The sequence below is a fragment of the Pseudokineococcus lusitanus genome (assembly GCF_003751265.1).
Classification (GTDB): domain Bacteria; phylum Actinomycetota; class Actinomycetes; order Actinomycetales; family Quadrisphaeraceae; genus Pseudokineococcus; species Pseudokineococcus lusitanus.
The window spans coordinates 57,672-113,778 of the sequence record NZ_RJKN01000002.1; the positions used below are offsets into that span (position 1 = coordinate 57,672).

53 protein-coding genes, 3 tRNA genes and 1 other RNA gene (2 of these 57 only partly in view) are annotated in these 56,107 nt (G+C 77.7%); 22 read left to right on the plus strand and 35 right to left on the minus strand.

Annotation, left to right across the window (positions count from 1 at the left end; genetic code table 11):
* The 3 genes in view from EDC03_RS03515 to nth are tightly spaced (each overlapping or abutting the next) and all read right to left on the minus strand, a layout consistent with a single transcriptional unit that may run on beyond the window.
* Window positions 1-1,007: the 5' portion of a MarP family serine protease gene (locus tag EDC03_RS03515; protein ID WP_158674190.1), read on the minus strand. It extends 238 nt beyond the left edge of the window; the window shows 1,007 of its 1,245 coding nt (coding positions 1-1,007); its start codon is at window positions 1,005-1,007; its stop codon lies off the left edge, out of view.
* Window positions 1,004-1,759 (minus strand): NUDIX hydrolase, encoded by a 756-nt coding sequence (locus tag EDC03_RS03520; RefSeq protein WP_158674191.1) that lies wholly within the window; start codon window positions 1,757-1,759, stop codon window positions 1,004-1,006. Before EDC03_RS03520 ends, EDC03_RS03515 begins: the two co-directional genes overlap by 4 nt.
* Complete coding sequence (gene nth, locus EDC03_RS03525; RefSeq protein ID WP_241967015.1) at window positions 1,756-2,478, minus strand: endonuclease III; 723 nt, start codon at window positions 2,476-2,478, stop codon at window positions 1,756-1,758. The genes EDC03_RS03520 and nth overlap by 4 nt, the downstream gene beginning before the upstream one ends.
* A gap of 216 nt (window positions 2,479-2,694) precedes the next feature.
* Between nth and EDC03_RS03530 the strand changes: the two genes are divergently transcribed.
* Together EDC03_RS03530 and EDC03_RS03535 are read left to right on the plus strand one after the other, a co-directional pair.
* On the plus strand, window positions 2,695-3,150 hold the full coding sequence (locus EDC03_RS03530) for a hypothetical protein (RefSeq protein WP_123378857.1): 456 nt from the start codon (window positions 2,695-2,697) through the stop codon (window positions 3,148-3,150).
* A 77-nt stretch (window positions 3,151-3,227) separates the two neighbouring features.
* The gene (locus tag EDC03_RS03535; protein ID WP_199719913.1) at window positions 3,228-3,905 is read left to right on the plus strand and encodes a Crp/Fnr family transcriptional regulator; all 678 of its coding nucleotides are present in this window, start codon (window positions 3,228-3,230) and stop codon (window positions 3,903-3,905) included.
* On the opposite strand, the gene EDC03_RS03540 is transcribed toward EDC03_RS03535, so the two are convergent.
* From EDC03_RS03540 to EDC03_RS03560, 6 genes are all read right to left on the minus strand, one after another.
* Window positions 3,886-4,767, minus strand: a complete 882-nt coding sequence (locus EDC03_RS03540) for an MBL fold metallo-hydrolase (protein WP_199719914.1) — start codon at window positions 4,765-4,767, stop codon at window positions 3,886-3,888. The two genes, EDC03_RS03535 and EDC03_RS03540, sit on opposite strands and share 20 nt — an antisense overlap.
* Window positions 4,764-5,642: an NUDIX hydrolase gene (locus tag EDC03_RS03545; RefSeq protein WP_123378858.1), complete on the minus strand. Its 879-nt coding sequence runs from the start codon at window positions 5,640-5,642 to the stop codon at window positions 4,764-4,766. The genes EDC03_RS03540 and EDC03_RS03545 overlap by 4 nt, the downstream gene beginning before the upstream one ends.
* Before the next feature lie 4 nt (window positions 5,643-5,646).
* The gene (locus EDC03_RS03550; protein WP_123378859.1) at window positions 5,647-6,147 is read right to left on the minus strand and encodes a RidA family protein; all 501 of its coding nucleotides are present in this window, start codon (window positions 6,145-6,147) and stop codon (window positions 5,647-5,649) included.
* 5 nt (window positions 6,148-6,152) lie between these two features.
* Window positions 6,153-6,308, minus strand: a complete 156-nt coding sequence (locus EDC03_RS17770) for a Sp36 family protein (protein ID WP_171203742.1) — start codon at window positions 6,306-6,308, stop codon at window positions 6,153-6,155.
* A 9-nt stretch (window positions 6,309-6,317) separates the two neighbouring features.
* Window positions 6,318-7,193 carry a DNA-formamidopyrimidine glycosylase family protein gene (locus EDC03_RS03555; protein ID WP_123378860.1) on the minus strand — a complete coding sequence of 292 codons (876 nt, stop codon included), beginning with the start codon at window positions 7,191-7,193 and terminating at the stop codon, window positions 6,318-6,320.
* Between the two features lie 577 nt (window positions 7,194-7,770).
* Complete coding sequence (locus EDC03_RS03560; RefSeq protein WP_241967016.1) at window positions 7,771-9,528, minus strand: bifunctional metallophosphatase/5'-nucleotidase; 1,758 nt, start codon at window positions 9,526-9,528, stop codon at window positions 7,771-7,773.
* A 234-nt stretch (window positions 9,529-9,762) separates the two neighbouring features.
* Here EDC03_RS03560 and bagA point away from each other — a divergent pair, with 234 nt between their 5' ends.
* A complete protein-coding gene (bagA, locus tag EDC03_RS17775; protein WP_199719915.1) occupies window positions 9,763-10,818 on the plus strand; it encodes an ATPase BagA in 1,056 nt (351 codons plus the stop codon).
* The gene (gene bagB, locus EDC03_RS17780; protein WP_199719916.1) at window positions 10,815-12,020 is read left to right on the plus strand and encodes an ArsA family ATPase; all 1,206 of its coding nucleotides are present in this window, start codon (window positions 10,815-10,817) and stop codon (window positions 12,018-12,020) included. The genes bagA and bagB overlap by 4 nt, the downstream gene beginning before the upstream one ends.
* 190 nt (window positions 12,021-12,210) lie before the next feature.
* On the opposite strand, the gene EDC03_RS03575 is transcribed toward bagB, so the two are convergent.
* Window positions 12,211-12,588, minus strand: a complete 378-nt coding sequence (locus tag EDC03_RS03575; protein ID WP_123378864.1) for a WhiB family transcriptional regulator — start codon at window positions 12,586-12,588, stop codon at window positions 12,211-12,213.
* 277 nt (window positions 12,589-12,865) lie between these two features.
* Between EDC03_RS03575 and EDC03_RS03580 the strand changes: the two genes are divergently transcribed.
* Window positions 12,866-15,160 (plus strand): transglycosylase domain-containing protein, encoded by a 2,295-nt coding sequence (locus EDC03_RS03580; RefSeq protein WP_148058000.1) that lies wholly within the window; start codon window positions 12,866-12,868, stop codon window positions 15,158-15,160.
* An 88-nt stretch (window positions 15,161-15,248) separates the two neighbouring features.
* Here the strand turns inward: EDC03_RS03580 and EDC03_RS03585 are convergent, their stop codons facing one another.
* A complete protein-coding gene (locus EDC03_RS03585) occupies window positions 15,249-15,737 on the minus strand; it encodes a GatB/YqeY domain-containing protein (protein ID WP_123378866.1) in 489 nt (162 codons plus the stop codon).
* A 54-nt stretch (window positions 15,738-15,791) separates the two neighbouring features.
* Here EDC03_RS03585 and EDC03_RS03590 point away from each other — a divergent pair, with 54 nt between their 5' ends.
* The 3 genes from EDC03_RS03590 (at window position 15,792) to EDC03_RS03600 (ending at window position 18,137) form a co-directional block, all read left to right on the plus strand.
* Window positions 15,792-16,784: a metallophosphoesterase gene (locus EDC03_RS03590; protein WP_241967017.1), complete on the plus strand. Its 993-nt coding sequence runs from the start codon at window positions 15,792-15,794 to the stop codon at window positions 16,782-16,784.
* An 80-nt stretch (window positions 16,785-16,864) separates the two neighbouring features.
* Window positions 16,865-16,938, plus strand: a tRNA-Pro gene (locus EDC03_RS03595).
* Window positions 16,939-17,096: 158 nt separating this feature from the next.
* Window positions 17,097-18,137 (plus strand): CE1 family esterase, encoded by a 1,041-nt coding sequence (locus EDC03_RS03600; protein WP_123378867.1) that lies wholly within the window; start codon window positions 17,097-17,099, stop codon window positions 18,135-18,137.
* An 87-nt stretch (window positions 18,138-18,224) separates the two neighbouring features.
* On the opposite strand, the gene EDC03_RS03605 is transcribed toward EDC03_RS03600, so the two are convergent.
* From EDC03_RS03605 to EDC03_RS03620, 4 genes are read right to left on the minus strand one after another with little or no spacing between them, the layout of a single operon-like run.
* Entirely contained in the window at window positions 18,225-18,617 is a 393-nt protein-coding gene (locus EDC03_RS03605; RefSeq protein WP_123378868.1) for a universal stress protein, read from the minus strand.
* The gene (locus EDC03_RS03610; protein WP_241967018.1) at window positions 18,614-20,305 is read right to left on the minus strand and encodes a tripartite tricarboxylate transporter permease; all 1,692 of its coding nucleotides are present in this window, start codon (window positions 20,303-20,305) and stop codon (window positions 18,614-18,616) included. Before EDC03_RS03610 ends, EDC03_RS03605 begins: the two co-directional genes overlap by 4 nt.
* Complete coding sequence (locus EDC03_RS03615) at window positions 20,298-20,852, minus strand: tripartite tricarboxylate transporter TctB family protein (RefSeq protein ID WP_123378869.1); 555 nt, start codon at window positions 20,850-20,852, stop codon at window positions 20,298-20,300. Before EDC03_RS03615 ends, EDC03_RS03610 begins: the two co-directional genes overlap by 8 nt.
* On the minus strand, window positions 20,849-21,892 hold the full coding sequence (locus EDC03_RS03620; RefSeq protein WP_123378870.1) for a Bug family tripartite tricarboxylate transporter substrate binding protein: 1,044 nt from the start codon (window positions 21,890-21,892) through the stop codon (window positions 20,849-20,851). The genes EDC03_RS03615 and EDC03_RS03620 overlap by 4 nt, the downstream gene beginning before the upstream one ends.
* 157 nt (window positions 21,893-22,049) lie before the next feature.
* Between EDC03_RS03620 and EDC03_RS03625 the strand changes: the two genes are divergently transcribed.
* Together EDC03_RS03625 and EDC03_RS03630 are read left to right on the plus strand one after the other, a co-directional pair.
* A complete protein-coding gene (locus EDC03_RS03625) occupies window positions 22,050-23,696 on the plus strand; it encodes an ATP-binding protein (RefSeq protein ID WP_241967019.1) in 1,647 nt (548 codons plus the stop codon).
* A complete protein-coding gene (locus EDC03_RS03630) occupies window positions 23,693-24,406 on the plus strand; it encodes a response regulator (protein WP_123378871.1) in 714 nt (237 codons plus the stop codon). The genes EDC03_RS03625 and EDC03_RS03630 overlap by 4 nt, the downstream gene beginning before the upstream one ends.
* A gap of 45 nt (window positions 24,407-24,451) precedes the next feature.
* Here EDC03_RS03630 and EDC03_RS03635 read toward each other — a convergent pair whose 3' ends face one another.
* Window positions 24,452-25,558 (minus strand): aspartate-semialdehyde dehydrogenase, encoded by a 1,107-nt coding sequence (locus tag EDC03_RS03635; protein ID WP_123378872.1) that lies wholly within the window; start codon window positions 25,556-25,558, stop codon window positions 24,452-24,454.
* On the minus strand, window positions 25,555-26,820 hold the full coding sequence (locus EDC03_RS03640; protein WP_123378873.1) for an aspartate kinase: 1,266 nt from the start codon (window positions 26,818-26,820) through the stop codon (window positions 25,555-25,557). Before EDC03_RS03640 ends, EDC03_RS03635 begins: the two co-directional genes overlap by 4 nt.
* 111 nt (window positions 26,821-26,931) lie before the next feature.
* Here EDC03_RS03640 and EDC03_RS03645 point away from each other — a divergent pair, with 111 nt between their 5' ends.
* A complete protein-coding gene (locus EDC03_RS03645; protein WP_123378874.1) occupies window positions 26,932-27,921 on the plus strand; it encodes an ABC transporter ATP-binding protein in 990 nt (329 codons plus the stop codon).
* Window positions 27,918-29,027, plus strand: a complete 1,110-nt coding sequence (locus tag EDC03_RS03650; protein ID WP_123378875.1) for an ABC transporter permease — start codon at window positions 27,918-27,920, stop codon at window positions 29,025-29,027. The genes EDC03_RS03645 and EDC03_RS03650 overlap by 4 nt, the downstream gene beginning before the upstream one ends.
* A 31-nt stretch (window positions 29,028-29,058) precedes the next feature.
* Here EDC03_RS03650 and recR read toward each other — a convergent pair whose 3' ends face one another.
* The 4 genes from recR to EDC03_RS03670 all read right to left on the minus strand — a co-directional run bounded on the left by recR (window position 29,059) and on the right by EDC03_RS03670 (window position 34,866).
* Window positions 29,059-29,658 carry a recombination mediator RecR gene (recR, locus tag EDC03_RS03655; RefSeq protein WP_123378876.1) on the minus strand — a complete coding sequence of 200 codons (600 nt, stop codon included), beginning with the start codon at window positions 29,656-29,658 and terminating at the stop codon, window positions 29,059-29,061.
* A gap of 9 nt (window positions 29,659-29,667) precedes the next feature.
* Entirely contained in the window at window positions 29,668-30,420 is a 753-nt protein-coding gene (locus EDC03_RS03660) for a GntR family transcriptional regulator (RefSeq protein ID WP_123378877.1), read from the minus strand.
* Window positions 30,357-31,370, minus strand: coding sequence for an EamA family transporter (locus EDC03_RS03665; protein ID WP_123378878.1), 1,014 nt, complete (start codon window positions 31,368-31,370; stop codon window positions 30,357-30,359). Before EDC03_RS03665 ends, EDC03_RS03660 begins: the two co-directional genes overlap by 64 nt.
* 523 nt (window positions 31,371-31,893) lie before the next feature.
* Window positions 31,894-34,866 (minus strand): DNA polymerase III subunit gamma and tau, encoded by a 2,973-nt coding sequence (locus EDC03_RS03670; protein WP_199719917.1) that lies wholly within the window; start codon window positions 34,864-34,866, stop codon window positions 31,894-31,896.
* 103 nt (window positions 34,867-34,969) lie between these two features.
* Here EDC03_RS03670 and EDC03_RS03675 point away from each other — a divergent pair, with 103 nt between their 5' ends.
* Window positions 34,970-36,790, plus strand: coding sequence for an ABC transporter ATP-binding protein (locus EDC03_RS03675; RefSeq protein ID WP_199719918.1), 1,821 nt, complete (start codon window positions 34,970-34,972; stop codon window positions 36,788-36,790).
* 29 nt (window positions 36,791-36,819) lie between these two features.
* Here the strand turns inward: EDC03_RS03675 and ffs are convergent.
* Window positions 36,820-36,916, minus strand: an RNA gene (gene ffs / locus EDC03_RS03680) — signal recognition particle sRNA small type.
* Window positions 36,917-36,999: 83 nt separating this feature from the next.
* Between ffs and EDC03_RS03685 the strand changes: the two genes are divergently transcribed.
* From EDC03_RS03685 to EDC03_RS03710, 5 genes are all read left to right on the plus strand, one after another.
* Window positions 37,000-37,085 (plus strand) — tRNA-Ser (locus EDC03_RS03685).
* 121 nt (window positions 37,086-37,206) lie between these two features.
* Complete coding sequence (locus EDC03_RS03690; RefSeq protein ID WP_123378879.1) at window positions 37,207-37,437, plus strand: hypothetical protein; 231 nt, start codon at window positions 37,207-37,209, stop codon at window positions 37,435-37,437.
* Window positions 37,438-37,539: 102 nt separating this feature from the next.
* A complete protein-coding gene (locus EDC03_RS03695; protein WP_123378880.1) occupies window positions 37,540-37,839 on the plus strand; it encodes a type II toxin-antitoxin system VapB family antitoxin in 300 nt (99 codons plus the stop codon).
* A gap of 1 nt (window position 37,840) precedes the next feature.
* Entirely contained in the window at window positions 37,841-38,476 is a 636-nt protein-coding gene (locus EDC03_RS03705; RefSeq protein ID WP_158674192.1) for a LytR C-terminal domain-containing protein, read from the plus strand.
* Between the two features lies 1 nt (window position 38,477).
* The gene (locus tag EDC03_RS03710; protein WP_123378881.1) at window positions 38,478-38,915 is read left to right on the plus strand and encodes a hypothetical protein; all 438 of its coding nucleotides are present in this window, start codon (window positions 38,478-38,480) and stop codon (window positions 38,913-38,915) included.
* On the opposite strand, the gene pdxR is transcribed toward EDC03_RS03710, so the two are convergent.
* A complete protein-coding gene (pdxR, locus tag EDC03_RS03715) occupies window positions 38,801-40,294 on the minus strand; it encodes a MocR-like pyridoxine biosynthesis transcription factor PdxR (RefSeq protein ID WP_123378882.1) in 1,494 nt (497 codons plus the stop codon). The genes EDC03_RS03710 and pdxR overlap by 115 nt on opposite strands.
* A 99-nt stretch (window positions 40,295-40,393) precedes the next feature.
* Between pdxR and EDC03_RS03720 the strand changes: the two genes are divergently transcribed.
* Window positions 40,394-41,089 carry a pyridoxamine 5'-phosphate oxidase family protein gene (locus tag EDC03_RS03720; RefSeq protein WP_241967020.1) on the plus strand — a complete coding sequence of 232 codons (696 nt, stop codon included), beginning with the start codon at window positions 40,394-40,396 and terminating at the stop codon, window positions 41,087-41,089.
* Here EDC03_RS03720 and EDC03_RS03725 read toward each other — a convergent pair.
* The 5 genes from EDC03_RS03725 to EDC03_RS03745 all read right to left on the minus strand — a co-directional run bounded on the left by EDC03_RS03725 (window position 41,065) and on the right by EDC03_RS03745 (window position 44,995).
* A complete protein-coding gene (locus tag EDC03_RS03725; RefSeq protein ID WP_199719919.1) occupies window positions 41,065-42,156 on the minus strand; it encodes a calcium/sodium antiporter in 1,092 nt (363 codons plus the stop codon). The genes EDC03_RS03720 and EDC03_RS03725 overlap by 25 nt on opposite strands.
* Window positions 42,157-42,317: 161 nt before the next feature.
* A tRNA-Ser gene (locus EDC03_RS03730) sits at window positions 42,318-42,407 on the minus strand.
* A gap of 135 nt (window positions 42,408-42,542) precedes the next feature.
* Window positions 42,543-43,664: a winged helix DNA-binding domain-containing protein gene (locus tag EDC03_RS03735; RefSeq protein WP_199719920.1), complete on the minus strand. Its 1,122-nt coding sequence runs from the start codon at window positions 43,662-43,664 to the stop codon at window positions 42,543-42,545.
* A gap of 123 nt (window positions 43,665-43,787) precedes the next feature.
* Window positions 43,788-44,285: a nucleoside deaminase gene (locus EDC03_RS03740; RefSeq protein WP_123378884.1), complete on the minus strand. Its 498-nt coding sequence runs from the start codon at window positions 44,283-44,285 to the stop codon at window positions 43,788-43,790.
* A 62-nt stretch (window positions 44,286-44,347) separates the two neighbouring features.
* On the minus strand, window positions 44,348-44,995 hold the full coding sequence (locus EDC03_RS03745) for a tRNA adenosine deaminase-associated protein (RefSeq protein ID WP_123378885.1): 648 nt from the start codon (window positions 44,993-44,995) through the stop codon (window positions 44,348-44,350).
* Window positions 44,996-45,030: 35 nt separating this feature from the next.
* On the opposite strand from EDC03_RS03745, the gene upp reads away from it, so the two are divergent.
* Entirely contained in the window at window positions 45,031-45,666 is a 636-nt protein-coding gene (gene upp / locus EDC03_RS03750; protein WP_123378886.1) for a uracil phosphoribosyltransferase, read from the plus strand.
* A gap of 60 nt (window positions 45,667-45,726) precedes the next feature.
* Here upp and EDC03_RS03755 read toward each other — a convergent pair whose 3' ends face one another.
* Both EDC03_RS03755 and EDC03_RS03760 read right to left on the minus strand, forming a co-directional pair.
* Entirely contained in the window at window positions 45,727-46,788 is a 1,062-nt protein-coding gene (locus EDC03_RS03755) for a 2,3-butanediol dehydrogenase (protein ID WP_123378887.1), read from the minus strand.
* A gap of 7 nt (window positions 46,789-46,795) precedes the next feature.
* Window positions 46,796-48,772 carry a flavin-containing monooxygenase gene (locus tag EDC03_RS03760; protein WP_123378888.1) on the minus strand — a complete coding sequence of 659 codons (1,977 nt, stop codon included), beginning with the start codon at window positions 48,770-48,772 and terminating at the stop codon, window positions 46,796-46,798.
* Between the two features lie 223 nt (window positions 48,773-48,995).
* On the opposite strand from EDC03_RS03760, the gene EDC03_RS03765 reads away from it, so the two are divergent.
* The gene (locus tag EDC03_RS03765; RefSeq protein WP_123378889.1) at window positions 48,996-50,228 is read left to right on the plus strand and encodes a helix-turn-helix domain-containing protein; all 1,233 of its coding nucleotides are present in this window, start codon (window positions 48,996-48,998) and stop codon (window positions 50,226-50,228) included.
* 56 nt (window positions 50,229-50,284) lie between these two features.
* Here the strand turns inward: EDC03_RS03765 and EDC03_RS03770 are convergent, their stop codons facing one another.
* The 3 genes from EDC03_RS03770 to EDC03_RS03780 all read right to left on the minus strand — a co-directional run bounded on the left by EDC03_RS03770 (window position 50,285) and on the right by EDC03_RS03780 (window position 52,053).
* Window positions 50,285-51,064, minus strand: coding sequence for a lysophospholipid acyltransferase family protein (locus EDC03_RS03770; protein WP_123378890.1), 780 nt, complete (start codon window positions 51,062-51,064; stop codon window positions 50,285-50,287).
* Between the two features lie 85 nt (window positions 51,065-51,149).
* Complete coding sequence (locus tag EDC03_RS03775; RefSeq protein WP_123378891.1) at window positions 51,150-51,677, minus strand: MarR family winged helix-turn-helix transcriptional regulator; 528 nt, start codon at window positions 51,675-51,677, stop codon at window positions 51,150-51,152.
* 91 nt (window positions 51,678-51,768) lie between these two features.
* The gene (locus EDC03_RS03780) at window positions 51,769-52,053 is read right to left on the minus strand and encodes a hypothetical protein (RefSeq protein WP_123378892.1); all 285 of its coding nucleotides are present in this window, start codon (window positions 52,051-52,053) and stop codon (window positions 51,769-51,771) included.
* Window positions 52,054-52,188: 135 nt separating this feature from the next.
* Between EDC03_RS03780 and EDC03_RS03785 the strand changes: the two genes are divergently transcribed.
* Window positions 52,189-52,728 carry a GNAT family N-acetyltransferase gene (locus EDC03_RS03785; RefSeq protein WP_123378893.1) on the plus strand — a complete coding sequence of 180 codons (540 nt, stop codon included), beginning with the start codon at window positions 52,189-52,191 and terminating at the stop codon, window positions 52,726-52,728.
* 77 nt (window positions 52,729-52,805) lie between these two features.
* On the opposite strand, the gene EDC03_RS03790 is transcribed toward EDC03_RS03785, so the two are convergent.
* Entirely contained in the window at window positions 52,806-55,025 is a 2,220-nt protein-coding gene (locus tag EDC03_RS03790; RefSeq protein WP_123378894.1) for an acyl-CoA dehydrogenase family protein, read from the minus strand.
* Between the two features lie 138 nt (window positions 55,026-55,163).
* Window positions 55,164-56,107, minus strand: partial view of a YhgE/Pip domain-containing protein gene (locus EDC03_RS03795; RefSeq protein WP_199719921.1) — the 3' portion only. It continues 1,279 nt past the right edge of the window; only the last 944 of its 2,223 coding nucleotides appear in the window; the start codon falls outside the window, past its right edge; the stop codon is at window positions 55,164-55,166.

Genomic DNA, 56,107 nt, shown 5'->3' on the forward strand with positions numbered 1-56,107 from the left:
ACGTCCTCGCCCTGCGCCGTCAGCACCTGCCGGACCGTGGCCGGCTCGACGGCGTACGGCCCGTCGAGCGGGAAGCCGAGGACCGCGGCGGCCTCCCCCGGCCCCAGCGGCTCGGCCGCCAGCGGCAGCGCCCCGCCGGTGAGGTCCGGGACGTCGAGGACGGCGAGGTCGCGCTCGGGGTCGTAGACGACGACCTCCGCCGGCAGCGGGTCGCCCACCCCGCCGACCTGGACCCGCGGGTCCTCGACGCCGGCGACGACGTGCGCGTTGGTCACGACCCGGCCGGGCGCCATGACGAAGCCCGACCCCTCGACCCCCCGGCCGCACTCGCGCGCGACGCCGTCGACCTTGACGACGCCCTGCCGGACGTCCTCGGCGACGGCGGCCGCGGCGGCGGCCTCCTCGCCGTCGGGCGCCTCGACGGGGAGGACGACCTCCTCGGCCCCGACGAAGACCCGCGGGAAGCCGCCCGCCTCGAGGGCCGAGCCGACCTCGGCGAAGACACGGCCCGCGTCCAGCGGGACGGCGCGGTCCAGCGCCGTGACCACGTGGCTGCCCTCCACGGCCCGCACGAGCACGGGGACGGGCGCGGCCCGGGCCGCCGCGGCGCCGAACCAGACGAGGACGCCGACGAGCACGAGCGACATGACGGCGCCGAGCAGCGCGTCGAGGACGCGCAGCGGCGTCCACGGGACGAGCGCCCGCAGCCGCGCGCCGACGGCGAGCAGGAGGGCCTGCCCGAGGAGCGCGGCGACGAGGACACCGCCCACGACGACGACGAGCCGCTGCCACGCGGGCTCCCAGCCGGCGACCGCGTCCGGCAGGAAGGCCGCCGCCAGCGCGCCGCCGCCGAGGAAGCCGACGAGCGAGAGGACGCCGAGCACGAGGCCGCGCCGGAGGCCGGCCAGCACGTTGAGGACGACGAGCAGGACGACGACGACGTCGACGACCACCCCGCCGTCGCCGAGCGGGCCCGTCGGCGGGGCGACCGCCAGCAGCCCGCTCACGCCGTCACCTGCGGGACGGCGGCCGGCGGCAGCGGCGCGGGGACCGTGCGGGCGCCGTCCCACGGCCGGGCGAGGCCGCCGGCCTCGAGCAGCGCGTCGAGCACGGCGGCGGTGAAGCCCCACACCAGCAGGCCGCCCACCTCGAAGCCCGGGCCCCGCCCGTGCTCGCGGCGGGACGTCGTGGGGCCGCCCGGCTCCGCGGGGTCTCGGGGGACGACGACGCGACGCTCCCAGGCGACGTGGACGCGGCGGGCCGGGTCCACGAGCTGCGCGACGGGCAGCCGGACCGCGCGGACGACCTCGGCCGGGTCGCCGGGCGCCACCGGCGAGGGCACCGGCTCCCACGCGAGGACCGGGGTGACGGCGTAGCCCTCCGGCGGGACCCGCAGCGGGCTCATCGTCCCCAGCACCTGCACCCCCTCCGTCGCCAGCCCCGTCTCCTCGCGCGCCTCGCGGAGCGCGGCCGCCACCGGGCCGTCGTCGCCGGGGTCCACGGCCCCGCCCGGCAGCGCCGGCTGCCCGGCGTGGGCGCGGGTGCTCGCGGCGCGCTCGACGACGAGGACGTCGCCGGTGCTTCCGGGGTCGGTCCCGTCCCCGGGCGACAGGCAGACGAGCACCGCCGCCGCCCGCCCCTCGCGGCGTCCCGCCCCGCGCCCGGAGGCCCCCCGGATCGCGAGGAGCGCCCGCGAGGCCGCGGGCGCGCCGTCGACGACCGCCGCCACCCAGGCCGGCACGCCGGCCGCGCCGCTCACCGGCGCCCGCTCTCGCGCACGAGGGCCGCGGCCAGGACGGGGTCGCTCTCGCCGACGCCCGCGGAGGGGCAGTCGCGCACCACGGGGCAGGCTCCGCACGCCGGCCGCCGGGCGTGGCAGGTGCGGCGCCCGTGGAAGATGAGGCGGTGCGAGAGCACCGTGCGGTCGCGGCGCTCGAAGAGGGCGTCCAGCTCGGCCTCGACCGCCACCGGGTCGGTCTGCTCGGTCCACCCGAGGCGGCGCGCGAGCCGGCCCACGTGCGTGTCCACCGTGATGCCGGGGACGCCGAAGGCGTCGCCGAGGACGACGTTCGCCGTCTTGCGCCCCACCCCCGGCAGCAGCACGAGGTCGGCCATCCGCGGCGGCACCTGGCCCCCGTGCTCGGCGACGAGCCGGGCCGACAGCCGCTGCACGGACTCGGCCTTGGCGCGGAAGAACCCCGTGGGGCGCAGGACCTCCTCCAGCTCGGCCCGGTCCGCCCCGGCGAGCGCGACGGCGTCGGGCCAGCGCGCGAAGAGCGCCGGCGTCACGCCGTTGACGCGCTGGTCGGTGGTCTGGGCGGAGAGCACCGTGGCGACGAGGAGCTCGAACGGCGTCGTGAAGTCGAGCTCGCACCGGGCGTCGGGGTAGCGCGCGGCCAGCGCCCGGTGGACGCGACGGGCCCGGCGCACGAGCTGCAGCCGTGACGTCGGCACGGTCGCGGGCGCGGGGCTGGGCACCTACGTGAATGTACGGGCGCCCCCCGACGGCCTGCCGCACGAGGAGCGACGCCGACCTCCCCGGGTCCCCCCGTCGGCGGTCACCACGCCGTCCGGGTGAGGCGTCGAGGCCGACCCGTGACCGTCCGGTCCGCCGTCCGGGGCATGCGCCGGGCGCGCGGGTGAGGCGCCTGCGCACCGTCTCAAGCGGCTCCGGGCGCCCGACGACGGAGGGGCATGGACACGACCGGAAGCCGCCTGGGCGGCAGCGACGACCTGGTGCGGCGACGCGCCGACCTCGTGGCGCGCGCGGAGCGGCTGCGGCTGTGGTCGCGCCTCGCGCGGGCCCGGATGGACCTCCTCGTGGCGCAGGTGTGCCCGCCCGACGAGGACGGCCTCGGCGGGCTCGCCTCCCTCGTGCTCGACGACGACCGCCCCGCCGCGGACCCCGTCGAGCAGCTCCTCGCCCTCCGCGAGGCGCGGCGCGAGCTGGCGCGCCGGCGCGAGGCGCTCGACGACGACGTGTGCTGGTCGACGGCCGTCCTCGTCCTCGACGGCCCGCCGGAGCCCACCTCGCCCTCGGCCCGGCCGGGGGCGCTCGAGCGGACGGGCGTCACCCCCGGCGCGGGCCTCGTGCCGCGGCCGCGCCGCGAGGCGCTGACCCTCGTGACCGGCGCGGCGCCGCGGGCCTGAGCCGCGCCGTCGGGCCCGGCTGGCAGACTCCGGTGCGACGCCGAGCCGACCGGGCGCGGCCGGACGGCAGGAGCCGCGTGGACGACGTCGTGCGCCGGGCACCCCTCTTCGCCGCCGTGGGCGACGACGCGGGCCAGGCCCTGCTCGCCTCCATGGTGCGCGTGGAGCTCTCCCGCGGGCAGGTGCTCTTCGGCGAGGGGGACGCGGGCGACCGGCTCTACGTCATCGTCGAGGGCACCGTGAAGCTCGGCCGCCGGGCCCCCGACGGCCGCGAGAACCTCCTCGCCGTCCTCGGTCCCGCGGAGATGCTCGGCGAGCTGTCCGTCTTCGACCCGGGCCCTCGCACGGCCACGGCCACGGCCGTGTCGCCCGTCGTCCTCGCCGGCCTCGGCCCGGACGACCTCGACCGCTGGCTCGAGGGCCGCCCCGAGGTGGCCCGCCAGCTCATGCGGGCCCTCGCCCAGCGGCTGCGCCGCACCAACGACTCCGTGGCGGACCTCGTCTTCACCGACGTCCCCGGCCGCGTGGCCAAGGCCCTGCTCGACCTGGCGGACCGCTTCGGCACCGCGGGGGCCGACGGCGAGGTCCGCGTCGCGCACGGCCTCACCCAGGAGGAGATCGCCCAGCTCGTGGGCGCCTCGCGCGAGACCGTCAACAAGGCCCTGGCCGACTTCGCCGCCCGCGGCTGGATCCGGCTCGAGGGACGCGCCGTCGTGCTGCTCGACGCCGACCGCCTCACCCGCCGGGCGCGCTGACCCCTCCGCTCCCGGGCGGCCCCTCCGCCGCCACGACCGCGAGCGCCGCCGCGGTCGACCGGACCGCCGGCGCCACGAGGTCGTCCGCCAGGCCCGGGTAGACCGCCGCGACGACCTCCTCGGGCGTCCGCGCCCCCGCGGCGACGGCGGCCCGCACCTGCTCCAGCCGCTCCCGCCGGTGGGCGAGGTAACCGCGCAGGACGCCGAGGGCGTCGTCGCGCACGGGCCCGTGCCCGGGCAGCAGACGCTGGACCTGCGCCTCGCCGACCTCCTCGGCGAGGCGTCCGAGCGACGCCAGGTAGGCGGCCAGGTCGCCGTCGGGGTGCGCGACGACGCTCGTCCCGCGGCCGAGCACCGTGTCGCCGGTGAGCAGGAGCGGCGCGCCCCCGGCGTCGGCCTCCAGCAGGAGGCAGACCGAGTCGCGCGTGTGCCCGGGCGTGCCGAGCACGTGCAGCCGACCGCCGGGGACCGCCACGACCTCCCCGTCGACGAGCGGGGCCGGCGTCGCGCCGTCGGGCGACCAGCAGAGCGCGGGGTCGGCCGCCCGGACGACGACGCGGACCTCCTCCCCCGACGCGGCGACGGCCAGGTCGCGGGCGCCCGCGCTGTGGTCGAGGTGGTGGTGGGTGAGCAGCACGAGCGCCACGCCGCCGTGCTCGGCCGCGGCCTCGAGCACCGCGGCCCGGTGGACGGCGTCGTCCGGCCCGGGGTCGACGACGACGCAGGCCCCCGCGCCCGGGGCGCCCAGCAGCCACGTGTTCGTGCCGTCGAGCGTCATCGGCCCCGGGTTCGGCGCGAGGACGCAGCGCGCGAGCGGCGCGACGCGGCCCCCGGCCCAGGGGCCCGCCGCGCCGTCGCTCACGGGTGCCCCGGCTGCTCGGGCAGGTCGACGAGCAGGTGGAGGTCGTCGGGGCCGCCCGCGACCCGCGGGGTGACGGCGTCGAGCGAGCGACGGCTCGCGAGGAGCTCCTCGAGGTCCTCGGCCGCGGCGAGCTCCTCGAGCGCCACCCGGGTGGGGGCGAGCAGGCGCAGGAGCCCGGCCGCCTCGGCGTCGAGGGCGTCGGCGGGCCGCCACCAGGCGCCCTCGTCGGCCTCCCCGGCGTGGCCGGGGGCGCCGTCGTGCCGCGCCCGCGCGCCCTGCGGAGCGACGGCGAGGAAGAACCACGTGTCGTGCCGCCGCGGGGCCACCTCGGGCGTCACCCAGCGCGCCCACGGCCGGAGCAGGTCGCTGCGCAGGGCCAGGCCGCGGCGCACGAGCAGCTCCGACAGCGACACCTCGCGGCGGGCCAGCGCCGCACGCTCGGCGTCCTCCTCGGCCGGCGGCAGCCCGACGCCGCCCGGCGTCGCGGCGTCCGGCCGGTGCCGGTCGACCTCCGCGAGCAGGACGCCGCACTCCTCGTACGTCTCGCGCACCGCGGCGCAGAGCAGAGCGGCGGCGTCCGCGTCGGGCAGGCCGAGGCGGCGGCCCCAGCCGTCGACGGGCGCACCGCGCCACGGGACCTCGGGGTCGGCGTCGCGCTCGTCGAGCCCGCCGCCGGGGAAGGCGGTGGCCCCCGGCGCGACCGCCATCGCGTCGGACCGCCGCAGCAGCCACACCTCGACCCCGGTGCCGCGCAGCGCGGGCTCGCGGACGAGCATCACCGTCGCCGCGGTGACGGCCGGGACGGGCCGCCGCCGGGACGGTCCGTCCGCGAGGACCGCCCTCAGGTCGGGCGGCAGGGGCAGACGACGCGGCACGCCGTCAGGAGGCGGGCGCGGCCGCGCGGGGGACGACCAGCGCCTGCAGCTCGACCTCGACGGGCGCCCCCAGCGGCAGCACCGCCACGCCGACGGCGCTCCGCGCGTGCCGGCCCGCGTCGCCGAGCACCTCGCCGAGGAGCTCGCTGGCGCCGTTGACGACGCCCGGCTGGCCGGTGAAGGCGGGGTCGCTCGCCACGAAGCCGACGACCTTGACGACGCGGACGTCGTCGAGCGTCTCGCCCTCGCGCAGCTGGGACGCGACGGCGGCGAGCGCGTTGAGGGCGCACGTGCGGGCGAGACCGACCGCGTCCTCGGGGCTCACGTGCCCCTCGCCGGTGCCGACCGTACCGGCGGCGACGAGCGAGCCGCCGCTCATCGGCAGCTGGCCGGACGTCCACACGACGTCCCCGGCCCGCACGGCCGGCTGGTACGACGCCAGCGGCGGGACGACGTCGGGCAGCGCGAGGCCGAGCGCCTCGAGCCGGTCGAGGGCGGCGACCACGCCGGTCAGCCCTTCGGGCGCTTGAGGTAGGCGACGAGCCCGTTGCCGTCGGGCCCCGGGACGACCTGCACGAGCTCCCAGCCGTCCTCGCCGAAGTTGTCGAGGATCTGCTTCGTCGCGTGGATGATGAGCGGCGCCGTCATGTACTCCCACTGCTGCATGGCCCGACCCTAGAGGCCGGGCCCGACGGCGGCCCCGCGGGCGCCCGCCGACCCGGGCGCCGGCTGGCACCGCGGGCACCACCACGTGCGCCGCCTCTCCGGGTCCCCGACGACCTCGGCCTCCACCGAGATGGTCGTCCGGCACCGCAGGCACGGCTTGCCCGCCCGCCCCACCACCCAGTGCTGGGCGCCGCGCCGGGTGTCCCCCGTCGTCACCTGGTACGCCCCCGGCACGGTGACGGAGTGCCGCAGCATCCGCGCGGCCAGCGCGACGACGGGCGGCAGGTCCACCTCCCCCACGGGCGTCGACGGGTGCAGCCCCCGCAGGAAGCACGTCTCGTCCGCCCAGAGGTTCCCGATGCCCGCGAGGTTCCGCTGGTCCAGCAGCGCGACCTTGATGCTCCGCTCGGGCCGCGCCGCGAGCCGCCGCACGGCCTCCTCGGCCCCGCCCTCGCCCCACCCGTCCCCCAGCAGGTCCGGCCCCAGGTGCCCGACGACGTCGCCCTCCGCGTCCGTCGCGACGAGCTCGACCACCGGCATCGTGAGCGCGACCGCCGTCGGCCCGGGCGCCCCGTCCGCCAGCCCGGGCCCGCCCGTCGTCGCGAGCAGCACCCGGATGTCCGGCTCCATCCGCCGCGGCAGCACCTTCCCCGGCGAGAGCACGGTCCACGACCCGTCCATCCGCAGGTGCGTGTGGAGGGTGAGCCCGCCCTCGAACCGCGTCAGCAGGTTCTTCCCCCGCGACACGGTCCCGAGCACGGCCCGCCCCGACAGGTCCGCCGTCGCGTGCCGCGGCACCCGGAAGTCGCTGCGCCGCACCCGCGTCCCCCGCAGCTTCGCGTCGAGCGTCCTGGCGACGAGGTAGACGCTGTCCCCTTCCGGCACGCCCCGATCCTCACCTGGCTGGTCTCGCTGTGCTCACCGGCGCTCGGTCACCTCGCGGGCGGCACCGCGGGCGCTCTGGCACTGGCTCGGCGCGCCGTGGCTCGGCGCCGTACGGGTACCGGCGCCGGCCTTACGTGCCTGCCGCGCCCACGGCACCCCCCGCCCTTCGCCGTCACCGGGCCGACGGCGACGAGCCCGTCACCCGAGGGGGTGCTGCCGAGGCGACCAGATGGGCAGATATCAGGAGGAGCGGGTCGCGAGCCCTCCCCGGTTCACAGCGCCCCAGGTCCATCGACGTGGTCACCCGAGCCTCTGCACGGGGGACGGGATACATCCCGCCGCCCGTGCAGAGGCTGACGCGAGGTGCGGCACGAGCGGGCGGTGCGGGGCTCGCGGCAGGCACGTAAGGCCGGCGCCCCGAGCCCGACGAGACCCGGCCGGAGCGCGCCGAGCCAGTGCCAGAGCGAGCCCCGCGGCGTCCGCGGACCCGGCCCGACCCACCCGACCAGCACGGGCGGCGAGACGACCGGACCCCCGCGCCCAGCAGGCACGGGGGTCCGGTCGGGCGACGAGAGGGTCAGTCGAACAGGGGCTCGCCGTCCGCGACGAGGCGCCAGTTCTCCTGGGCGAAGTCCGCCGGGTCGATCGAGCCCGTCTCCTGCGCGCGCTCGATCAGGAGACCACGGATGTCCTGCTGGCGGTCGTAGACGAGGGGCGCGGTGGCGACGTGGGGGAACTGGCCGCCGCCGCTGCGGCGGTAGTTGTTGACCGCGACGACGACCTCGTCGTCGTCGCCGAGGACGACGCCGTCGATGGTCAGCTCGCCGATGCGGTCGCCGACGGGGCGGGCGAGGTCGACGTCGTAGGTGACGCCGGCCAGCTGGTCGAGGTTGTAGTCCGGGGTCACGCCGGCGTTGAGGGAGGCGGGGTCGGACGGGTCGGCCGGCGGGACCTGGGCGTAGTAGCGCGCCGAGTACTCGAGGTAGTCGTGGAGCTGGGCGCCCGTCATCCGGACGGCCTGGAGGGTGTTGTCGAAGATGTAGAGCCCGGCGACGTCGCTGATGGTCACCTCGCCGGCGGGGAAGACGGCGTCGGCGCGGAAGGGCGCGGCGACGGAGACGACGGGGAGGTCGGCGTCGGGCGTGCCCGCGAGGCCCTCGGCGACGACGTCGCGCTGGACGTCGTGGACGAAGTCCATGATCGGGACGTCGCGCCAGCGGGCGTCGCGGGCCGTGAGCTCGGTGGCCGAGGTCGCGACGACGGTGGAGACGTAGTCGAGCGTGCGCTGGTGCCAGGGCTGGACGAGGTCGACGAAGGCCGGGTCCTCGGGGAAGTCGCCGGCGCGGAGCTCCTCGACGTCGGCGCCGACGACGCGCCACTGGGCGGCGCGGGTGCGCTCGAGGCGGAGGTCGGTCGCGGTCACGGAGGCGCCGTAGCGGTAGGGCTGCGTGACGAGGACCTTCTTGCCGGGCGTGGCCTGCGAGTCGAGCCACGTCTCGGGGCCGCGCTGGTGGCTGTGGCCGACGACGACGACGTCGACGCCCGGCACCTGGGTGGCGATGGCGTCGCTCGCGTTCTCGGCGGGCAGCGACGGGTCGTAGGACGAGGGGCCGGAGCGGCCCGAGTGGGAGAGGACGACGACGACGTCGGCGCCCGCGGCGCGCACGTCGGCGACGTGGCGCTGCGCGGCCTCGACCATGTCGCCGAAGGCGAGGCGGCCCTCGACGTTCTGGCGGTCCCACACCTGCGAGCCGGGCGTCGTCAGGCCGACGACGCCGACGTCGACGAGGGCGCCGCCGCCGGCGGGGCGCACGCGCTGGATGGTCCACGGGGCGAAGGCCGGCTCGCCCGTGGCGACGTCGGTGACGTTGCCGCCGAGGAGCGGGGCGTCGAGGTCGTCCTCGTACCGGCCGAGGAGGTCGAGGCCGTAGTTGAACTCGTGGTTGCCGAGGACGGCCGCGTCGTAGCCGAGCGCGTTGAGCGCCGTGGCCATGGGGTGCTCCTCGCCGCTCTCGGTGACGGGGGCGCTCGTCGCCGAGCCGCGCGCCGCGACGTAGGTCAGCGGGGTGCCCTGGATGGTGTCGCCGTTGTCGACGAGCAGGACGGAGCGGGGGCCGCGGTCGGCGCGGACCTCCGCGATGGCCGAGGCGGCGCGCGCGAGGCCCTGCTCGGCGCCGGCCGCCGTCGGGGCGCCGGTGAAGTAGTCCCAGTCGCGGAGGTTGCCGTGGAGGTCCGTCGTCGCGACGAGCGTCATCGTCGCGCCGCGGGAGCCCCGCCGGTCGTCCGCCTGCGCCGCGGGCGCCGCCGCGGCGACGAGCGCCCCCACCGCCACCACGGCGACCAGCCTGCCGCGGCCGGCGGCCGTCCTGCGCGTCCTGCTCGTCCTGCCCTGGGCGCGGCCCATGACCGTCTCCTCGTGCTCGTCCGACGTCGGGGTCCCCGACGGCCGTCGACGGTATCCCGCAGGTCCGACATGTCGGGCGTGCACGGGACGGCGGGCGGGCGACGGCCCGGCGACCGGGGGCCGTCCGGCGGGTGGGCCGCGGCGGGCGTGCGTAGGTTGACGGCCATGCCCGAGCCCGGCGCCGCCGACCCCGCGGGCCCGCCCGCCGGCCCCCTCTTCCCCGGGACCCGGCTGCACGTCGTCACCGGCAAGGGCGGGACGGGCAAGACGACGGTGGCGACCGCGCTGGCGCTGGCGCTGGCCCGCGGCGGCCGCCGGGTGCTCCTGTGCGAGGTCGAGGGCCGGCAGGGCCTCGCCCGCCTCTTCGGCACCGGACCTCTCCCGTACGAGGAGCGCCGCGTGGCCACGACGCCGGACGGCGGGGAGGTCCTCGCCCTCGCCGTCGAGCCCCGGGCCGCGCTGCTGGAGTACCTGCGCCTCTTCTACCGGCTCGGCGGCGCCGGACGGGTGCTCGACAAGGTCGGCGCCCTCGACTTCGCGACGACGGTCGCGCCGGGCGTCCGCGACGTCCTGCTCACCGGCAAGGTCTACGAGGCGGTCCGGCGCCGGCACGGCGGCCGGGCCGGGGCCCGCGGCGACGGCCCGCACGTCTTCGACGCCGTCGTGCTGGACGCCCCGCCGACCGGCCGGGTCGGGCGCTTCCTCGGCGTGACGACGGAGGTCCACGGCCTCGCACGGGTGGGGCCGATCGCCGCGCAGGCCGCGTCCGTGGCCGAGGTGCTGCGCTCGCCGTCCACCCGGGTACACCTCGTCACCCTCCTCGAGGAGATGCCGGTGCAGGAGACGCTCGACGCCGTCGAGGAGCTGACGGCGGCGCGGCTGCGGGTGGGGGCCGTGGTCGTCGACCAGGTCCACGCCGACACCGTGCCGGTGGAGCTGCTCGACGACGCCCTCGCCGGCCGCGTGCCGGCGGGCGCCGTGCTCGACGGGCTCGTCCGGGCGGGCGTCGCGGCGCCGGGGCCCGCGGGCGAGGCGGTCGTCGAGGGCCTGCTCGCCGAGGCCGCCGAGCACGACCAGCGGCTGGCCCTCCAGGAGCGCGAGCACGAGCGGCTGGCGGCAGGCGAGCACCCGCTCGTCGAGCTGCCCCGCCTCCCCCGCGGCGTGGACCGCGCCGGGCTCGACCTGCTGGCCGACCGCCTCGTCGCGCAGGGCCTCGCGTGAGCGCGCCCGGGCACCTCGACCTCGACGCCCTCCTCGACGACCGGGCGACGACGACGGTCGTCTGCTGCGGCAGCGGCGGTGTCGGCAAGACGACGACGGCCGCGGCCCTCGCCGTCCGCGCCGCCGAGCGGGGGCGCCGTGTCGTCGTCCTCACCATCGACCCGGCCCGCCGGCTCGCGCAGTCGCTGGGGCTCGACCGGCTCGACGACACCCCGCGCCCCGTCGGCGGCCTGGACACGGCCGCGGGCGGCAGCCTCGACGCGATGGTCCTCGACATGAAGCGGACCTTCGACGAGGTCGTCGAGAGCCACGCCACCCCCGAGCGCGCCCGCGCCATCTTCGACAACCCCTTCTACGAGGCGATGTCGACGTCCTTCTCCGGGACGAGCGAGTACATGGCCATGGAGAAGCTGGGGCAGCTGCGGGCCCGCTCCAGCACCCCCGACGGCGACGGCAGCCGCCCGTGGGACCTCGTCGTCGTCGACACCCCGCCGAGCCGCTCCGCGCTGGACTTCCTCGACGCCCCGCGCCGGCTCTCGTCCTTCCTCGACGGCCGCCTCGTCCGGCTGCTCGTCGCCCCCGCCCGGGCGGGCGGGCGCGCCTACGTCAAGGTCGTGTCCGGCGCCGTCGGCGGCGTGACGGGCGCCCTGTCGAAGGTGCTGGGCACGCAGCTGCTCGACGACCTGCAGACCTTCGTCGCCGCGCTCGACACGGTGTTCGGCGGCTTCCGCGAGAGGGCCGAGCGCACCTACGCCATGCTCGCCGGCCGCGGCACGGCCTTCCTCGTCGTCGCCGTCCCCGAGGAGGACGCGCTGCAGGAGGCGACGTACTTCGTCGAGCGGCTGCGCGGGGACGGGATGCCGCTCGCCGGGCTCGTGCTCAACCGCGTCCAGACGACGGCCCTGCCGGGGCTGCCCGCGGCCCGGGCGTGGGACGCCGTCGTCGCGCTGGAGGGGCTCGGCGACGACGAGGACGACGCCACCGCCCCCGAGGTGCTCGCCCGCGGCGACGACGCGCTGGCCGCCGGCCTCCTGCGCCTGCACGCGGCCCGGATGCAGCGGGTCGAGGCCGAGCAGGCGCTGGCGGCCGGCTTCGCCGCCCGGCACCCCGACGTCCCCCGCACCCAGGTGCCCGCGCGCCCCCGCGACGTCCACGCCGTCGAGGACCTGCGCGCCGTCGCCGAGGACCTCTGCGCGGGCTGACCGCCCGCGGCGCCCTTGCTCACGTGAGCAGGCGCCCGTTCGTCGCCACGACGCCCTCCCTCGCGCGAACAGGCGCCTGTTCGTCGCCAGAAGGCCCCTTCCCGCGCGAGCAGGCGCCTGTTCGCGTCATGGGGGGACGACGACGGCCGGCCACCCCCGCAGGGGTGACCGGCCGTCGAGGGTGCCGAGGTCAGGCGGTGGCGCGGCGCTGCGGGAGCGGGAGGGCGACGCCGCGCTCGTACTCGTCGCGGGCCGTCGTCAGCAGGGTCCGCCACGACGTGACGTCGGGGCTGCGGCGCAGGACGGCGCGGCGCTCGCGCTCGGTCATGCCGCCCCAGACGCCGAACTCGCTGCGGCTGTCGAGGGCCTCCGCGAGGCACTCGGTCCGCACGGGGCACGTGCGGCAGACCTGCTTCGCCTGGTGCTGCTCGGCCCCCCGGACGAACAGCGTGTCGGGGTCGACCGTGCGGCAGGCGGCGCCCTCGACCCAGTCCTGCGCCGGGGCCCCCGCCCCGTCACGCGTGGCGCGGACGTCGGAGCCGGTACGGACGTCGGTGCTCGTGCTCATCGATCGATCTCCCCCGAGACGGTGTGCGGCGCGTGCCCTCCCGGCGGGAGGTGCTGCGGTGCCGGGGACGAACCTAGGAGCCGGGTCCGACGGCGAACATCCGTCCGGAGGACCACACAAGGATGAGATGCGGTGCGGCGCAGGGCTACGGAGGGGTAGTCCGATGTGACTAGTCACCGCGTCCCGCCGCGGGGCACCCCTCGCCCCGAGGGCGGTGCGCCGCACCACGTCCGGCGGCTCCCCGGAGGTCTCCGGGCGACCACGTACCCTGGGTGGTATGGCAGGGGACCCCGCAGCACCGCAGCCGCACCGCCGCAGCCGAGCCCGACGGGCTGCCGCGGGCTCCACCGGATCCGTCGCGGGCGGCCTCGCCGCCCTCGTGGGCGGGGGCGTGGCCATCGGCCTCGTCGTCGCCGGGCTCGCCGTCCCGGTCGTCGCGACGGCCGGCGCGGGCGCCGACGCCGCCGTCGAGATGTTCGAGGACCTGCCCACCCAGCTGGACCCGGCGGCCCTCCCGATCCGGTCGACGCTCCGCTTCTCCGACGGCACGGTCATGACGCAGTTCTGGTCGGAGAACCGCGTCGTCGTCCCGCTGGACCAGATGTCCCCTTACATGCGCGACGCGATCATCGCCATCGAGGACGCGCGCTTCTACGAGCACGGCGGCGCGGACCCCCAGGGCATCATCCGGGCGGCCATCAACAACTTCACGGGCGGCAGCACGCAGGGCGCGTCCACGCTCACGCAGCAGTGGATCAAGAACGTCCTCCTGCAGCAGGCGCGCGAGTCGGGCGACGAGGAGGCCGAGGAGGCCCTCATGACCGCCGACGAGGCCCGCAAGGTCCGCGAGATCCGCCTCGCCATCGCGGCCGAGGAGACCTACACCAAGGACCAGATCCTCGAGAACTACCTCAACATCGCGCTCTTCGGCGGGAGCAACTACGGGGTCGAGGCGGCCTCGCAGTACTACTTCGGGAAGCCGGCCACCCAGCTCGAGGTCGAGGACGCCGCGCTGCTAGCGGGCATGGTGCAGAATCCGTCGGCCTTCGAGCCCCTGCAGTACCCCGAGGCGGCCCAGGGCCGCCGTGACACGGTCCTCGCCCGGATGCTCGACCTCGGCAAGATCGACCAGGCGCAGTACGACGCGGCCGTCGCCGTCCCGGTGACGACGCAGACCCGGAACCAGAAGGACGAGGTCAACGGCTGCGCACCCGCCGGGGCCGCCGGGTACTTCTGCGACTACGCGGTGCAGACGATCCTTCGGGACCCTGCTTTCGGCGCCGACCGCGACGAGCGCATCCGCACCCTCTACCGCGGTGGCGTCGACATCACGACGACGCTCCAGCGGCCGCGCCAGAAGGCCGCGGAGACCACCGTCATGGACACCATCGACTACAACGACAAGACGAAGGTGGGCGCGACCCTCGTCTCCGTCGAGCCGGGGACCGGGAAGGTCGTGGCGATGGCGCAGAACCGCCGGTACACGAACCAGCCCACCGACCAGCGCGGCTACACCAACATCAACTACAACGTCGACGAGGCCTACGGCGGCGGCAAGGGCATCCAGCCGGGCTCCAACTGGAAGCCCTTCACGCTCGCCACGTGGCTCAAGGACGGCAACACTCTCAACGAGTTCGTGACGGCAGCGCCGCGGAGCACCACGTTCCGGCAGTCGCAGTTCGACGCGTGCGGCAACGGCCTGGTCGGTGAGTGGCCGGTCCGCAACAGCGAGGGTCGCGGGACAGGTCGTATGTCCGTCCTCGAGGCCTCGTACGCCTCCGTCAACACGGCGTACGCGTCCATGGCCCTGCAGCTCGACCTCTGCGACATCCGCGACACTGCGGCGAGCATGGGCGCGCACCCGGCGGTCGGCGGCCAGCTCTCCGACATCCAGGCGAGCATCTACCCCGCCTCCATCCTCGGGACGATCGAGGTGGCGCCGCTGACGATGGCCGCGGCGTACGCCACCTTCGCCAGCAGTGGCACGTTCTGCCCGCCGCGCCCGCTCGAGAGCGCCGTGGACCGCGACGGCCAGCCCATCGGTATCACAGTGGCCCCCTGCACGGAGCCGCTCGCCACCGATGACCACACCAGCGAGGAGATCGCCGACACGGTGAACTACGCGCTCGGGCAGGTGCTCACCAAGGGGACGGCGCGGCGGGTCGGCGGCCCTCCGGGTTTCGACGCCGCCGGCAAGACCGGGACGACCGACGAGATGGGCCAGACCTGGTTCACCGGGTACACGCCGGAGCTCTCCACGACGGCGTGGGTCGGTCACATCGAGCGCACCCGCGACGCGGACGGCGACATCTTGTCCCTGAGCGACGAGCGCATCAACGGCAACTCGCCCCGGGACGTCTACGGCTCCACGTACGCCGCCCCCATGTGGCGCGAGTACATGGATGAGGCCCTGGACGGCGTGGAGGGGAGCGACTTCGGCTCGCCGGACTGGGGCCTCGTGGGCCCGGTGCGGGCCGCACCCCCGAGCGACGGCCCCGGCTCGGGCTCGAACGGCTCGGGCAGCGGCTCCGGCGGCGGCCAGAACCAGACCGACGACGAGGACGACGACTGACCCTCGTCCGGCACGACGACGCCCCGGCACCCGCGCGAGCGGGTGACCGGGGCGTCGTCGTCCGTGCGGCGGCGCTGCGCGCGGCGCGTCAGCCCTGCAGCTGGCGCCGCACCTCGGCGGCCACGCGGCCGCCCTCGGCCTGCTGGCCGACGCGGGGGCGCACCGCGCCCATGACCTGGCCCATGGCGCCCATGCCGGTGCGCCCGGCCCCGGCGGCCCGCGCGACCTCCTCGGCGACGAGGGCGCGCAGCGCGTCGTCGTCCATCTGCGCCGGGAGGTAGGTGGCGAGGACGCCCTCCTCGGCGGCCTCGCGCTCGGCGCGCTCGGGACGGCCGGCGTCGGCGAAGGCGGTGGCCGACTCGCGGCGCTTCTTCGCCTCGGCACGCAGGACGCCGAGCACCTCGTCGTCGGAGAGCTCGCGCGCCGTCGTGCCCGCCACCTCGGCGGTGCGGACGGCGGTGAGCACCATGCGGAGCGTCGACAGCACGAGCTCGTCGCGGGCCCGCAGGGCGGTCGTGAGGTCCTCCTGCAGGCGCGCCTTGAGGCCGCCGGCCGGGGAGGGAGGGGGTGTGCTCATGGACCGATCCCAGCACACCGGCGGGACCGCCCGCCGTCCCGGCACACTGGCGCCGTGCCGTCCCCGACGTCGTCCGCCGCCACCGCCCGCGCCCTCCCCCTGCTGCGGGCCGCCGCGGCGACGACGGGCGCCGTCGCCGCGGCCGGCGCCCTGGCCCTGGCGTGGGGCACGTACGAGGTCGACCGGCCGCGCCTGCGCCGGGTCGAGGTGCCGGTCCTCCCGCCCGGCCGGCGCCCCCTGCGCGTCCTGCACCTGTCCGACCTCCACCTCCTGCCGGCGCACGAGCGCACCCGGCGCTGGGTCGCGCAGCTGGCCGACCTCGAGCCGGACCTCGTCGTCGACACCGGCGACAACCTCGGGGGCGCGGGCGCCGTCCCGACGGTCCTCGAGGCCCTCGACGGGCTGCTGGACCGTCCCGGCGTCTTCGTCCTCGGCAGCAACGACCGATACGGCCCCCGCCGCGCCAACCCCTTCCGCTACCTGCGAGGGCCTTCGCGGCTGACGCCGGACCGCGAGGAGCTGCCGACAGCCGACCTCGTCGACGGCTTCCGCCGCCGCGGCTGGGTCGACCTCGACAACGCCCGCGCCGACCTCGAGGTCGACGGCCTCCACCTCTCGCTCGTGGGCAGCGACGACCCGCACATCGGCCTCGACCGCTACGACGACGTCCGCCGCACCACCCCGCCCGCGGGCGCCGACGTCGCGCTCGGTGTCGTCCACGCGCCCTACCGCCGGGTGCTCGACCCGATGGCCGCCGACGGCCTCGACCTCGTCCTCGCCGGCCACACCCACGGCGGCCAGGTGTGCGTGCCGGGGTTCGGCGCGCTCGTCACCAACTGCGACGTCCCCCGGCGCGCGGTCAAAGGCCTCACGCGGTGGCGCAGCGGCGTGGGGCCGGTCGACGCCCCCACGCCGCTCGCCCCGGGCCGCGACGACGACACCTGGCTGCACGTGTCCGCCGGCGTCGGCGCCTCCGTCCACGCGCGCGTCCGGGTGGCGTGCCGTCCGGAGGCCACCCTCCTGCGCCTCGTCCCCCGCCCCGCCTGACCCGGAGAAGGGGTGTGCGAGCCACCCCCCGACCTCGGCTAGGCTGTCCCGCGGCCCGGCAGGTACGCCCGGCGGGCCACCGGGGTGTGGCGCAGCTTGGTAGCGCGCTTCGTTCGGGACGAAGAGGTCGCAGGTTCAAATCCTGTCACCCCGACCGGTGCACGAGAGGCCCGTGGTCAGCCGCCGCTGACCACGGGCCTTCGTCGTCCCGGCCCGCGGCGACGACGACGAGGTGCCGGTGCGTCCCCCTTGTCCGGGTCCGTCCCGCGGGACCAGACTCCGGGCCCCACCGGCCGTCGAAGGAGACCCGCCATGCGGACGCCCCCACGCACCCCTGCCCTCCTCGCCGCCGCGGCGCTCGCCGCGTCCGCGCTGGTGGGCGCGGCCCTGCCCGCCGCCGCGGACGACGTCGGCCGTCCGGCCACGTCCGCCGCGTGCGCCCGCCCCGCCGTCATGGGCACGACGACGATCGACGTCGCCTTCGGGGGCACCACGTACCCCGTGCAGGTCCACGTGCCCGCCGGGCTCGACGCGCGGCGCAGCGTGCCGCTCGTCCTCGACCTGCACGGCAGCAGCGCCAACGGCCCGGTGCAGGCCCGCGTGAGCGGGATGGCGGACGTCGCCGACGACGAGGGCTTCGTCGTCGCCAACCCCAGCGGGGCCATCCCGCTGGCGCCCGCCTCGCCGCCCGACCCCGACGGCAGCTGGGCGTGGAACGTGCCCGGCGTGCCGACGACGGCGGGCCAGCTGCCGCCGCCCACGGCGCGCGACGACGTCGCCTACCTCACCCACGTGATCGACGTGGTCTCGGAGCGCTTCTGCACCGACGACCGTCGCACGTACGCCACCGGCCACTCGGGCGGCGGGCGGATGGCGTCGGCGCTGGGCTGCAAGGCCTCCGACCGCGTCGCGGCGATCGCGCCCAACGCGGGCCTGCGGGCCGGCCGGCCGGACCCCGCCGACGTCTCCCGCCCCGAGGCCGCGGACTGCCGCCCGGAGCGGGCCGTGCCGGTCGTCACCTTCCACGGCCGTCCCGACGTCGTGAACCCCTACCTCGGCAACGGCGACCTCCGCTGGGGCTACACCGTGCCGCTCGCCGCGCAGACGTGGGCGGACCTCGACGACTGCCGCCGCGGGCCGCGGACGACGCAGGTCGCCGAGCACGTGACGCTGACGACGTGGACCGGCTGCCGCCAGGGCGCGGCCGTCCACTTCTACGACCTCGCCGACGGCGGCCACACGTGGCCCGGCTCGGACGGCCCGCCGCACGGGCCCGGCCTCGTCTCCCAGGAGGTCGACGCCTCGCGGATCATCTGGGACTTCTTCGAGCGCTACCGCCTGCGCGGGGCCTGACGCCGCCGACGCACGGACGCGGGAGGGCCCGGCACCCCGAGGGGTGCCGGGCCCTCCGGCGTCCCGGCCGTCGAGGAGGCGGCCGGGTCAGGCCTTGACGGCGATGACCGGGCAGTCCGCCTGGAGGAGGATCTTCTGGGCGTCGCTGCCGAACAGCAGCTTCCCCGTGGGCGAGCGGCGCCGCAGGCCGATGACGACGGCGGACGCCCCCACCTCCTCGGCGGCGCGCAGGACGGCGTCCGCCCCGTCCGCGCCGTCGCCGACACGCTGGTCGAGGGTGTGCTCGACGCCGGCCTCCTCGAGGAGCGCGCGGACCCGCGCCAGGTCGTCCTCGCCGGCGAAGGCCGTGTCCACGAGCGACTGGCCGCTGCTGGCGTTGACGACGTGCAACGGCTCCCCGCGGCGGTCGGCCTCGTCGAGCGCCGCGCGCAGCGCCGCCTCGCCGGCCGGCTTGGGCACGTAGCCCACGACGACGGTCATCGCGTGTCCTCCCGGTGGTCGCCGGCGGGACGGTCGCCGTCGCCGGGGGTGCTGGTCGTGCGGGCCGACGGTCCGGACGCGCGGTGAAGGTCCGCCGGCTCGTGGACGAGGGCCCCGACGAGGGCGCTCGAGGTGCCGTCGCCGTCGGGCGCGCTCCCCGCCCCGGCCAGGGGGCCGCCGGTGGTGGCGAGGACCTCCTCGCCCAGCCGCCGCTCGCGGCGCCGCAGGACGACGCTGAGGACGAGCAGGACGACGAGGGCGCCGTAGACGACGAGGGAGAACGGCGACGAGACGAGGATCGTCGGGTCGCCCTGGCTGATGGCGAGCGCCCGCCGCAGCTGCTCCTCGGCGATGGGCCCGAGGATGAGACCGATCACCGCCGGGGCCACGGGGTAGCCGAAGGCCCGCATGCCCCACCCGAGCAGCCCGAGCGCGCCCAGCAGGACGAGGTCGGTCACGGACGCCCCGACGGAGTAGCAGCCGAGGCAGGCGAACAGGAGGATCCCGCCGTAGAGGTAGGGGCGGGGGATGCGCAGCAGCTTCACCCACACCTTGACGAGCGGCAGGTTCAGCACGAGCAGCAGCACGTTGGCGACGTAGAGGCTCGCGACGAGGGCCCACACGAGCGGGGCCTCGTCCTCGAGCAGCTGCGGCCCGGGCTGGATGCCGTAGCTCTGGAAGGCGACGAGGAGGATGGCCGCCGTCGCCGACGTCGGCAGGCCCAGCGTCAGGAGCGGGACCAGCACACCCGCGGCCGCCGCGTTGTTGGCGGCCTCCGGGCCGGCGACGCCCTCGATGGCGCCCTTGCCGAACTCGTCCTTGCGGCGCGAGAGCTTCCGCTCGGTCGCGTAGGACAAGAAGGTCGAGACGTCGGCACCGCCGGCCGGGATCGTGCCGATGGGGAAGCCGATCGCCGCACCTCGCAGCCAGGCCGGCCAAGAGCGGCGGAAGTCGCTGCGCGAGAACCAACGTCCCCCGATGGGGATCACCGGGACGGGTCCGCGACGCATTCGCGAGGCGACGTGCAGCGCCTCACCCACGGCGAAGATGCCGACGGCCACGACGACGACCTCGACGCCGTCCGCCAGCGCCGGGACCCCGAAGGTGTAGCGCTGCTGCGCGGTGAGGCTGTCGGTGCCGACGAGGCCGAGGAAGAGGCCGATGCCCAGCGACGCGACGCCCCGCAGCGGCGACGAGCCGAGCATGGCGGCGACGGTGAGGAAGGCCAGGACCATGAGCGCGACGAAGTCGGCGGGGCCGAGCAGGACGGACAGCCTCGCGACGACGGGGGCGAGCAGCGTCAGCGCCACCGTGGCGACCGTGCCGGCGACGAAGGAGCCGAGGGCCGCCGTCGCCAGCGCCGCCGCGCCACGACCGGCCTTCGCCATCTGGTTGCCCTCGAGGGCCGTGACGACGGAGGCGGACTCGCCCGGGGTGTTGAGCAGGATCGACGTCGTCGACCCCCCGTACATGCCGCCGTAGTAGATGCCGGCGAACATGATGAGCGCCGCCGTGGGCTCGAGCGAGTACGTCAGCGGGAGCAGCAGCGCCAGCGTCATGGCCGGGCCGATGCCCGGCAGGACGCCGACCGCCGTGCCGACCGTGACGCCGACGAGCGCGTACAGCAGGTAGACCGGCTGGAGCGCCGTCGCGAAGCCGTCGGCGAGCAGACCGAGCTCGTCAGCCACCGAGCACCGCCTCGAGCGGTCCGGCCGGCAGGAAGATGCCGAGCACGCGGGTGAAGAGGACGAACGTCGAGACGGCGAGCACGAGCCCGACGAGCGCCGCACGCCACCAGGGCCGGGCGCCGAGGGACCACGCGGTGCCGGTGAAGAAGACCGTCGCGGCGACGGGCCAGCCCAGCGGCTCGACGAGAAGGGCGAGCAGGACGAACGAGGCGACGAGCTTGCCGACCGTGGCCCAGTCCGTCCCGCGCGAGGCGTCGACGTCCTCGCCGTCCTCCAGCTCGGCGCGGGCGCCGCGCAGCACCTGCACGACGAGGCCCGCGCCGACGAGCAGGAGCAGCACGCCGACGGCGTAGGGGAAAGCGCGCGGCCCGACGGTGCCGGCCGAGACCGGCACGGCGATCGTCGCCGCCTGGGCCACGACGACGACGCCGAGGCCCAGCAGCAGCACCGGAGGGACGAGCTCGGTCGTCAGCCACCGGGGCCGGGCGCCCGCCCGGGCGCCCGCCGCGGGGGCGGACGCCGGGCGGGCAGGGGTCGGGGTCGTCACTGGACGAGGCCGAGGTCGGTCAGCACCTCGCGGACGCGGACCTCCTCCTCGGCGAGGAAGGTGTCGAACTCCTCGCCGACGAGGAAGGTGTCCTCCCAGCCCCGCTCCGTCAGCTCGGCCTGCCACGCCTCCGAGGCGTGCGTCTCCTCGACGAGCGCCGTGAGCCGCTCGCGCGCCTCGTCGCTGATCCCGGGGGGCGCTACGACGCCGCGCCAGTTGCTCAGCTCGACGTCGTAGCCGGCCTCGGTGAGGGTCGGGGCGTCGATGCCCTCGACGGGCTCGGCGCCGGAGACTGCCAGCGGCCGCAGGTCGCCCGACTCGATGCTCTCGGCGTACTCGCCGATGCCCGAGATACCGGCGTCCACCTGGTTGCCGATGAGCGCCGCGAGCGACTCGCCACCGCCGGAGAACGGGATGTAGTTGAGGTCCTCGATCGGCACGTCGCCGGCCTGCGCGATGAGCCCGGCGAGGATGTGGTCGGTGCCGCCCGCGGACCCGCCGGCGATGGACACGTCCCCGCCGCGCGCCTGCATGTCGGCGATGAGGTCGTCGATGCTCTCGTACGGCGAGGCGGCCGGGACGACGACGACCTCGTCCTCGGCGGTGAGCCGGGCGATCGGGGTCGTGTCGGCGAGCGTCGCCTGCGAGGCGTTGGTCTCGATGGCGCCGACCATGACGAGGCCCATGACCATGAGGAAGTCCTCGCTGCGCTCCCCGGAGAGCTCGGCCAGGCCGACCGTGCCGCCGGCGCCGCCGACGTTGGTGACCTGGGTGCTGCCGACGAGACCCTCGGACTCCATGCTCGCCGAGAGCGCGCGGGCGCTGGCGTCCCAGCCACCGCCCGGGTCGGCCGGGGCCATGATCTCGAGGCGACGGATCTCCTCCGCGGCGCCGTCGCCGCCGGCGGAGGCGCCGGTGGTCCCGCCGGTCGTGCCGCAGCCCGCGAGGACGGCGGCGGTCGCCACGGCGGCGGCCACGGCGGCGCGGGTGCGGCGGGCCGTGCGGGTGGGGGTGCGGCGGGTGGTGGTCGTGCTGCTCACGGGGGTCCTCCTCGTCGAGGGCCGGTGACTCCGGCGTCGCGACGGACCGTAGGGACGGCCCGGCGGCCGCCGGCCCTTGTGGCCGCAGCGGTGGTATCGGTCGTTGCGGTCGCCGTGAGGGGCGCGCCGGCGGGCGGCGAGGGTGCACACTCCCCGCGTGCGCCGGTCGATGCCGCTGGGTGTGCAGCTCGCGCTGCTGCAGATCGGCGTCGTCCTCGTCGTCCTCGTGCTCGCCGGCGCCGTCGCCGTGCGGCTGCAGGAGGACCAGATCCGCGACGCCTACCAGCAGCAGGTGCTGTCCGTCGCGACGTCGACGGCCACCCTGCCCAGCGTCGTCGAGGCCTTCGACGACGCCGACCCCGCCGCGACGCTGCAGCCCCTCGCCGAGCTGCTGCGCGAGGCCTCCGGCATGACCTTCGTCGTCATCTCCGACGCCGAGGGCGTCCGGTACAGCCACCCGGACCCCGACCGGATCGGCGAGCCCGTCTCGACCGACCAGTCCGGCACCCTGCGCGGCGAGACCTTCGTCGGGACGGAGCGGGGCACCCTCGGCGTCTCGTTGCGCGCCAAGGTGCCGGTGCGGGCCCCGGACGGCACCGTCATCGGCGCCGCCTCGGTCGGCATCCTCGAGAGCGAGCTGCAGGACGACCTGCGCGAGGACATCCCCGCCGTCGTCACGTGGATCGGCGGCGCGGCGCTGCTCGGCGTCGTCGCCTCGCTCGTCGTGGCACGGCTCGTCCGGCGCCGGCTCCACGGCCTCGAGCCCGAGGAGATCGGCCGGCTGCTGCAGGCGCGCGAGGCCATGCTCCACGGCGTCCGCGAGGGGGTCCTCGCCGTGGACCGCCGCGGCGTCGTCGTCCTCGCCAACGACGCCGCCCGCCGGCTGCTCGACCTCTCGGCCGACCCCACGGGCTCCCCCGCCGCCGAGGTGCTCGACGCGCACGTCGTCGGGCTGCTGCAGGGCACGCGCGAGCTGGCCGACGAGCCGGTCCTCGCCGGGGAGCGCCTGCTGCTGGCCAACCGCACCCGGGCGGTCGTCGACGAGCGCACGGTCGCCGACGTCCTCACGCTGCGGGACTCCACCGAGCTGTCCGGGGCCATGCGGGAGCTCGACGGGCAGCGCAGCCTCACCGCCACCCTCCGCGCCCAGTCCCACGAGTTCCGCAACCAGCTCCACGTCGTCCAGGGGCTGCTCGAGCTGGGCCGCCCCGACGACGCGAGCGCGTACGTCAGCCGCATCGGCCGGGGCGGCGACCTGCTGCGCAGCGACGCCCTCGACGGCGTCACCGACCCGGCCACCGCGGCGCTGCTCATGGCCAAGGCCGCGGTGGTGCGCGAGCGCGGCAGCACCCTCGAGCTGGACCCGGCGAGCTCCCTCGTCGCGGCGGACGACGACGTCCTCACCGTCGTCGGCAACCTCGTCGACAACGCCGTGGACGCCGTCGGCGCCGAGGGGGCGGTGGTCGTCCTCCTCGCCGAGGACGCGGACGGCGTCCTCGTGCAGGTGGACGACGACGGCCCCGGCGTCCCGCCGGCCGAGCGGGAGCGGGTCTTCGAGGTGGGGGTGTCGACGAAGGCGGGCCCGTCCGCCGTGGACGCACCGGGCGACCACCACGGCCGCGGCATCGGTCTCGCGCTCGTGCGCCGGGTGGCGCACCGGCGCGGCGGCGAGGCCCGCGTGGGCACCTCCCCGCTCGGCGGCGCCCGCGTCACGGTCCGGCTCGGGCCTCGCGACACCCACGGCACCGGCGGCACCGACGGCGGGGCCGCGTCCGCGGCGCCCGTCGCGGCGGGTGCCCGGTGAGCCCGGCGGACGACCGGCTGCGCGTCGTCGTCGTCGACGACGACGTGGCCGTCGCGGCGGTCCACCGCGGGTACGTCGAGCAGGTGCCGGGCTTCGTCGTCGTCGCCGTCGTGCACCGCGGCGCCCCGGTCGTCGACGTCGTCCGCCGCACCGGCGCCGACCTCGTCCTCCTCGACGTGCACCTGCCGGACATGTCCGGGGTCCAGGTCCTCGAGCAGCTGCGGGCGCAGCGGCTCCCGGTCGACGTCATCGCCGTGACGGCGGCCCGCGAGGTCGAGACCGTCCGCGGCGCGATGGCCGGCGGCGTCGTCCACTACCTCGTCAAGCCCTTCCCGCTGTCGACCTTCACCGACCGCCTGCAGGCGTACGCGCTGCACCGGCGGCAGCTGGACCGGGCGCGCGACGGCGGGCGGCCCCTCGACCAGGGCGAGGTGGACCGGCTCCTGCAGGCGCGGCAGCGGGTGCTGCGCGGCGACCGGCTGCCGAAGGGCCTGTCCGAGCGGACCCTCGAGCTCGTCGCGACGACGCTGCGGCGCACCGGCACGGGCGACGGCGACGTCTCGGCGTCAGAGCTCGCCGAGGAGTGCGGCCTGGCCCGGGTCAGCGCGCGGCGCTACCTCGAGCACCTGGAGAACGTCGGGCTCGCCGAGGTGCGCCCGCGGTACGGGCGGGCGGGGCGGCCGGAGAACGGCTACCGCTGGACGGGCTGACGGCCGGTCCCCGCCCGAGCGGCACGGGCGGGGACCGACCGGGCGTCAGCGGCCGCTGAGCTCCGCGGCGACGAGCTCGGCGATCTGCGCCGTGTTGAGCGCGGCGCCCTTGCGGAGGTTGTCGCCGCAGACGAACAGCTCGACGGTGTTCGGGAAGTCGAGCGCCTGGCGCAGGCGGCCCACGAAGGTGGGGTCGGCGCCGACGACGTCGGCCGGCGTGGGGAAGTCCCCGTTGGCCGGGTCGTCGACGAGGACGACGCTCGGCGCGTCCATGAGCGCCTGGCGCGCCTGGTCGACCGTGATCCGCCGCTGGAACGTCGCGTGGACGGCGAGCGAGTGCGTCGTCACGACGGGCACGCGGACGCACGTGGCCGAGACCTTGAGGTCGGGGATCCCGAGGATCTTGCGCGACTCGTCGCGGACCTTGAGCTCCTCGCTCGACCAGCCGCCGTCGCGCAGCGACCCCGCCCACGGGACGACGTTGAGCGCGAGCGGCGCCGGGAACGGCGAGGACGCCGACCCGAGCTTGTCCTCGACGGCGCGGCGGACGTCGCCCGAGCGCTGGCCGAGGGTGCGGTCCCCGCCCACGACGGCGAGCTCGTCGTAGAGCCGGTCGACGCCGGGCTGCCCCGCGCCGGAGGCCGCCTGGTACGAGGCGACGACGAGCTCGGTGAGGCCCCAGCCGCGGTGGAGGGCGCCGAGGGCGTCCATCATCGTCAGCGTCGTGCAGTTGGGGTTCGAGATGATCCCGCGCGGACGGTTGCGCACCTGGGCCGGGTTGACCTCGGGCACGACGAGCGGGACGTCGGCGTCCATCCGGAAGGCGCCAGAGTTGTCGACGACGACCGCGCCCCGCGCGGCGGCGACGGGCGCCCACTGCGCGGAGACCTCGTCGGGGACGTCGAACATCGCGACGTCGACGCCGTCGAAGACCTCCGCCGTCAGCTCCCGGACGACGACCTCCTCGCCGCGCACCCGCAGGCGGGTGCCGGCGGAGCGGGCCGAGGCGACGAGGCGGATCTCGCCCCAGACGTCCTGGCGCTGGGACAGGATCCCGAGCATCACCGTGCCGACGGCCCCGGTGGCGCCGACGACGGCGAGGGTGGGCCGGCCCTGCCGGGCCTGCGTGGTGGCGTCGCTGGCGCTGCTCATCGGCCGGTCCCTCCGTAGACGACGGCCTCGCCGTCGGTGCTGTCCAGGTCGAAGGCCGTGTGCAGCGTCCGGACGGCGGTGTCCAGGTCCTCCGCGCGGGTCACGACCGAGATACGGATCTCCGAGGTGGAGATCATGTCCATGTTGACGCCCGCGCTGCTCATCGCGCGGAAGAACTGCGCGGAGACGCCGGGGTTGCTGCGCATGCCGGCGCCGACGAGCGAGAGCTTGCCGATCTGGTCGTCGTACTGCAGCGACTGGAAGCCGACGGCGCCCTGGATGGCGGTGAGCCGCTGGACGGCGCGGGCGCCGTCGTCCTTGGGCAGCGTGAAGGAGACGTCGGTGCGGCCCGTCGTCGCGGCGACGTTCTGCACGATCATGTCGATGTTGACGCCCTCCGCGGCCACGGCCTCGAAGATCTCGGCGGCCTTGCCGGGGCTGTCCGGCACGCCGACCACGGTGATCTTGGCCTCGCTGCGGTCGTGCGCGACGCCCGAGATGATCGCCTGCTCCACGGGGAGGTCCTCCATCGATCCGGTGACGGTGGTGCCGGGCTTGGACGAGAAGCTGGAGCGCACGTGGATCGGCACGCCGGAGCGGCGGCCGTACTCCACGCAGCGGAGCATGAGCACCTTCGCGCCGCAGGCGGCGAGCTCCAGCATCTCCTCGTACGTGACGGTGTCGAGCTTGCGCGCCGCGGGGACGATCCGCGGGTCGGCCGTGAAGACGCCGTCGACGTCGGTGTAGATCTCGCAGACGTCGGCCTCGAGCGCGGCGGCGAGCGCGACGGCGGTCGTGTCGGAGCCGCCGCGGCCCAGCGTGGTGATGTCCTTCGTGCCCTGGCTGACGCCCTGGAAGCCGGCCACGATGGCGATGTGCCCGTCGTCGAGCGCGGCGCGGATGCGGCCCGGGGTGACGTCGATGATCCGGGCGCGGCCGTGGACGGAGTCGGTGATGACGCCGGCCTGGCTGCCGGTGAAGGAGCGCGCCTCGAGGCCCAGGTTGGCGATGGCCATGGCCAGCAGCGCCATGGAGATGCGCTCGCCCGAGGTGAGCAGCATGTCCAGCTCGCGCGCCGGCGGCAGCGGGGAGACCTGGTGGGCGAGGTCGAGCAGCTCGTCGGTGGAGTCGCCCATGGCCGAGACGACGACGCACACGTCGTCGCCCCTGCGCCGGGTCTCGGCGATGCGCCGGGCCACCCGCTTGACGCCCTCGGCGTCCGCCACGGAGCTCCCGCCGTACTTCTGCACCACCAGCGCCACGGGAGGGGAGCCTAGCGGCGCCGGCCGACGGCCCGGCCGGGGCGCCCGGCCAGCGGGACGGCATGTCGCGCACCCCTCCCCACGGCGGTGGCCGAGGGCTAGCGTCCGGCCATGGCGACGACGCGCTGGCCCGACCCGGCCCCTCCCGCGGCGCCGCGCCCGGGCGGCGGCGGGCTCGTGGCCCACGACGTCGCCCGCTCCTTCCGCGGCCGCGTGGCCGTGGTCGCCGCCGACCTCGTCGTCCCGCCCGGCTCCGTCACCGCGCTCGTCGGCCCCAACGGCGCGGGCAAGACGACGCTGCTGCTCGTCCTCGCGGGCCTCCTCGCCCCCGACCGCGGGTCGGTGACGCTCGACGGCGTCGACCTCGTGGCCGACCCCGTCGGCGCGCGCGCCCGGACGGGGTGGATGCCCGACTCCCTCGGCTCGTGGGACTCGCTCACCGCCCGCGAGCTGCTCGCGACGATGGCGGACGCCCACCGCCTGCCCCGCGCCGCGTCGGCCGCGCGCGTCGCCGAGCTCCTCGCGCTCGTCCACCTCGAGGACCTCGCCGACGCCCCCGCCCACGTGCTGTCCCGCGGCCAGAAGCAGCGGCTCGGGCTGGCCCGCGCCCTCGTCCACTCCCCCGCGGTGCTCCTCCTCGACGAGCCGGCGTCCGGGCTCGACCCGCGCTCGCGCGTCGAGCTGCGGGACACCCTGCGCCGCCTCGCCGGCGAGGGGGTGGCGGTCCTCGTCTCGTCGCACGTGCTCGGCGAGCTCGACGAGCTGGCCGACCGCGCCGTCCTCATGAACGGCGGCCGCACCGTCGACGTGCTGGAGGACGTCGGCGTCGGCGGGCTCGGCAGCGATGTCCCGGGGTCGCGGCCGCGGCCCTGGCGGGTGCGGGCCCTCGAGCCGGCGCAGCTGCTCGCGGCGCTGGAGGGCCGGGGGCTGCGGCCGCGGCCGGCGGAGGGCGGGATCGACGTCGTCGTCCCCGACGAGGAGTCCGCCGCCCGGCTGCTGGCCGGCCTCGTGGCCGACGGCGTCGGCGTCGTGTCCTTCGCCCCGGCGACGGGGCTGCTGGAGCAGGCCTACCTGGAGCTCGACGAGGGGAGCCGGCGGTGACCGACCTCGACCAGCGGCCCGCGACGGCGTCCGCGCCGCGCCGTCGCCCGGACCTGCGGGTGTCCGCCCGCGGCGTCCGCACCGTCGCCCGCCTCGAGCTGCGCCAGCGGCTGCGCGCCACGCGCTGGCTCGTCGTCCTGCTCGTGTGGGTCGGCGTCCTCGTCGGCGTCAGCGCCCTCGTCCACGCGGCCGCCGTCTCCTCGGGCGCCGAGGACGAGGTCGGCTCGCTCCTCTTCTCGGCCGTCGCCTTCCTCGTGCTCGGCATGGGCCTGCTCGTCGTGCCGGCGCTCACCTCGACGAGCATCAACGGCGACCGCGCCGCCGGGGTGCTGGCCCCGCTGCAGGTGACGCTGCTCAGCCCTCTCGACGTCGTCCTCGGCAAGCTCGTCACGGCGTGGCTCTGCGCGCTGGCGCTGCTCGCCGCCGCGGCGCCCGTGCTCCTGTGGGCGGTGCTCGCCGGCGGCGAGAGCCTGCTGCGCGGCGCGGTCGTGCTCGTCGTCCTGGCCGTCCTGCTCGGGGCGGTGTGCGCGGTGGGTCTCGGCTGGTCCGCCGTCGTCGCACGGCCCGTGGGCTCGGCCGTGCTCACCTACGTGACGGTCGCCGTCCTCACCCTCCTCGCGCCGCTGCTCTTCGCGCTGACGCTCGTGCTCGTCGAGGAGGACGCGCTCGTCACGGTCCGCGAGCCCACGCGGTACTCCGAGGAGGGCGAGCCGCTGGACTGCGTGCAGCGCACGCAGACCCAGTCGGTCCTGCGCACCGACCGCACGTGGGGCCTGCTCGCCGTCAGCCCCTTCGTCGTCCTGGCCGACGCCGCGCCGCGACCGGTGGACACGACGACGGTCGACGGCGTCGAGCGCTTCGACCCGCTCTCGGCGGTGCGGACGGGCGTGCGGACCGCGCGCCTCGGACCCTCGTACTCCGAGGACTGGTGCGGCCTCACGACGTACGACGTCCTCGCCGAGCAGGAGGAGGCGGACGCCGCCGGCGCGGTGTGGCCGTGGGGCCTCGGGGCCCTGGTGCTCCTCGGGGCGGGCGCGACGGCGCTGGCCGCGCGGCGCCTGCAGGTGCCCTACGCCGTGCTGCCCCGCGGGACGCGGGTGGCCTGAGGGGTCCCGGCCGGCCCGGGCGGGGGCCGCGTCAGACGTCGAGCAGCCGCCGGCCCTCGAAGGCGCGGCCGAGGGTGACCTCGTCGGCGTACTCGAGGTCGCCGCCGACGGGCAGGCCGGACGCGAGCCGCGTGACGCGCAGCCCCATCGGCTTGCAGAGGCGGGCCAGGTACGTCGCCGTCGCCTCGCCCTCCAGGTTGGGGTCCGTGGCGATGATGATCTCGGTGACCTCGCCCGAGGCGAGGCGGGTCATGAGCTCCCGCATCCGCAGGTCGTCCGGGCCGACGCCCTCGATGGGGCTGATGGCCCCGCCGAGCACGTGGTACCGGCCGCGGAACTCGCGGGTGCGCTCGACGGCGACGACGTCCTTGGGCTCCTCGACGACGCAGATGACGGAGCCGTCGCGCCGCTCGTCGAGGCAGATGCGGCAGCGCTCGGCCTCGGCGACGTTGCCGCAGACGGCGCAGAAGCGGACGCGGCGCTTGACCTCGGTGAGGGCCGTCGCGAGGCGCTCGACGTCCTCGGCGTCCGAGGCGAGGAGGTGGAAGGCGATGCGCTGCGCGCTCTTGGGGCCGACGCCGGGCAGCCGCCCGAGCTCCTCGACCAGGTCCTGGACCGCGCCCTCGTACACGTGGCGAGACTACGCGCGCCCCGGGCCGCCGCCCGCCCCCGCCGCGAGGCGGACGACGGTGTCGTCGAGGTGCTCGCGGACGGCCGCCGCCCCGCGCACCGGCAGGTCCGCCAGCAGGGCCGCGTGCTGGGCGGCGAGCTCGCCCGGCCGGTAGACGTGCCGGGCGTGCAGCAGGAGGAGGTCCATCTCGTCGGCGATCTGCTCGTGCGCCGCGGTGATGCGCGGGCTGCCCGCCGCCGCGACGAGCGCGCGGTGCAGCGCCGAGTGGGCCCGCTCGACCGCGCGCCACGCGGTGGCGTCGTCGCGGTCGGCGGGGTCGGCGCGGTCGGCGGGGGCGGCGTGGTCGGCGGGGTCGGCGGGGCGGTCGCCCGCCGCGCGCTCGGCGGCGGCGAGCTCCGCCACGCACGCCTCGAGCGGCGCGAGCACCTCGGGCGGCCAGCCGTCGGGGTGCCGGCGGACGAGGACCTCCACGGCCTCGCACTCCAGCGCCCGCCGCAGGTCCTGCAGCGCCACGGCCTGCTCGACGTCGAACGAGGTGACGGCGGTGCCGCGGTAGGGCTCGGAGCGGACGAGGCCCGTGGCCCCCAGGCGGGCGAGCGCCGTCCGGACGGTGTGGCGGCTGGCGCCGAAGCGCTCGGCGAGGGCCTCCTCGCGGAGCGCCTGCCCGGGCGTCGCGCGGCCGAGGAGGATCTCCTCCCTCAGCGCGGCGGCGATGCGGGCGACGGCGGTGCCGCCGCCGCGGGGACCTCCGGCGTCGTCCATGGCGCGCCATCCTCCCCGTCGCCCGCCGCCGTCGGGACGGGCGCCCCCTCGGCGACCGGCCGGCGGCCCGCGAGCGCGAGGACGCCGAGGGCCGCGGCCACGAGGACGAGCCCCGCGACGCCGGTCCCCGTGACGCGCTCCCCCAGCACGACGAGCCCGAGCGCCGCGGCGACGACGGGCTCGGCGAGGGTCAGCGTGGCCGCCGTCGCCGCGCCCACCCCGGCGAGGCCGCGCACGAAGAGGGCGTAGGCGAGCGTCGTCGTCGCCAGGCCGAGCCAGAGGACGGCGACGAGCGAGGGGACGTCGACGACGACGACGGGCCGCGTCAGCGCGAGCTGCAGGGCGCCGACGGCACCGGCCCCGCCGAAGACCGCGCCGACGGCGTCCAGCGGCGCCCATCCCCGGTCGAGCAGCGCCTTCGTCGCGACGGTGAGGACCGCGTAGGCCGTGCCGGCGGCGACGGACGCCAGCAGCCCGAGGGGCGCGACCCCGCCCGCGGCCCCCGACGGCCCGCCGGGCAGGCCGAGCAGCACGAGCCCGACGACGGCGACGCCGGTCGCGACGAGCCACGGCCGGCTCCACGGCCGACCGGTGAGCAGCCGCTCGAGGACCCCGGCGACGAGCGGCCCGGCCCCGAGCGCGACGACCGTGCCGACCGCGACGCCGTTGGCCTGCACCCCCGTGAAGAAGGCCGGCTGGTACGCCAGCACCGCGAGGGCGCCGAGGGCCACGACGGCGGCGCCTCCCCAGGGCCGTGCTCCCGTGGAGCGGCGGGCGGGGGCCGGTCGGCGACGCCGGGCGACGAGGGCGACGGCCGCCAGCGCCAGCCCCCCGACGGCGACCCGCGCCGCCCCGGCGGCGGCCGGCTCGGCGTCCGGCGCCCCGAGCGCGAGGGACGTCCCGGTGGTGCCGAAGAGCACGGCGGCGGCGAGGACGAGCAGCGCGGGCACGGCGGATTGTTACACAATCCCGTGGACACCGTCGTGCGATGTCGGCAACCCGAGACCCACGTCGCTGCCGACGTCGCGCCCAGGCGCTTCTCGAAACCCACTTCGCTGCCGAAGTCGCGTGAAAGCGCCCCCACGGACCCACTTCGCTGCCGAAGTCGCTTCTGAGCGCCCCTCGGGCCCCACTTCGCTGCCGACGTCGACTGCCGGCGCCCCTCCGGACCGACATCGCTGCCGAAGTCGCTTCTGAGCGCCCCTCGGGGCCCACTTCGCTGCCGAAGTCATTCGTGGCGGGGCACCCGCCGCCCACGTCGCTGCCGACGTCACCACGAGGCGCCCTGCTCACCACCTCGCCGACGGCGTCGCCCGCGGGCCACGGGTCGGCGTCGCGCCGTCACCGGGACGACGCAGCACGGTCCACCCGGACGCGAGCTCGCCCCAGGTGCCCGTCGGGTCGTCGACGTCCGGACGCCGGCTCGCTCGGCTCGCCGACGCCGCCCCGCGCCCGACGAGAGGGCGGAGGCGGTCAGCCCTCGTCGATGACGCGGCCGCCGAGCACCTGCTCGACGAGGCGGGCGCCCACGAGGCTCTCGTCCTCGGCGTCGGCGTCGTCACGGCTGGGGGCGTCGTCGGGGTCCTCGACGACGTCGCCCGCGGCGGCCGGTGCCGCGGGCTCGGCGGACGTCGCCAGCCGGCTGCGGGAGGCCGCGGCGGCCGCGCGGGCCGCGGCCGCGCCGGTGAGGCGGGGCGGCGTGGGCGCGGTCGGCTCCGGCGCGAGCGGCGGGCCGCCCGCCCGGGGACCACCGGGCGCCCCGGCGTCGGCCGACGGGCCGACCGGGGCGACGGCGACCGGCTCACGGACCGCCGGGGCCTCAGCCACGGGAGTCGGCGTCGTCGGCCGCGGGGACGGCTCGTCGCGGTCCGGCGTCGGGGCCTGCTGCTGCTCCTGCGGCGGGGCCGCCGCCCGCTCGCCGGCGTGCCCCTGCGGGCGCGCGGCGGCGGGCGGTGCCGACGGCGCGACGGCGCCGCGGGGGGCGTGGAGGTCCGGGGGCGGGCCGTCCTCCGGCGGGGCGTCGTCGTCCGGCGGCTCGGCCGGCGGCAGGTCGTCCCAGTCGGTCGGGGGCAGCGGACGGCCGCCGCGCGCGGCACCGCGCGAGGAGGAGCCGCGCGCCGCCTGGCCGCGGGACGCGCCGCCCCGGGCCGGCGCACGGCCGGTCCCACCCTGGGCGCGTGCCGGAGCACCGCGGTCGGGCGTCCCGTCCGCGGACGCCGGCTCGGGAGCGCGACGACCACCGGCGGCCGGGGGGTCGTCCTCCCCCGCCGCGGGGGCGGGCGACGGGGGCACCGGCGCGGCAGCGGGAGTAGCCGCGGGCGCGGACGCGGACGCGGACGTCGTCGGCGCGGCCGTGGCCTGGCGGCCCGCGCCGGGGCGCGCCGGCTCGGGCCAGTCGTCCTCGCCCGCGGCGGGAGCCGACGCGGGCGCGGCGGAACGGGCCGCAGGAGGCGTGGACGCCGGGGCGGAGGAGCCGCGTCCGCCCCCGGCCGGGGGTCGCTGCGCGCCCCGGCCGTCGGACGACGACGGCGCACCGGTCGGCGCACCGCCGGGACGGGTCGCCGACGGCGGACGGCCACCGTCCGTCCCGCCCGCGTCGCCGCGGGACCGGCCGCCGTCGCCCGACGAACCACCACCGCGCGGACCGCCGTCGCGGCCCACCGGACGGGAACCGGACGCGCCCGCCGACGAGGGAGGAGCGGCCGGCGGTGCGCCGGGCGTCGCCACCTCGACCGGCAGGTCGAGCCCGAGGACGTCGACGAGCGCGCGGCGGACGACGTCGGCGTGCGGCCCGCTGGCGAAGGTCCGGGCGAGCCCCTCGGACGGCAGCGCGAGGCGGACGGCGCCGCCGGTGACCTCGTGCACCTGGACGTGCTGGCTGACGAGCGACCACGTCGCCCGGCGCAGCGTGCCCACGCGCTCGAGGACGTCGGGCCACATGCGGCGCACGGTGTCGACGTCGCCGCCGGCCGACGACGCGGTGGGCGCGGGCCGGGTCGGCGCGGGGGCGGGCGCCTCGGCCGGCGCCGAGGGGGCGGGCGCCGACGGGGCGGGCGCGGCGGGAGAGGTGGCGGCCGGGGCGGCGGCAGCCACCGGCTCCTCCGCGGGCGCAGGCACCACACGACGGCGCGGCGCCTCGACGGCCGCCTCGTCGGGCGCGGGCGCCGGGGCGGCGGCCGCCGGGGCGGGCGACGGCGCCAGCGGAGCGGCAGCCGTCCCCGTCGGCCCGGTGACGGGCACCCCGAGGCGCCGCTCGAGCCGGTCGACGCGTGCGCCGAGCCCGCGCTCGCCGACGTCGGCGACCGGCAGCAGCAGCCGCGCGCAGAGCAGCTCGAGGTGGAGCCGCGGCGACGTCGCGCCGGTCATCTCGGTGAGGGCGGCGTTGGCGACGTCGGCGGCCCGGCTGAGCTCGGCGAGGCCGAGCAGCTGCGCCTGGCCCTGCATGCGGGCCAGCTGGTCCTCCGGCACCGTGCGCAGCACGGCGCGGGCCCCCTCGCCGGTGGCGCGGACGACGACGAGGTCGCGCAGCCGCTCGAGGAGGTCCTCGACGAAGCGCCGCGGGTCGTGGCCGGAGCCGACGACCCGGTCGACGACGCGGAAGACGCTGCCGCCGTCGCCGGCCGCCAGCGCGTCGACGACGTCGTCGAGGAGGCTGCCGTGCGTGTAGCCGAGCAGGGAGATGGCGCGCTCGTAGTCGACGCCGCCCTCGTCGGCGCCGGCGACGAGCTGGTCGAGCACCGAGAGGGAGTCGCGGACCGAACCGGCGCCGGCGCGCACGACGAGGGGCAGCACGCCCTTGCCGACGGGCACGCCCTCGACCTCGGCCAGGTGCTCGAGGTAGCCGAGCAGCACCTCGGGCGGCACGAGCCGGAAGGGGTAGTGGTGGGTGCGCGAGCGGATGGTGCCGAGCACCTTGTCCGGCTCCGTCGTGGCGAAGACGAAGACGACGTGCTCGGGGGGCTCCTCGACGAGCTTGAGCAGCGCGTTGAAGCCCTGGGACGTGACCATGTGGGCCTCGTCGACGACGAAGACCTTGTAGCGGTCCCGGGCCGGGGCGAACGTGGCGCGCTCGCGGAGCTCGCGGGCGTCGTCGACGCCGCCGTGGCTGGCCGCGTCGATCTCGAGGACGTCGAGGCTCCCCGAGCCGCCGCGGGCCAGCTCGACGCAGCTGGGGCACTGCCCGCACGGGGTGTCCGTGGGCGTCTGCCGCTGCCCGTCGGGCCCGGTGCAGTTGAGGCAGCGGGCGAGGATCCGCGCCGACGTCGTCTTCCCGCAGCCGCGCGGCCCGGAGAAGAGGTACGCGTGGTTGACGCGCCCCGTCCGCAGCGCCTGCATGAGCGGCGCCGTGACGTGCTCCTGGCCGATGACGTCCTCGAAGCTCTCCGGCCGGTAGCGCCGGTACAGCGCGAGCGTCGGCCCGTCCCCGCCTCGTCCACCCGCAGCCACGACGGAGACGGTAGCCGCGCCCGCCGACAGCCGGGACCGGCCCGGTGGACGACGGCGGGCGCCCGCGGCGTCGGCACCCCCGGCGCGGGGCGACCATGGTCGGGTGGCAGACGCGGCGGACGACCGGCAGGGCACGGCGGGCACGGGGTCGGCGCCGCCCGGCGGCGCCCGGCTCGGCCTGCGGGCCCTCGTGCCCTACCTGCGCGAGCACACCCGCGCGCTGGCCCTCGTGGCCGTCGTCTCCCTCGTGGGGGCCGCCGCGTCGCTGGCCCAGCCGCTCCTCGTGCAGCGGATCATCACGGCGGTCTCCGACGGCGCGTCCGTGGCCGGGCCCGCCGCCGTCGCGGTCCTCGTCCTCGTCGTCGCCGCGCTCGTCGGCGGCCTGCAGCAGTACCTCCTGCAGCGCACCGCCGAGGGCGTCGTCCTGTCGACCCGCCGCACGCTCGTCGAGCGGCTGCTCCGGCTGCCCGTCGCCGAGTACGACAGCCGGCGGACCGGCGACCTCATGTCGCGCGTCGGCGCCGACACGACGCTGCTGCGGGCCGTCGTCACGTCCGGCCTCGTCGAGGTCGCCGCCAACGTCCTCGTCGTCGTCGGCGCGCTCGTGGCGATGGCGCTCGTGGACCCCGTCCTGCTGGCCGTGGCGCTGACGGGCGTCCTGCTCGGCGTCGTCGCGGGCGTCTCGGTGGCCCGGCGCGTGCGGGCCCTGTCGCTCGCCGCGCAGACCCGGGTCGGCGAGATGAGCGCCGCCGTCGAGCGCGCGCTCGGCGCCGTCCGCACCATCCGCGCCAGCGGGGCGACGGAGCGCGAGGTGGCCGTCGTCCTCGACCGCGCCCGCGCCGCGCACGACGCCGGCGTCCGGTCGGCCCGGACGAGCGCCGTCGTCTCGCCGGTCATGGTCGTCGCGGTCCAGGGCGCCTTCGTCGCGGTCCTCGCCGTCGGCGGCGCGCGCGTGGCGGCCGGCGCGCTGACGGTCGCCGAGCTCGTCTCCTTCGTCCTCTTCCTCTTCCTCCTCGTCCTGCCGCTCGCGTCCGTCCTCCAGGCGTACACGCTCCTGCAGCAGGGCCTCGGCGCGCTGACCCGGATCGAGGAGGTCGTCGCGCTCCCGCTCGAGGACGACGACGCCCCGGCGGCGCGCGCCCCCGTCGTCGCCCGGCCGCGCGCGCCGTCCACCGCCCCCACGCCGACGGTGCCGCTGCTCGAGCTGTCCCGGGTCTCCTTCACCTACCCCGACGGCACCGAGGTGCTGCGCGACGTCGACCTCGTCGTCCCGCACGGCTCCCGCACGGCGCTCGTGGGCCCGTCCGGCGCCGGCAAGTCGACGCTGCTGCAGCTCGTCGAGCGCTTCCACGACGTCACCGGCGGGGAGCTCCGCCTCGACGGCACGGACGTCCGGGCCCTCCCGCGCGACGCCGTCCGGCGCCGGCTCGGCTACGTCGAGCAGGACGCGCCCGTCCTGGCCGGGACGCTGGCCGACAACCTCCGGCTCGCGGCCCCCGATGCCGACGACCGCGCGCTGCACGACGTCCTCGCGGCGGTCCGCCTCACCGGCCTCGTGGAGCGCTCGCCCGAGGGCCTGGCGGCCGAGGTCGGCGAGGAGGGCGTGCGCCTGTCGGGCGGCGAGCGCCAGCGGCTGGCCATCGCCCGCTCGCTGCTGGCCCGCCCCGAGCTGCTGCTGCTCGACGAGCCGACGGCGAGCCTCGACGCGCGCAGCGAGCAGGCGCTGCGGGAGGCGCTCGCGACGGCGGCGCGGGCGAGCACGCTGCTCGTCGTGGCGCACCGGCTCTCGACGGTCGTCGACTCCGACCAGATCGTCGTGCTCGAGGCGGGCCGGGTGGTCGGCACGGGCACCCACGCGGAGCTGCTGGAGACCTCGCCGCTCTACCGCGACCTCGCGACGGCGCAGCTGCTCGTCGCGCGCTGAGCGCGGCCGTCGGGCCCGGCGGGCGGGACGCAGAGGACCCCCCGCGCACCCGCCAGAGCCTGCCTGCCCTTGCTGCCTTCCGGCCCTGGGGGAGTTCAGCAGGGTGACGCCACGCGAGGGGCCGGGCGCCACTGTAGGGGACGCACGCGGAGGCCGTCGCCCCTCCCTGCGGGCGCGAGCGGTGCCGGACCTGGGCTAGGCTCCTCCGCGGAGGATTCGCCTAGTGGCCTATGGCGCACGCTTGGAAAGCGTGTTGGGGAGACCCTCGGGGGTTCGAATCCCCCATCCTCCGCCAGGGCGTCCGCGCCCCGAAGGCCCCGCCCCGGCGGGGCCTTCGTCGTCCCGGGGCACCCGGACGGCCGACCCGCCGGGACTGCTGCGACCCGTTGTCGGACCCCCGTGGCACCGTTCCGGCCATGACCACCACCTCCTCCCGCACCCGTGCGCGCGCCGCGGCCGACGCCGCCGGGGAGCTCCGCTGGGCCGCCGCCCTCGACGACGCCGACTGCGCCGTCTGCGGCACCGCCGTCCCCCACGAGCTCGTCGAGTGCGTCGACGGGCACGGCGACGACTGCCCCGACGTCGTGTGCACCGCCTGCGGCGCCGTCGCCGTGACCGCCCGGAGCCCGCTCGCCCGCGCGTCCTGACCCGTCCCGGCCGGTCCGCCGGTCGAGGCCCGCGGGCGGGGCGGCACCGCCGTCCGCGCGGCGCACCGCCGGGCCGGCCGTCCCACCGCCTACGCTGCGCCGGTGATCTTCCGGTCGGTGGGCGAGGGGCGCCCCTACCCCGACCACGGCCGTACCCGGACGCGCGACTGGTCCGAGGTGCCGCCCCGGCAGGTCCGCCTCGAGCACCTCGTGACGACGCGCAGGACGCTCGACCTCGACGCGCTGCTGGCCGAGGACTCCACCTTCTACGGCGACCTCTTCGCGCACGTCGTCGAGTGGCGAGGGGTCATGTACCTCGAGGACGGCCTCCACCGTGCCGTCCGCGCCGCCCTGCACCAGCGCCCCACGCTGCACGCGCGCGTGCTGGTCCTGGAGGACTGACATGGCCCGACCCGCCACCCAGCCCACGGACCCCGGGGCCGCCGTCCGCCGCCGCCGCCGCGCCCGGGCCCGCCAGAGCGCCGTCTTCGTCGCGGTCTTCCTCGTCGTCATCGGCATCGGCATCGGCGCCGCCGGCGTCAACCGCGGGTGGTGGGAGGGCCCCTTCGGCGCGGCCGAGGAGGAGGTCGCCGAGGGCGGCCCCTGCCCCCAGGCCGTCACCGTGCAGGTCGACCCCGCCTCCGTCGAGGTCACCGTCCTCAACGCCACCGGGCGCACCGGCCTCGCCGGCGACGTCACCGCCGAGCTCGTCGCCCGCGGCCTCGCCGTCGGCACGCCCGGCAACGCCGCCTCGGGCACGAGCGTGACCTCGGCGGCGCAGGTGCGCTACGGCCCCGAGGGCGAGCGGGCGGCGCAGGGCCTCGCCAGCATCGTCCCGGGCGCCGAGCTCGTCGCCGACGACGGCCGCCCCGGCACGGCCGTGGACCTCCTGCTCGGCGAGGCCTACGAGTCCCTCGCCCCGGCGGGGTCCCCCCTCACCGCCGTCCAGCAGCCCGACCCGGCGTCGGTGCCCGCCTCGTGCGCCCCGCCGACGACGCCCGCCCCCTCCCCGGCGCCCAGCGCGGCGCCGACGTCCTGACGTGGGCGCCCGCCCGCCCGTCGGCGGGCCCGGTCCCGCCGACGACGCGCCCCCGGAGGACGACCGGCCCGCCGACCCGACGCCGGCCCCGAGCGCCCGGGACCTCGTCCGCGGACGGCGGCGGGCGCCGCGGCGGGCCGACCCGGGCGGCCGGCAGCACCACATCGGCGACGCCCCGGCCCGCATGCCGGTCCTCCGCCCGGACGGGACGACGGGGACGACCCGGACGTCCGTCGTGCAGCTGAGGTCGGCGCACGCCGCGCGCCTGGCCGCGCTGGAGGCCGAGCTCGAGGCCGAGATGCGCGCCGAGGCGGCCGCCGGTCGCTACGAGGAGGCGGCGGTCGCCCGCGACGAGCTCGCGGCCGTACGGGCCGAGGTCGCGGCCCGGGCCGCGAGGGCGGCTCCCTCCCCGGGGCCCGACGGGTCCGCCGCGGGCTGACCCGCCAGCAGACGGCCCAGGGCGGCGAGCGCCCGCGGCAGCTCGGCGGACGACGGCGCCGCCCACCCGACGACGAGCCCGGCCGCCGGCGGCCGCGCCGCGTCGACGGCGCACCCCGCCAGCCCGGCGAGGACCAGCCCGGCGCGCCCGGCCCGCCCGAGGAGCCGCCGCTCGTCCTCCGCCGTCGGCAGGCGCACGACGACGTGGGCGCCGGCGGCGTCGCCGACCGGGACGTGGCCGGCCGCCCGGACCGTGGCGAGGACCAGCTCGCGGCGGGCCGCCAGCTCGCGGCGCAGCCGGCGCAGGTGGCGGGACAGGTCGCCCGACGCCGCCATCGCGGCCAGCACCCGCTGCCCCGCCCGCGGCGGCCGCGTGCCCGTGGCGGTCCGCCGCGCCACGAGCGCCTCGCGCACCGCCGGCGGGGCCACGACCCACCCGGCGCCGAGCGTCGGGCTCACCGTCTTCGACGTCGTCCCGAGGTGGACGACGACGTCCGGGGCCAGCGCGGCCAGCAGGGGCAGCGGGGCGACGTCGTAGCGGAGCTCGCCGTCGTAGTCGTCCTCGAGGACGAGGAAGCCCTCGGCCCGGGCCCGCTCGACGAGCCGCGTCCGCCGGGCCGCGGGCATCCGGCCGCCGAGGGGGAACTGGTGCGCGGGGGTGCAGACGACCGCCGCCACGTCCGGCGGCACCTCGTCCACGACGAGCCCGCCGGCGTCGACACGGACCGGGACCGGCACGCAGCCGGCGGCCCGCAGCGCGCCGACGCTGCGCCGGTACCCCGGGTCCTCCACCGCGACCCGCGCACCGGGCGGCAGGAGCGCCGCCACCTCGGCGACGGCCGCCGACGTGCCCGTCGCCGCGAGGACGTCGTCCGCGGAGGCCGGCAGCCCGCGGTGACGGAGCAGGTGGGTGGCCACGGCCGCCCGGAAGGCGGTGGTCCCCCGCGGGTCCGGCTCGCCGTCGGGCGGCTCGTCGCCGGCCGCCCGCCAGGCCCGGCGCCACGCCGCCCGGTCGAGCACCTCCGTGCACGGCGCCCCCGCGCGCAGGTCGGTCCCCGACGGGCCCGGCGGGGGCGACGACGGCGCGGGCGGGACCGCGGCGGGCCGACGGGCCCGGCCCACCGGCGCGGGCACGTCGACGACGAAGGTCCCGACCCCGCGGCGCCCCTCGACCCAGCCTTCCGCCAGGAGCTGGTCGTAGGCGGCCGCGGCGACGGTGCGGCTCACGCCGAGCACGCGGGCCAGCTCACGGGTCGAGGGCAGCCGGTCGCCGGGCGCCGGCGCACCCGACGCGGCGGCGTCCCGCAGCCCGGCGACGAGCTGCACGGCGAGCGGCTCCGCCGCCGCACGGTCGAGGACGAGGGGCGGGACCTCGGGCACGGGCACCTCCGCGGGCCGACGGCGGGTCGGCCGGTGGCCTGCTGAGAACCCGTCGTCCTGGCCGTCCCAGGATGCCACCGCGGTCGTCACGCTCGTCCCGTGACCACGTCCCCGCCGCTGCCGCCGCTGTCCCCGACCGCCCGCTCGACCGTCCGCCGCGGCGACCGGCGGGCCGTCACCGACCGCACCGCCCTCCACGCCGTCCTCGACGCCGGCCTCGTGGGGCACCTCGGCGTCGTCGTCGACGGCGCCCCGCTCGTGCTGCCGACCGGCTACGCCCGGGTCGGCGAGGTGCTCTACGTCCACGGATCCACCGGCGCCCGGTCGCTGCGGGAGTCCGCCGCGGCGCCGGCGTGCTTCACCGTCACGCTCGTCGACGGCGTCGTCTACGCGCGCTCGGCCTTCCACCACTCGATGAACTACCGGTGCGCCGTCGTCCACGCGGTGCCGCGCGTCGTCGCCGACCCCGCCGAGCACGAGGCGGCGCTCGCGGCGATCACCGAGCACCTCGCGCCCGGCTCGTGGGACCACAGCCGCCGACCGGACCGCCGGGAGGGCGCGGCCACGGCCGTCCTCGCGCTCGACCTCTCCGAGGCGTCGGTCAAGGTCCGCACCGGCCCGCCCGGCGACGAGGAGCGCGACGTCGCGGCGGGCGGCGACGCCGTGTGGGCCGGGGTCCTGCCGCTGCGCACGAGCTGGGGCGAGCCGGAGCCGAGCCCCGACCTGCCGGCCGGGGCGCCCGTGCCGGCCCACGTCCGCGACCGCGCGGGTCAGGTCGCGGGCGCCGCGCCCTGAGCCGTGCGGCGGCGCACCTCGCGCACCAGCGCCACGGCCACCGTCCCGAGGACGACGACGCCGAGCACCGCGGCCGCCCGCACGTAGTCCTCGCGGGCGGGGCTGCCGGTCGCGTCGACGACGAGGTACCCCAGGTAGGTGAGGTAGGCGCCGAGCAGGACGGCGCCGTCACGCCGTCCGAGGCCGCGGCGCACCGCGAGCAGGACGAGGAGCCCGGCGACCGACGCCACCATGACCGGCAGGTCGACGGCCCGGGCGCTCGTGTCGACGGGGACGCCGTCGCCCGCGACGAGCGCCGTCACCCCGAGCACGCCGCCGACGTTGACGACGCAGCTGCCGACGACGTTGCCGACCGCGAGGTCGGCCCGGCCGCCCAGCCCGCCGACGACGCAGATGGCCAGCTCGGGCAGCGACGTGCCGACCGCGACGACGGTCAGCCCCACGAGGAGGTCGTCGACGCCGAGCTGCTCGGCGACCGTGCTCGCCGCGTCGACGAGGACCTGCGAGCCGCCCAGCAGGAGCGCCACCCCGACGACGAGGAGGACGACGTCGCGCACCGTCCTCCCCCGGCCGGCCGGGGTGGCGTCGTCCTCCGGCGCCGCGGCCGTCGTCCGGCGCGAGACGAGCACGGTGCGGACGGTGTACGTGACGAGCACCGCGAGCAGCAGGAGCCCGTCGACGACGCCGACCTCGCCGTCCAGGGCGAGGAGGAGCAGGAGGACGCCGACGCCCACGGCGACCGGCAGGTCGACGCGCAGCACCTGCCGTCCCACGACCAGCGGGGCGACGAGCGCCGCGACGCCGAGGACGAGCAGGACGTTGACGGTGTTGCTGCCGACGACGTTGCCGACCGCGAGCCCCGGTGCGCCCTCCCGGGCGGCGAGCACGGACACCGCCAGCTCGGGGGCGCTCGTGGCGGCCGCGACGACGGTCAGGCCGACGACGAGCGGCGACAGCCCGGCCGCGGTCGCGAGGCCCGAGGCGCCCCGCACGAGCAGCTCGCCGCCGACGAGGAGCAGCACGAGACCCAGCACGAGACCCAGCACGAGGAGGGCGGCGAGCAGCACGGCGGCTCCGGTCGTCGTCGGGTCGCCGTCCCCGGGCCCCCGACGGCGCCCGGAGTCTCCCGGCGCCGCGGTGGGTGCGCACCCGGACGACGGGGCCCGGCGACGCGAGAGCCGGCGCCGCGGGGCTCCCGGGGGAGACCTGCGACGCCGGCTCGTGGCGGTGGCGGTGGCGGTGGGATTTGAACCCACGGAGGAGTTGCCCCCTCACACGCTTTCGAGGCGTGCTCCTTAGGCCGCTCGGACACGCCACCGTGGTGGACCCTACCGGCGCCCCGCCCGGCCGCCCAAACCCGCCCCCGCACGCCCGCGCCCCGGCCGCACCTCGCGGCCGCGGGGCTCCCCACCGGCGCACGACCCGGCCGCACGTCTCGGCCGGGCGGGGGCCGTCAGGCGGGGAGCGCCGCGGACAGCCGCGGGAGGGCCCGCTCGACGGCGGCCGGCAGCGTCGTGAAGGGCGTCACCTCCAGGGCGGGGCCGCGCACGCGGCCGGTGCGGCGCCACGTGCCGACGGCCCGGCCGCCGACGACGACGGTCGGCGCGAAGATCCCGTTGCCGCCGGGGACGACGAGGGGCTCGTGCTCGGCGGCGAGCGTCGCCGTCCGGTCGGCGTAGCCGAGCACCATCTCGTCGAAGCCGGGCAGCAGCCGCGGGCGCCGGGCGGCGGTGCGGGCCCCGTCGAGGAGCGCGGGCGTCGCCGGGTCGAGGAGGTGCTCGACGCCGTCGACGTCGAGGACCTCGAGCGAGGGCCGCGCCAGCGCGAGGCTGGTGCGCACGTCGCCGACCCGCAGGCCCGACCAGCGCACGAGGTCCGCGACCGTCGCCGGGCCGTGGCCGGCGAGGTACCGCCGGGCCAGCTCGCCCAGCGCCTCCTCGCGCGGCAGCCGCCGGGGCTGCGGCACCCACTCGTCGAGCAGGACGAGCCGCTGCTCGTCGCCCTGGCCGCGCGCGGCACCGTCGGGCGGCGCGGCCGGCGGGCCCCAGCAGACGAGCCCGGTGTGGGCGAGGTGCCACAGCAGGTGGTACCCGCGCTGCCCCGGCCCGTCGAGCAGCCCGGCGTCCCGCAGGGCGTCGAGGGCCTCGGCGCGGGTCAGGGACCGCCCGCCCGCCAGCGCCCCGACGAGCACCTCGCGGCCGCGCGCGAAGGCCGCCTCGTCGAGCCCCAGCGCCGCCCGGCGCGACGCGGCCCCGGCGAGGGTGCGCTCCGCGGTCAGCCCGAGGAGCCACCCGAGGTCCTCGGCGGCGACGAGGTGGAGCGTGCCCCTCATCGGCCAGGACCGGACGACGGACGCGTCGGCGAGCGCGGCGCGGACGGCGTCCAGCGCCCCGGCGCCCGCGAGGCCGCACCGGAGCGCGACGGCGACGAGCGCCCCGCGGAGGTCCTGCCCCTGCAGGGCCAGCAGGTGCCGGACGGCGTCGGCCGGGCCGGCGGCGGGCGGGCCCGCGAGCCGCTGCGCGACGAGGCGCAGGAGCGCCACCTCGGACGGCCGGACACGCACGCTCGCTGCCACGGCCGGAGCCTCCCGGCTCGGGACGGCCGCGACAAGGTCGCACGTCGCGGGACGTGCACGACGCCGAGGCGCGACATGGCCACACATCGCGGTGGTGGAGTGGCCCCGGGGGCCGCACGAGACCTAGCGCCCCGGGACGACCCCCGTCCACGTGGACAGGTCGACGACCGGGTCGTCTCCCGCCGCGCCCGGTCGCCGCGCGGCGAAGAAGTCGCGCAGCAGCGCGCCGCACTCCTCCTCGCGCACCCCGCCGACGACCTCGACCCGGTGCGGGAGGCGACGGTCGCGGACGACGTCGAGGACCGACCCCGTCGCGCCGGCCTTCGGGTCCCACGCGCCGAGGACCACCCGCCGCACGCGGGCGAGCAGCAGGGCGCCGGCGCACATGGCGCAGGGCTCGAGCGTGACGGCGAGCGTCGCGCCCTCGAGCCGCCAGGTGCCGGCAGCGCGGGCCGCCGCGCGCAGGGCGAGGACCTCGGCGTGCGCCGTCGGGTCGCCGTCGGCCTCGCGCCGGTTGGCCCCCGTGCCGAGCAGCGTGCCGTCGGCCGCCACGACGACGGCCCCGACCGGGACGTCGCCGGACGGGGCCGTCTCCCCGGCGACGTCGAGGGCCAGCCCCACGAGCGCGTGCAGCTCGGCCGGCGAGCCGGGGTGGAGCCCGGCGAGAGGGCCGGCCGCCGGCGTCAGCGCAGGGCCTCGAGCAGGTCCTCGAAGCCGCAGTCCGCGCCGAGCTGGGCGAGCGCCCCGTCCGGGTCCTGCGGGGTCCCCTCGACGACGGCGAGGAGCCGGGCACGGTCGACGCCGAGGTCGGTCAGCAGCTCGGGGTCGCCGGACCACGGGGACAGGCCGGGGGTCCGGTCGTCCCGCTCGCCCTCGGTCTCGTCCTCGTCCTCGGCGTCCGCCTCGTCCTCGTCGTCCACGGGGACGGGCGCCTCGGCGGCGGCGCGGGCGGCGGGGCCCTGGCTGCGGGCGGCGGGGTCGGTGACCTCCTCGGGCGCCTCCTCGGGGAGGTCGCCCACCTCGGTCTCGACCTCGGCGGCGGGCGCCAGGAGGTCGGCGTAGTGGCTGCGCTGGCTCGCCGGCAGGTCGGAGACGAAGAGGCGGACGTCGTCGTCCACGCCCTCGGCGGCCGCGACGTCGTCGCCGTCGACCCGGACGACGGCGAACCACTCGTCCTCGTGCTCGAGCACGGCCAGCGCGGTCCCGCCGTCGGACACGGTGCCGCGCAGGACGTCGGCGAGGTCGTCGAGGTCGGTGACGTCCTCGAGGTCGACGTCGTGCGAGCGCCAGGCGCCGTCGGTGCGGGTGATCACGGCCGTGAAGTAGGACATGGGGCGATGGTGGCGCACGGCTAGGGTCTTGCGCCATGCGCCTGCACGTCGCGGACCACCCGCTCGTCGCCCACAAGCTGACCGTGCTGCGCGACCGGGAGACCGACTCGCCGACCTTCCGCCGCCTGGCGGACGAGCTGGTGACGCTCCTCGCCTACGAGGCGACCCGGGACGTGCGGACGACGACGGTCGAGCTCCGCACCCCCGTGGCCGCCGCCACCGGCATCCGGCTGGCGACCCCGAAGCCGCTCGTCGTGCCGATCCTCCGCGCCGGCCTGGGGATGCTCGACGGCATGACCCGGCTGCTGCCGACGGCCGAGGTGGGCTTCCTCGGGATGATCCGCGACGAGAAGACCCTCGAGGCGACGACGTACGCCAACCGGCTGCCCGACGACCTGTCCGGCCGCCAGTGCTACGTCCTCGACCCCATGCTCGCCACGGGCGGCACCCTCGCGGCGGCCGTCCACTTCCTCCTCGACAAGGGCGCGGAGGACGTCACGGCCCTCTGCCTGCTGGCGGCCCCCGAGGGCATCGCCAACCTCCGCGAGGCCGTCGGTGACGACGACCGCGTCGGCGTCGTCACCGCGGGCGTCGACGAGCGGCTGGACGCCGACGGCTACATCGTCCCGGGCCTCGGGGACGCCGGGGACCGGCTCTACGGCGTCGTCTGACGACCCGCGGCAGCGCTCGACGGCGCACCGGCCGCCGCCGGTGCGCCGCCGTCCGTCGGCTCAGCGTCGCGGGCTGACGAGGATCTTCACCGCCTCCTCGGTGCGGTGGAGGAGCGTGTCGTAGCCGACGTCGACGAGCTCGTCGAGCCCGATGCGGTGGGTGATGAAGGGCGCGAGGTCCACCCGCCCCTCCTGCACGAGGCGGATGGTCGCGGGATGGTCGCCGGCGTAGCCGATGGTCCCGCGCAGGTCGACCTCCTTGAGCACGAGCCGCTGGATGTCCAGCTCGGCCCGGTGCCCCCAGATCGACACGTTGACGACCACGCCGCCCGGGCGCACCGCGTCGAGGAGCGTGTCGAGGACCGGCTGGACGCTCGAGCACTCGAAGCACACGTCGGCGCCCCGGCCGCCGGTCAGCTCGCGCACCCGGTCCGCGACGGACCCGTCCCGCGGGTCCAGCACCTCCTCGGCGACGCCGGTGTCCCGCGCCTTGGCCTTGCGCGCCTCGCTGACCTCGGTGAGCAGCACGCGCAGGCCCTCGGCGCGGAGCAGCGCCGCGAGGAGCAGCCCGATGGGCCCGGCCCCGCCGACGAGCGCGACGTCACCGGCCCGCGCCCCGCTGCGGCGGTAGGCGTGGTGGCCCACCGCCAGCGGCTCGACGAGGGCCGCCTGGTCCAGGGGCACGTCCCCGACGGGGTGGACCCACCGCCGCTCGACGACGACCCTCTCGGCCAGGCCGCCGCCGCGGCCGCCCAGCCCGATGAAGTTCATGTCGGGGCTGAGCTGGTAGCTGTCGTCGTCGCCGGTCGGCGTGCCCGGGCGGAGGATGTACGGCTCCACGACGACGGCCGCGCCGACCTCGAGGTCGTGCACGCCCTCGCCGAGCGCCGTCACCGTCCCGGAGAACTCGTGGCCGATGACGAGCGGGGCGCTCTCCCCGGACACCGGGTGGGGGTGCCCGGCCGGCGGGATGAAGATCGGCCCCTCCGTGAACTCGTGGAGGTCGGTCCCGCAGATCCCGCACCAGGCCACCTCGACGGCCACCGTGCCGGGGAGCAGCTCCGGCTCGGGCACCTCCTCCACGCGCACGTCCCCGCGGGCGTGCCACCTCGCCGCCCTCATCGGGCGCTCACCGGGTGTGGTGCACGGGCGCGAGCGCGTGCACGGGGGTGTCGAGCCCCTCGTAGCGGGCCTTGAGCTGGAGCGCCAGGTACAGCGAGTAGTGCCGCGACTGGTGGAGGTTGCCGCCGTGCATCCACAGGCCCTCCTGCTGGGTCGGCTTCCACATGTTGCGCTGCTCCCCCTCCCAGGGGCCGGGGTCCTTGGTGGTGTCGGAGCCGAGGCCCCACACCTTGCCGACGCGGTCGGCCACCTCGGGCGAGATGAGGTCGGCCGCCCAGCCGTTCATGGAGCCGTAGCCGGTGGCGTAGACGACGAGGTCGGCGGGCAGCCGCCGTCCCTCCGGGGTGCCGTCGTCGAGGACGACGGCGTCCTCCACGAGCTCGCGGACGGGCTCGTGGACGACCGTGACGCTGCCGTCCGCGAAGAGCTCGCTGGCGCCCACGTCGATGTAGTAGCCGGAGCCGCGGCGCAGGTACTTCATGAAGAGGCCCGAGCCGTCGTCGCCCCAGTCGAGCCAGAAGCCGGCCCTCTCGAGCCGCTCGTAGAAGTCGGCGTCGCGCCGGGCGATCTCCTCGTACAGGGGGATCTGGAACTCGTGCATGATCCGGTACGGCAGCGACGCGAAGACGAGGTCCGCTTTCTCCGTCGTGACGCCCGCGGCCAAGGCCTCCTCGGAGTACAGCGCGCCGAGGCCCACCTCCATCAGCGAGTCCGACCGCACGACGTGCGTCGACGAGCGCTGGACCACCGTCACCTCGGCGCCGTTCTCCCACAGGGCCGCCGCGATGTCGTGGGCGGAGTTGTTGGCCCCGATGATCACCGCCTTCTTCCCGCGGTAGGCGTCCGGGCCCGGGTGCGCGCTGGAGTGGTGCTGGTCGCCGCGGAAGCGCTCGACACCGGGGAAGGCGGGGACGTTGGGCTTGCCGGACATGCCCGTGGCCAGGACCAGCTCGGTGGGGCGCAGGACGACGTGCTCGACGTCGTCCCCCCCGCCGTCGGCACCGGGTCGGCGACGCTCGAGGCGGACCTCCCAGGTCCCCGCTCCGTCGTCGCGCCGCGCGGAGACGACGCGGGTCGAGCCCCAGTAGTCGACCTCCATGACCTTCACGTACATCTCGAGCCAGTCACCGATCTTGTCCTTCGGCGCGAAGACCGGCCAGCTCCGCGGGAAGGGCAGGTACGGAAGGTGGTCGTACCAGACCGGGTCGTGCAGGCAGAGGCTCTTGTAGCGCCCGCGCCACTGGTCGCCGGGCCGCGCGTGGGCGTCCACGACGAGCGTCGGCACGTCGAGGTGGCGCAACCGGGCGCCCAGGGCGATGCCGCCCTGGCCGCCGCCGACGACGAGCACGTGCGGCTGGCGCTCGCCGCCCCAGCCCTCGACGCTCGCGTCGCGCCGCTCGCGCCAGCTGCTGCGGCCGCGGTGGACGCCGTGCTCGGCGCCCCGCGGCCGGCGGCCGTCCTGCGGCTCCTCGAAGCCTTTGAGCTCGAAGAGCGTCGTCAGCAGGGTCCACGCGACGTCGCGGCCCGGTCCTTCGCCGCCGTCCCCGCCCTCGTCCTCGTCCTCGCGGACCAGGCGCAGCAGGCCCTTGCCGCGGCCGACGGCCGTCTCGAAGGTGATCCAGGCCTCGACGGTGGGACGCCCGTCGGGCGCGCTCGCGTCGGTCGCCGGCTCGCTCGTCGCGAAGCCGGAGGCGCTCGTGCGGGCCGCCGTGGCGCGCACGCGCTCGGCGACCTCCTCGCGGCCCTCCGCCGTCGTGATGTTCCAGGTGAAGGCGACGAGGTCGCGCCAGAAGCAGGAGGTGGCGAAGAGACCGGCCACCTCCTCGGCGTCGGCCCGGCCCAGCGCCGCCTCGAAGGCGGCGAGCCACGCCTCGGCGCGCTCCTGCGCCGTCGGAACGGTGGTGCCGTCGCGGCGGGCGGCGGCGAGGTCGGGCGCGGCCTCCGCCGTCGGCCCGAGCGCGGGGTGGTCGAGGGTCTGGCTCATCGCGAGCGCCTCCCGGGGGCGGTCCGGCCGGCGGCTCCGTCGTCGCCGGCGAGGTCGCGAGCGTGCGCCCGTCCGGTCGGCCGGGCCAGGGGTTGCACCGGGGGTTGCAGCGACGTCGCCGCCCGGGGGGTCCGCCGGGGCGGACCCGTGCTGGACGGCGACGGCCCCGCGGGGGCACCCTTCGCCGGCACGGCACCGTCGCCGCGCGCCGAGAGGAGGTCCCGTGCCGACCCCCGCCCCTGCGCCCGAGCGGGCCCAGAGCGCACTGCCGCTGGGCACCGACCCCCGCGAGCACGCCCGCCGCCTGCAGCGCACCCGCCTGGCGGTCCTCGGCGGCGCGGGCCCCCGGGCCGGCCAGCCGGTGCGGACGGTCATCGGCGCCTCGTGGCGCCGGTCGCGGGGCTCGGGCCTCGACCCCGCCGGCGCCGGGGAGGTGCCCGCGCTCGGCGACGCCGCCCTGGCCGAGCACCGCCGGGCCAGCGGCCTCGAGCCGCTCATGCCGCTGCTGCGGAGCCGGCTGCTGCCCGCCGCGGAGGCCGCCGGCCAGATCGTCGTCGTGGCCGACGCGGGCGGCCGGGTGCTGTGGCGCGAGGGCGGGGCGGCGGTGCGGCGCCGGGCCGACGCCCTCGGCTTCGTCGAGGGCTCGGCGTGGGACGAGCGCGCGGTGGGCACGAACGCCATCGGGACGTCGATCGTCACGGGCGAGGCCGTCCACGTCTTCGCCGCCGAGCACTACGCCGAGGCCCACACGGCCTGGACGTGCGCCGCCGCCCCGCTCCACGACCCCGTGACGCGCGAGGCCATCGGCGTCGTCGACCTGTCCGGGCCGGCGCAGACCGTCCACCAGAGCACCGTGGCCCTCGTCGACGCCGTCGCGCGGCTCGTCGAGCTGGAGCTGCGCGCGGAGGTGGAGCAGCGCCTCGCGGCGCTGCGCGAGGTGGCGGACCCCGTCCTGCGGGCCCTCGACGGCCCGGCCGCCGTCGTCACCCCCGACGGCGCGACCGCCGCCGCCCGCGAGGTGGAGGTGCCCCGCCGCGTGTGGCTGCCGACGGGCCTGCGGCCCGGCCCGCTGTGGCTGCCCTCGCTCGGCGCCTGGACGGCGGAGGCCCTCCCGGGCGGGTGGCTGCTGCGGCCCGCGGGGCCGGCCGCCGGGGCCGGGACCACGGCCACGGGGGTGGTGCTCGACCTGTCGGCCCGGCCCGCGGTGCTGCGCGTCGCCTCGGGCGAGGGCGCGTGGGAGCACCCGCTGACCCCGCGCCACGCGGACCTGCTGACGACGCTGGCCCGGCACCCGGAGGGGCTGAGCGCCGCCCAGCTGGCCGCCGCGGTGCTCGGCGACGCCGACCGCACCGTCACCGTGCGGGCGGAGCTGTCCCGCGTGCGGCGGGCGCTCGGCCCGCTGCTGGCCCACCGGCCGTACCGGCTGGCGGTGCCGTGCGCCGTCGTGACCGGCTGACCGGCCCGCTCCTCCGCGGTCCGGCGCCCGCGGCCGGGCCGCGGACGGGCGCCGCCTCAGGCCCGCGGCAGGCGCGGTGCGCCGTCGGCCTCCTCGGGCGTCGGGGCGCTGCCCCCGAGGTGGCGGGGCAGCCACCAGGCCCCGCGGTACCGGGGGTCCGTGGTGTCGGGGTGCTCGGCCTGGACCTCGTCGAGCAGGTCCTGCAGGCGACGGCGGAGCTCGGTCGTCGTGACCTCGAGGCGGTCACCGCGCACGTCGGCGGAGGTGACCTCCATCGGCTCGCCGACCCGCACGGTCACCGTCTGGCCGCGGCTGAGGTCCCGCGGGGTGCCCTTGCCGTAGAGGCGCTGCGTGCCCCAGACGGCGGTGGGCAGCAGCGGCACCCGCGCGGACGCGGCCATCCGGAGGGCGCCGGACTTGAGCGGCTTGACGACGAAGGAGCGCGACGTCGTCGCCTCGGGGAAGAGGCCGACGAGCTCGCCCTCGGACAGCGCCCGCAGCGCCGCCCGCAGGGAGCCCGAGCCGGCGGCGCGGTCGACGGGGATGTGGTGCATGCCCCGCATGAGCGGGCCGGCCAGGCGGTGCCGGAAGACGCTCTCCTTGGCCATGAACCGCGTGAGGCGGCGGTGCGCCTCCCACGGCGCGAGACCGGCGAAGACGAAGTCGGTGTAGCCGACGTGGGTGCTCGCGATGACGCCGCCGCCGACCGCCGGGACGTTCTCCAGCCCCTCGAGCCGGGTGCGGATCCCCAGCACGCGGAAGGACGTCTTCGCCAGGGCGATGACCGGCGGGTAGACCCGCTCGGGACGACGCCGGGCCGGGGGCGGGGTGCTCACGCGGAGGACCGTAACCGCCGCCGGGACGCACGCCCCACCGCGACGGCGGGCCGACGGCGCCCGGGACCCGGAGGCGTGACGGACGTCACCCCGCCTCGGCGCACTCCTCGCGCGTGACGCCGTGCGGGCTGCTCTCCAGCGCGCCGAGCACCGCGGTGCAGATCTCGCCGAGGACCCGCCGCTGCTCCACCGTCAAGGGGTCGAACAGCACCCGCCGCACCTGCTCGACGTGGCCGGGCGCGGTGCGGTGCAGCACGTCCCACCCGGCGTCGGTGAGGGCGGCGACGGCGCCCCGGCCGTCCTCCTCGGCGCGGCTGCGCTCGACCCACCCCTTCTCCTCCAGGCGGGTGACGGCGTGGGAGATGCGGCTCGGCGAGGACGTCGTGATCTCGGCGAGGCGGCTCATCCGCAGCCGACGGCCCGGCGCCTCGGAGAGCATCGCGAGGACCGTGTAGTACGTCTGGGGCATCCCGGCCTCGGTGCGCATCTGCCGGTCGAGGCTCACCTGGAGCAGCTGCGTCATCGTCAGCAGGTCGCGCCAGGTGCGGTCCTCCTCGGCGTCGAGCCACCGGACCGCCCCGTCCGCGCCGTCCGCCCGCTCCTCGTCCGCCATGGACCCATCCTCCCCCGCCGCCACGGGCGGCTGGTCCGTCCGCCCACCACGGCCTCTCACGGCCGGTGCCCGGCGAGGACCACCGGCCCGGTCACATGCCCGAGGACGCCATCCCGAGGCTCGCCAGCTGACCGAGGACGCCCAGGACGCCGAGGACGAGCAGGACCACGCCGACCACGAGCTTGGCCGTGCCCTTCGAGGGCGCCGGCCCGGGCGCGCCGGACGCACCGTGCTCGGCCGCGCGCCGCGACGAGCGGCGGGAGCTGACGACGAGGAGGATCCCGCCCACGACGAGCGCGAGCAGGAGCAGCCAGCCGATGAGGACTCCGACGGCGAAGCCGGCGGCGGCGGCGGACGAGGCGGTGGCGGCGAGCACGGTGTCCTCCGAGGACGGGGGGATGTCGGGGTCGCTCGACGGTAGCGAGGGACGGGCGCGGCAGCGTGCGCGCCGGAGCAGGACCACCCGTCAGGGCACGGACCACCACCCGCGCCGACCTGGCACCGTGCGGCCATGAGCGTCCTGCGCCCCGCCGTCCCCGACGACGCCCCCGCCCTGGCCGCCGTGCACGTCGCCGGCTGGCGCGCCGGCTACCGCGGGCTCGTCCGCGACGACTACCTCGACGCCCTCGACCCGTCGGCGCGCGAGGCGCGCTGGCGCACGACGGCCTCGGGGCCGGACGGCGTCCTCGTCGTCGAGGAGGACGGCGCTCTCGTCGCGCTGTGCGCCTTCGGGCCCTGCCGCGACGACGACCTGCCCGACGAGGCCGGCGAGGTCCGCTCGCTCTACGTCCTCCCCGAGCACTGGGGCACGGGCGTCGGGGGGCGGCTGCTCGCCGCGGCGACGGCCGAGCTCCTGGCCGTCGGCGCCGACGAGCCGCCCGTCCTCTGGGCGCTGACCGGCAACACCCGCGCCCGGCGCTTCTACGAGCGTCGCGGGTGGCACCCCGACGGCACCACGCGCGTCGTCGAGCGGGCCGAGCTCGACGGCGTGCCCGCCGTCACCTTCCCCGAGGTCCGGCACCGGCTGACCGCCGCAGGAGCGCAGGAGTAGGTCGGCCCCGCCGCCGTCCGCGGGCCCCCGACCTGCGGTGACGCGCCGTCACCGCGACCTTCTCCTGCGGCCCGGCGTCAGCCCGCCTGCAGCGGCACGTGGTCGGCGACGACGGCGGCCGCGCCCTGCGGGCCGTCGACGGGCGCCGGCACCTCGCCGTCCCCGCGCGGGGAGGACACGGCCGCCGGGACCGCCCCGTGCGCGATGGGCGCGGTGAGCCAGGCCTCGGGGATGCCGAAGCCGTCGACGAGCAGCCGGGCGTCCGCCCGCACCTCCCGGCAGAGCGCGTTGACCTCGGCGAGGACCGCCTTGCTGCGGCCCGGCGTCAGCCACCCGTGCTCGAGGTACCAGGCCCGCTCGCGCTCGACCACGGACAGCACGTGGAGGTCGCCGACCCGGCCGAGCAGCGCGCGGACCCCGTCGTCCTCGCAGGCCTCCTCGGCCGCGACGAGGGCCTCGACGACGACCCGGTCCACGTGCGCCCGCGCCGCGGCGAGCAGGTGGTCCTGCGCGTCGTCGACGACGGCCGCCGCGTCCGCGCCCTGGGCCCCCGCCCGGCGCAGGCGGCGGGCGACGCCGACGAGCAGGTGCGCCTCGCGCTCGAGGAGGAGCCGCAGCTGCCAGCCCCGGTCGCGCAGGTCCTGCCGGTCGTCACCGCGGCCGGGGGCGGCCTCCCGCAGCCGCTGGAGGGTGACGCGGGCGGTCGACCGCTCGGCGAGCCGGCTCACGGCCTGGTCGACGACGGCGCGCACGGTCCCCCACGTACCGAGGTCGCCGAAGTCCGCGGCGTACCCGGCGAGCAGGTGCTTGCCGACGAGCTGCAGGAGGACGGTGTTGTCACCCTCGAAGGTCGTGAAGACGTCGGTGTCCGCCTTGAGCTGCGGGAGCCGGTTGACAGCGAGGTACCCCGCGCCGCCGCAGGCCTCGCGGCAGGTCTGGACGGTCGCCGTCGCGTGCGCCGTCGCGACGGCCTTGAGGCCGGCGGCCCGGGTCTCGAGCTCCCGCTGGGCCGTGTCGTCGGCCGGGGCGGGCGCCGTCTGCACGTCGTGGAGCCGGGCCGTCAGCTCCTCGGTGGCGAGGGCGAGGACGTACGTCGTCGCGAGGGCCGGCATGAGCCGCCGCTGGTGGGCCCGGTAGTCGAGCAGCACGACCTCGGGGTCGCCCGGTGCGGCGCCCGGCCGCGCGAACTGCCGGCGGGACAGGCCGTACCGGACCGCCGTGGCGAGGGCGACCTGCGTGGCCGACCCGGCACCCGCCGCGATGCAGACGCGGCCGCGCACGAGCGCGCCGAGCGTCGCGAAGAAGCGGCGCCCCGCGCTCGCGATGCTGCTCGAGTAGCGGCCGTCCTCGGCGACCTGCGCGAAGCGGTCGAGGAGGTCCTCGCGGGGGACGCGGACGTCGGTGAAGCGCAGCCGGCCGTTGTCGACGCCGTTCAGCCCCATCTTGTGCCCGTCGTCCTCGGCCTCGACGCCCGCCAGCAGGCGGCCGTCCGCGTCGCGCAGCGGGACGACGAAACAGTGGACGCCGCGGCCCGTCGGCTCCTCGTCGGGGCCGCCCGTGACGAGCTGCGCGAAGACGGCGGCCACCCGCGCGTGCCGGGCCGCGCCGCCGATGTAGTCCTTGCGGGCGCCGTCGTGCGGGGTCGAGAGCACGAAGGTGCCGGTGGCACGGTCGTAGGTGGCGGTCGTCTCGAGCGAGGCGACGTCCGAGCCGTGCGCGGTCTCCGTCATGGCGAAGCAGCCGACGGTCTCCAGCGAGAGCACCGGCGGCAGGTACCGGCGGTGGTGCCGGTCGCTGCCGAGGCTCTGCACCGCGCCGCCGTAGAGGCCGAAGTGGACGCCGGACTTGATCATGACCGACAGGTCGCCGTAGCCGAGCATCCCGAACTGGACGACGCTCGCGCCGACGTCGCCCTCGCCGCCCACGGACGGCGGGAACGAGTGCACGGGCGAGCCGGTGGCCCCGACCTGCCGCACGAGGTCCATGACCTCGTCGCGGTAGACGTCGAGCGGCGCGTGCGGGTCGGTGGTGAAGAGGCCCGCGGGCAGCGTCGCCCGTGCCTCCTCCCGCACCCACCCCCAGCGGCCGTCGAGGAGGGCCGTGAGGTCGGCCGCCGTGACGAGGGGCGCCGGGGCGGGGGGCGCCGGCGGCCCGTCCGGGCGCCGCGCCTCGCGGCGCGCCCGGCCGGGGCGGCGACGCGGGGCGGGCGGGGCCGGCGGGGCGGGCGGGGCGGGCGGCGTCGTCCCGACGGGGGCCGGGACGTCGTGCTCCCGGGGCGTGGGGTCGGTGGTCGTCATCGCGCGCCTCCGCAGGGGCCGTCCCGGCGGGTCGCGCCGGGTGCTCGGCTGGGGTGTTACTGGCGAGTAACACTGTACGCACGGCCACGCTCCGGGGACCAGCCCCGGACGTCCGGACGGGTCCGCGCGGGCCGTGCGTCAGGCGGGGAGCGGCCGCAGCGCGGAGACGGCCACCACCCGGCGGCGGCGGGCGGCGAGCGCCGTCGCGACGAGGGAGACGACGAGGTAGGCCCCCAGCACCGCGACGGCCTCGAGCACCGGGCGCGCCGAGACGTCGGTCCCCCCGGCGCCGAGGGCGCGCAGGGCGTCGACGGCGTAGCCCATCGGCAGGACGTGGTGGAGCGAGGCCAGGGGCGCGGGCAGCGTCTGCCACGGGAAGGTGCCGCCCGCGCTGACGAGCTGGAGCACGAGGAGCACGAGCCCGAGGAACTGCCCTGGCAGCCCGAGCCACGCGACGAGCGCGTGGACGACGGCGACGAAGGCCGCCGAGGTGAGCAGCATCATCGCCAGCAGGCCCAGCGGCTGGGCCGGCTCGAGCCGCAGGACGCCGACGACGACGCCCCACAGCAGCACCGCCTGGACGACGCCGAGGGCCAGCGCGGGCGCGTACCCGCCGACCGCCGTCCCGAGCGCGGAGCGCCCGGCGGCCGCGGCCCGCCGCGAGAGCGGCCGGACGACGAGGAAGAGGACGTAGCCGCCGATCCACAGCGACAGGGCGAGGAAGAAGGGGGCGAGCCCCGCGCCGTACCCGGAGACCGTCGCGTCGGAGGTGCTCTGCGTGGCCACCGGGTCCGTGATGCCCCCGACGGCGCGCTCGCGCTGGTCGTCGTCGAGCGCCGGGACCCCGGCCGCGCCCTGCTCGAGGCCGTCGGCGAGGGCGGTGGCGCCGTCGCGGGCGGGCACCAGCCCCTCGGCGAGGGCGCCGGCGCCGTCGGCGAGCTGCTGCGTGCCCGCGAGGGCCTGCTCCTGGCCGTCGGCCAGCTGCGACGCTCCGTCCGCCAGGGCGGAGGCGCCCTGGTCCAGCGCGCGGGCGCTGTCGGCCAGCGGGCCGACGCCGTCGGCCAGCTGCCCCGTGCCCTCGG

Bases quoted from the DNA above. Each gene is read 5' to 3' on its own strand.
- EDC03_RS03530 (WP_123378857.1), top strand. From the start codon at position 2,695: ATGGACACGACCGGAAGCCGCCTGGGCGGCAGCGACGACCTGGTGCGG.
- EDC03_RS17770 (WP_171203742.1), bottom strand. From the start codon at position 6,308: ATGCAGCAGTGGGAGTACATGACGGCGCCGCTCATCATCCACGCGACG.
- bagA (WP_199719915.1), top strand. From the start codon at position 9,763: ATGCCCGAGCCCGGCGCCGCCGACCCCGCGGGCCCGCCCGCCGGCCCC.
- EDC03_RS03575 (WP_123378864.1), bottom strand. From the start codon at position 12,588: ATGAGCACGAGCACCGACGTCCGTACCGGCTCCGACGTCCGCGCCACG.
- EDC03_RS03580 (WP_148058000.1), top strand. From the start codon at position 12,866: ATGGCAGGGGACCCCGCAGCACCGCAGCCGCACCGCCGCAGCCGAGCC.
- EDC03_RS03585 (WP_123378866.1), bottom strand. From the start codon at position 15,737: ATGAGCACACCCCCTCCCTCCCCGGCCGGCGGCCTCAAGGCGCGCCTG.
- EDC03_RS03600 (WP_123378867.1), top strand. From the start codon at position 17,097: ATGCGGACGCCCCCACGCACCCCTGCCCTCCTCGCCGCCGCGGCGCTC.
- EDC03_RS03605 (WP_123378868.1), bottom strand. From the start codon at position 18,617: ATGACCGTCGTCGTGGGCTACGTGCCCAAGCCGGCCGGCGAGGCGGCG.
- EDC03_RS03635 (WP_123378872.1), bottom strand. From the start codon at position 25,558: ATGAGCAGCGCCAGCGACGCCACCACGCAGGCCCGGCAGGGCCGGCCC.
- EDC03_RS03645 (WP_123378874.1), top strand. From the start codon at position 26,932: ATGGCGACGACGCGCTGGCCCGACCCGGCCCCTCCCGCGGCGCCGCGC.
- EDC03_RS03660 (WP_123378877.1), bottom strand. From the start codon at position 30,420: ATGGACGACGCCGGAGGTCCCCGCGGCGGCGGCACCGCCGTCGCCCGC.
- EDC03_RS03690 (WP_123378879.1), top strand. From the start codon at position 37,207: ATGACCACCACCTCCTCCCGCACCCGTGCGCGCGCCGCGGCCGACGCC.
- EDC03_RS03705 (WP_158674192.1), top strand. From the start codon at position 37,841: ATGGCCCGACCCGCCACCCAGCCCACGGACCCCGGGGCCGCCGTCCGC.
- EDC03_RS03745 (WP_123378885.1), bottom strand. From the start codon at position 44,995: ATGTCCTACTTCACGGCCGTGATCACCCGCACCGACGGCGCCTGGCGC.
- upp (WP_123378886.1), top strand. From the start codon at position 45,031: ATGCGCCTGCACGTCGCGGACCACCCGCTCGTCGCCCACAAGCTGACC.
- EDC03_RS03755 (WP_123378887.1), bottom strand. From the start codon at position 46,788: ATGAGGGCGGCGAGGTGGCACGCCCGCGGGGACGTGCGCGTGGAGGAG.
- EDC03_RS03760 (WP_123378888.1), bottom strand. From the start codon at position 48,772: ATGAGCCAGACCCTCGACCACCCCGCGCTCGGGCCGACGGCGGAGGCC.
- EDC03_RS03775 (WP_123378891.1), bottom strand. From the start codon at position 51,677: ATGGCGGACGAGGAGCGGGCGGACGGCGCGGACGGGGCGGTCCGGTGG.
- EDC03_RS03785 (WP_123378893.1), top strand. From the start codon at position 52,189: ATGAGCGTCCTGCGCCCCGCCGTCCCCGACGACGCCCCCGCCCTGGCC.
- EDC03_RS03790 (WP_123378894.1), bottom strand. From the start codon at position 55,025: ATGACGACCACCGACCCCACGCCCCGGGAGCACGACGTCCCGGCCCCC.